This is a genomic window from Psychromonas sp. 14N.309.X.WAT.B.A12 (assembly GCF_030397575.1).
Lineage (GTDB): Bacteria > Pseudomonadota > Gammaproteobacteria > Enterobacterales > Psychromonadaceae > Psychromonas.
The window spans coordinates 1-57,671 of the sequence record NZ_JAPNXS010000001.1; the positions used below are offsets into that span (position 1 = coordinate 1).

45 protein-coding genes, 2 tRNA genes and 1 other RNA gene (1 of these 48 running past the window's edge) are annotated in these 57,671 nt (G+C 37.8%); 33 read left to right on the forward strand and 15 right to left on the reverse strand.

Annotated features, from left to right (window positions below):
* The first annotated feature begins 491 nt into the window (after positions 1 to 491).
* The 3 genes from OW492_RS00005 to OW492_RS00015 all read left to right on the forward strand — a co-directional run bounded on the left by OW492_RS00005 (position 492) and on the right by OW492_RS00015 (position 3,454).
* Positions 492 to 839, forward strand: coding sequence for a hypothetical protein (locus OW492_RS00005; protein WP_290037530.1), 348 nt, complete (start codon positions 492 to 494; stop codon positions 837 to 839).
* 228 nt (positions 840 to 1,067) lie between these two features.
* The gene (locus OW492_RS00010; protein ID WP_290037531.1) at positions 1,068 to 1,964 is read left to right on the forward strand and encodes a glucosaminidase domain-containing protein; all 897 of its coding nucleotides are present in this window, start codon (positions 1,068 to 1,070) and stop codon (positions 1,962 to 1,964) included.
* A 230-nt stretch (positions 1,965 to 2,194) separates the two neighbouring features.
* On the forward strand, positions 2,195 to 3,454 hold the full coding sequence (locus OW492_RS00015; protein WP_290037533.1) for an outer membrane protein transport protein: 1,260 nt from the start codon (positions 2,195 to 2,197) through the stop codon (positions 3,452 to 3,454).
* Positions 3,455 to 3,543: 89 nt separating this feature from the next.
* Here OW492_RS00015 and OW492_RS00020 read toward each other — a convergent pair whose 3' ends face one another.
* Positions 3,544 to 3,843, reverse strand: coding sequence for an RnfH family protein (locus OW492_RS00020; protein WP_290037534.1), 300 nt, complete (start codon positions 3,841 to 3,843; stop codon positions 3,544 to 3,546).
* 18 nt (positions 3,844 to 3,861) lie between these two features.
* A complete protein-coding gene (locus OW492_RS00025) occupies positions 3,862 to 4,299 on the reverse strand; it encodes a type II toxin-antitoxin system RatA family toxin (protein ID WP_290037536.1) in 438 nt (145 codons plus the stop codon).
* A 160-nt stretch (positions 4,300 to 4,459) separates the two neighbouring features.
* Here OW492_RS00025 and smpB point away from each other — a divergent pair, with 160 nt between their 5' ends.
* Together smpB and ssrA are read left to right on the forward strand one after the other, a co-directional pair.
* Complete coding sequence (gene smpB, locus OW492_RS00030; RefSeq protein ID WP_290037537.1) at positions 4,460 to 4,945, forward strand: SsrA-binding protein SmpB; 486 nt, start codon at positions 4,460 to 4,462, stop codon at positions 4,943 to 4,945.
* 94 nt (positions 4,946 to 5,039) lie between these two features.
* Positions 5,040 to 5,394: a transfer-messenger RNA gene (gene ssrA / locus OW492_RS00035) on the forward strand.
* Positions 5,395 to 5,640: 246 nt separating this feature from the next.
* Here the strand turns inward: ssrA and OW492_RS00040 are convergent.
* Positions 5,641 to 6,249, reverse strand: a complete 609-nt coding sequence (locus OW492_RS00040) for a DNA-3-methyladenine glycosylase 2 family protein (protein ID WP_290037539.1) — start codon at positions 6,247 to 6,249, stop codon at positions 5,641 to 5,643.
* Positions 6,250 to 6,447: 198 nt separating this feature from the next.
* Between OW492_RS00040 and OW492_RS00045 the strand changes: the two genes are divergently transcribed.
* Positions 6,448 to 7,125 (forward strand): pseudouridine synthase, encoded by a 678-nt coding sequence (locus OW492_RS00045; RefSeq protein ID WP_290037540.1) that lies wholly within the window; start codon positions 6,448 to 6,450, stop codon positions 7,123 to 7,125.
* A gap of 208 nt (positions 7,126 to 7,333) precedes the next feature.
* Here OW492_RS00045 and folE2 read toward each other — a convergent pair whose 3' ends face one another.
* Positions 7,334 to 8,254 carry a GTP cyclohydrolase FolE2 gene (gene folE2 / locus OW492_RS00050; protein ID WP_290037542.1) on the reverse strand — a complete coding sequence of 307 codons (921 nt, stop codon included), beginning with the start codon at positions 8,252 to 8,254 and terminating at the stop codon, positions 7,334 to 7,336.
* Between the two features lie 282 nt (positions 8,255 to 8,536).
* On the opposite strand from folE2, the gene arcB reads away from it, so the two are divergent.
* A complete protein-coding gene (gene arcB, locus OW492_RS00055; protein ID WP_290037545.1) occupies positions 8,537 to 10,780 on the forward strand; it encodes an aerobic respiration two-component sensor histidine kinase ArcB in 2,244 nt (747 codons plus the stop codon).
* A 100-nt stretch (positions 10,781 to 10,880) separates the two neighbouring features.
* Here the strand turns inward: arcB and arcA are convergent, their stop codons facing one another.
* A complete protein-coding gene (gene arcA, locus OW492_RS00060) occupies positions 10,881 to 11,600 on the reverse strand; it encodes a two-component system response regulator ArcA (protein WP_290037547.1) in 720 nt (239 codons plus the stop codon).
* A 527-nt stretch (positions 11,601 to 12,127) separates the two neighbouring features.
* Here arcA and thrA point away from each other — a divergent pair.
* From thrA to tesB, 4 genes are all read left to right on the forward strand, one after another.
* Entirely contained in the window at positions 12,128 to 14,590 is a 2,463-nt protein-coding gene (gene thrA, locus OW492_RS00065) for a bifunctional aspartate kinase/homoserine dehydrogenase I (RefSeq protein WP_290037549.1), read from the forward strand.
* Positions 14,591 to 14,622: 32 nt separating this feature from the next.
* Positions 14,623 to 15,579 carry a homoserine kinase gene (gene thrB, locus OW492_RS00070; RefSeq protein WP_290037551.1) on the forward strand — a complete coding sequence of 319 codons (957 nt, stop codon included), beginning with the start codon at positions 14,623 to 14,625 and terminating at the stop codon, positions 15,577 to 15,579.
* Positions 15,576 to 16,853, forward strand: a complete 1,278-nt coding sequence (thrC, locus tag OW492_RS00075) for a threonine synthase (RefSeq protein ID WP_290037552.1) — start codon at positions 15,576 to 15,578, stop codon at positions 16,851 to 16,853. Before thrB ends, thrC begins: the two co-directional genes overlap by 4 nt.
* 63 nt (positions 16,854 to 16,916) lie before the next feature.
* Complete coding sequence (gene tesB / locus OW492_RS00080; RefSeq protein WP_290037554.1) at positions 16,917 to 17,831, forward strand: acyl-CoA thioesterase II; 915 nt, start codon at positions 16,917 to 16,919, stop codon at positions 17,829 to 17,831.
* Between the two features lie 4 nt (positions 17,832 to 17,835).
* On the opposite strand, the gene OW492_RS00085 is transcribed toward tesB, so the two are convergent.
* Together OW492_RS00085 and OW492_RS00090 are read right to left on the reverse strand one after the other, a co-directional pair.
* Positions 17,836 to 17,911, reverse strand: a tRNA-Ala gene (locus tag OW492_RS00085).
* A 265-nt stretch (positions 17,912 to 18,176) separates the two neighbouring features.
* Positions 18,177 to 19,943, reverse strand: coding sequence for a choice-of-anchor I family protein (locus tag OW492_RS00090; RefSeq protein WP_290037555.1), 1,767 nt, complete (start codon positions 19,941 to 19,943; stop codon positions 18,177 to 18,179).
* A gap of 289 nt (positions 19,944 to 20,232) precedes the next feature.
* Here OW492_RS00090 and OW492_RS00095 point away from each other — a divergent pair.
* From OW492_RS00095 to OW492_RS00120, 6 genes are all read left to right on the forward strand, one after another.
* Positions 20,233 to 20,318 (forward strand) — tRNA-Leu (locus OW492_RS00095).
* Between the two features lie 653 nt (positions 20,319 to 20,971).
* Positions 20,972 to 24,505, forward strand: coding sequence for an EAL domain-containing protein (locus OW492_RS00100; RefSeq protein WP_290037556.1), 3,534 nt, complete (start codon positions 20,972 to 20,974; stop codon positions 24,503 to 24,505).
* Between the two features lie 208 nt (positions 24,506 to 24,713).
* Entirely contained in the window at positions 24,714 to 25,655 is a 942-nt protein-coding gene (gene rluF / locus OW492_RS00105) for a 23S rRNA pseudouridine(2604) synthase RluF (protein ID WP_290037557.1), read from the forward strand.
* The gene (thiL, locus tag OW492_RS00110; protein ID WP_290037558.1) at positions 25,652 to 26,695 is read left to right on the forward strand and encodes a thiamine-phosphate kinase; all 1,044 of its coding nucleotides are present in this window, start codon (positions 25,652 to 25,654) and stop codon (positions 26,693 to 26,695) included. The genes rluF and thiL overlap by 4 nt, the downstream gene beginning before the upstream one ends.
* Before the next feature lie 12 nt (positions 26,696 to 26,707).
* Complete coding sequence (locus tag OW492_RS00115) at positions 26,708 to 27,226, forward strand: phosphatidylglycerophosphatase A (protein WP_290037560.1); 519 nt, start codon at positions 26,708 to 26,710, stop codon at positions 27,224 to 27,226.
* 2 nt (positions 27,227 to 27,228) lie between these two features.
* Positions 27,229 to 28,773 (forward strand): ABC transporter substrate-binding protein, encoded by a 1,545-nt coding sequence (locus OW492_RS00120; RefSeq protein ID WP_290037561.1) that lies wholly within the window; start codon positions 27,229 to 27,231, stop codon positions 28,771 to 28,773.
* A 257-nt stretch (positions 28,774 to 29,030) separates the two neighbouring features.
* On the opposite strand, the gene dxs is transcribed toward OW492_RS00120, so the two are convergent.
* The 3 genes from dxs to xseB are packed head-to-tail and all read right to left on the reverse strand — an operon-like array spanning position 29,031 to position 32,056.
* Entirely contained in the window at positions 29,031 to 30,893 is a 1,863-nt protein-coding gene (gene dxs / locus OW492_RS00125; RefSeq protein WP_290037562.1) for a 1-deoxy-D-xylulose-5-phosphate synthase, read from the reverse strand.
* A 2-nt stretch (positions 30,894 to 30,895) separates the two neighbouring features.
* Positions 30,896 to 31,786, reverse strand: a complete 891-nt coding sequence (gene ispA, locus OW492_RS00130) for a (2E,6E)-farnesyl diphosphate synthase (RefSeq protein ID WP_290037563.1) — start codon at positions 31,784 to 31,786, stop codon at positions 30,896 to 30,898.
* A 36-nt stretch (positions 31,787 to 31,822) separates the two neighbouring features.
* The gene (xseB, locus tag OW492_RS00135) at positions 31,823 to 32,056 is read right to left on the reverse strand and encodes an exodeoxyribonuclease VII small subunit (protein WP_290037565.1); all 234 of its coding nucleotides are present in this window, start codon (positions 32,054 to 32,056) and stop codon (positions 31,823 to 31,825) included.
* A gap of 216 nt (positions 32,057 to 32,272) precedes the next feature.
* Here xseB and pomA point away from each other — a divergent pair, with 216 nt between their 5' ends.
* Both pomA and OW492_RS00145 read left to right on the forward strand, forming a co-directional pair.
* The gene (gene pomA, locus OW492_RS00140; protein ID WP_290037567.1) at positions 32,273 to 33,046 is read left to right on the forward strand and encodes a flagellar motor protein PomA; all 774 of its coding nucleotides are present in this window, start codon (positions 32,273 to 32,275) and stop codon (positions 33,044 to 33,046) included.
* A complete protein-coding gene (locus OW492_RS00145; protein WP_290037569.1) occupies positions 33,046 to 34,014 on the forward strand; it encodes a flagellar motor protein MotB in 969 nt (322 codons plus the stop codon). The genes pomA and OW492_RS00145 overlap by 1 nt, the downstream gene beginning before the upstream one ends.
* A 70-nt stretch (positions 34,015 to 34,084) precedes the next feature.
* Here the strand turns inward: OW492_RS00145 and OW492_RS00150 are convergent, their stop codons facing one another.
* Together OW492_RS00150 and rnd are read right to left on the reverse strand one after the other, a co-directional pair.
* Positions 34,085 to 35,467, reverse strand: coding sequence for an MFS transporter (locus OW492_RS00150; protein ID WP_290037571.1), 1,383 nt, complete (start codon positions 35,465 to 35,467; stop codon positions 34,085 to 34,087).
* A gap of 62 nt (positions 35,468 to 35,529) precedes the next feature.
* Entirely contained in the window at positions 35,530 to 36,648 is a 1,119-nt protein-coding gene (gene rnd, locus OW492_RS00155) for a ribonuclease D (RefSeq protein ID WP_290037573.1), read from the reverse strand.
* Positions 36,649 to 37,112: 464 nt separating this feature from the next.
* On the opposite strand from rnd, the gene leuC reads away from it, so the two are divergent.
* The 6 genes from leuC (at position 37,113) to OW492_RS00185 (ending at position 42,325) form a co-directional block, all read left to right on the forward strand.
* On the forward strand, positions 37,113 to 38,510 hold the full coding sequence (gene leuC, locus OW492_RS00160) for a 3-isopropylmalate dehydratase large subunit (protein WP_290037575.1): 1,398 nt from the start codon (positions 37,113 to 37,115) through the stop codon (positions 38,508 to 38,510).
* Positions 38,511 to 38,521: 11 nt separating this feature from the next.
* Entirely contained in the window at positions 38,522 to 39,142 is a 621-nt protein-coding gene (gene leuD, locus OW492_RS00165; RefSeq protein WP_290037577.1) for a 3-isopropylmalate dehydratase small subunit, read from the forward strand.
* A 186-nt stretch (positions 39,143 to 39,328) separates the two neighbouring features.
* A complete protein-coding gene (locus OW492_RS00170) occupies positions 39,329 to 40,858 on the forward strand; it encodes an alpha-isopropylmalate synthase regulatory domain-containing protein (protein ID WP_290037579.1) in 1,530 nt (509 codons plus the stop codon).
* A gap of 130 nt (positions 40,859 to 40,988) precedes the next feature.
* Positions 40,989 to 41,435: a DUF3010 family protein gene (locus tag OW492_RS00175; protein ID WP_354669204.1), complete on the forward strand. Its 447-nt coding sequence runs from the start codon at positions 40,989 to 40,991 to the stop codon at positions 41,433 to 41,435.
* Between the two features lie 50 nt (positions 41,436 to 41,485).
* Positions 41,486 to 42,016, forward strand: coding sequence for a hypothetical protein (locus OW492_RS00180; protein WP_290037580.1), 531 nt, complete (start codon positions 41,486 to 41,488; stop codon positions 42,014 to 42,016).
* A 66-nt stretch (positions 42,017 to 42,082) separates the two neighbouring features.
* Positions 42,083 to 42,325 (forward strand): cysteine-rich CWC family protein, encoded by a 243-nt coding sequence (locus OW492_RS00185; RefSeq protein WP_290037581.1) that lies wholly within the window; start codon positions 42,083 to 42,085, stop codon positions 42,323 to 42,325.
* Here OW492_RS00185 and OW492_RS00190 read toward each other — a convergent pair.
* Positions 42,315 to 42,809, reverse strand: a complete 495-nt coding sequence (locus OW492_RS00190; RefSeq protein WP_290038319.1) for an ankyrin repeat domain-containing protein — start codon at positions 42,807 to 42,809, stop codon at positions 42,315 to 42,317. The genes OW492_RS00185 and OW492_RS00190 overlap by 11 nt on opposite strands.
* A 166-nt stretch (positions 42,810 to 42,975) precedes the next feature.
* Positions 42,976 to 44,490: a catalase gene (locus OW492_RS00195; RefSeq protein WP_290037582.1), complete on the reverse strand. Its 1,515-nt coding sequence runs from the start codon at positions 44,488 to 44,490 to the stop codon at positions 42,976 to 42,978.
* A gap of 419 nt (positions 44,491 to 44,909) precedes the next feature.
* Here OW492_RS00195 and OW492_RS00200 point away from each other — a divergent pair, with 419 nt between their 5' ends.
* The 8 genes from OW492_RS00200 to OW492_RS00235 all read left to right on the forward strand — a co-directional run bounded on the left by OW492_RS00200 (position 44,910) and on the right by OW492_RS00235 (position 56,431).
* Entirely contained in the window at positions 44,910 to 45,782 is an 873-nt protein-coding gene (locus OW492_RS00200) for a DnaJ C-terminal domain-containing protein (RefSeq protein ID WP_290037583.1), read from the forward strand.
* A gap of 18 nt (positions 45,783 to 45,800) precedes the next feature.
* Positions 45,801 to 46,157, forward strand: a complete 357-nt coding sequence (locus OW492_RS00205) for a VanZ family protein (protein ID WP_290037585.1) — start codon at positions 45,801 to 45,803, stop codon at positions 46,155 to 46,157.
* Positions 46,158 to 46,298: 141 nt separating this feature from the next.
* Complete coding sequence (udk, locus tag OW492_RS00210; protein ID WP_290037587.1) at positions 46,299 to 46,937, forward strand: uridine kinase; 639 nt, start codon at positions 46,299 to 46,301, stop codon at positions 46,935 to 46,937.
* Between the two features lie 446 nt (positions 46,938 to 47,383).
* Entirely contained in the window at positions 47,384 to 48,733 is a 1,350-nt protein-coding gene (locus tag OW492_RS00215) for an 8-oxoguanine deaminase (RefSeq protein ID WP_290037588.1), read from the forward strand.
* 303 nt (positions 48,734 to 49,036) lie between these two features.
* Positions 49,037 to 51,304 carry a bifunctional 23S rRNA (guanine(2069)-N(7))-methyltransferase RlmK/23S rRNA (guanine(2445)-N(2))-methyltransferase RlmL gene (gene rlmKL, locus OW492_RS00220; RefSeq protein ID WP_290037589.1) on the forward strand — a complete coding sequence of 756 codons (2,268 nt, stop codon included), beginning with the start codon at positions 49,037 to 49,039 and terminating at the stop codon, positions 51,302 to 51,304.
* Positions 51,305 to 51,521: 217 nt separating this feature from the next.
* The gene (locus OW492_RS00225; RefSeq protein WP_290037591.1) at positions 51,522 to 53,432 is read left to right on the forward strand and encodes an ABC transporter ATP-binding protein; all 1,911 of its coding nucleotides are present in this window, start codon (positions 51,522 to 51,524) and stop codon (positions 53,430 to 53,432) included.
* 7 nt (positions 53,433 to 53,439) lie between these two features.
* Positions 53,440 to 55,248 (forward strand): DUF3466 family protein, encoded by a 1,809-nt coding sequence (locus OW492_RS00230; protein ID WP_290037592.1) that lies wholly within the window; start codon positions 53,440 to 53,442, stop codon positions 55,246 to 55,248.
* A 217-nt stretch (positions 55,249 to 55,465) separates the two neighbouring features.
* Complete coding sequence (locus OW492_RS00235; RefSeq protein ID WP_290037594.1) at positions 55,466 to 56,431, forward strand: phosphate ABC transporter substrate-binding protein; 966 nt, start codon at positions 55,466 to 55,468, stop codon at positions 56,429 to 56,431.
* Between the two features lie 551 nt (positions 56,432 to 56,982).
* On the opposite strand, the gene OW492_RS00240 is transcribed toward OW492_RS00235, so the two are convergent.
* A protein-coding gene (locus OW492_RS00240; RefSeq protein ID WP_290037596.1) for a cellulose synthase subunit BcsC-related outer membrane protein crosses the window boundary here: on the reverse strand, positions 56,983 to 57,671 show its 3' end. 1,690 nt of this gene lie beyond the right edge of the window; the window shows 689 of its 2,379 coding nt (coding positions 1,691–2,379); its start codon lies beyond the right edge, outside the window; the stop codon is at positions 56,983 to 56,985.

The window sequence follows — 57,671 nt, forward strand, 5'->3', positions numbered from 1 at the left end:
ACGACCTTCGGGTTATGAGCCCGACGAGCTACCAAGCTGCTCCATCTCGCGTCCGTTTAAGTGCGGCGAATGATATAGAGATCACATTATAATGCAAGTGTTATTTAGAGAAAATAAGCAAATCAAGTGCCAGTTGCTTAAAGAATGGACTAATTGTTGTTTTTTAAACATATTAGGTGCTTATTTGAACTGTTAATATCAAAGTTAGGATAATCTGGTTATTTTCTATTTAGCTAAATGAAGTGATGTAATAGCAAGTCTGAAACGCCATTTGTTTTATAGTGCTGATAGCTTGTTCGGTAAATGCACGATCTATTTTATGCACTGTATAGTTATTAACCTTCAAAGTATTGCCATCACACTATCATGTTAAGTACAGCACTTTTATGGCGTTATAGCGTATTATAGTAATACATATAACAGTTGTTAATTGATAGTAGACCATTTGATTACCAGCTTATTTCACTTATTTTATTTATGTAGAGGTCAATATGGACAGCAATGGTTCTAAACCTGGCGATTCAGTTCTTCGTGATTTAACCGGATTTATGCCAAAGGCATTTGTTATTATTATTGTCGTAGCTTATATGTCAATTCTAACCATTCCGCCCGTTGTGCAATCATTAGGCTTGCCGGCTTTACCCGTGGTTTTGGGTATCATGTGTATTCAATATGCATTGCTATTTTATGTCGGTAAAATTCATGGTGATGGCATTTTAAAAACCATGAGAAATAATGGTTTTATTGGTTGGTTAATGTGGTTAGCGCTGGTTTGTATGTTAATGCTACCTATTATCCACTTATTAACGCTTGTTGGCGTTATTCAAACGGGCCTTTAAATTAGTTTTTTTATAAAAATTTGAGAAGGTAACATGATAAATTTATTTGTTACCTTGTTCCTTTTCGAGTAATCTCCTGCCCTTATTTAACAAGCACTGCATTAATTCATCTCATTATTAAGTCTACTCATCTCATTTTATCGTTTAAAACTACGTAGAATTACGACTTGATCGTTTCTTTGTTGAATTTCGTATCAAAATAAATGTACAAAATTGGAAACTTACATTATGAAAAAATTGCTAGTTATTACTTTAATGGCTTTGTTGTTTATTTCAGCTTGTTCTGAGAATACTTCGCCAGCAGACAAACTAATGTCTAACCCTAAAGAAGTAAAAATCACCTCTTTAGAAGACCTCGATGCGGTGTTTACGGAGCTTCATTACACTCAAGAAGATTGGGAAAAAGGTGATAAAGAAGTACCAAGGCTAACTTTTGAGAAAGTGAATCCTAAATGGCAAGAAATATCAGAAAATATGCCAGTCGAAAATAAGAAAACGATTTTTTTACGTCTGATGCTGCCCTTAGTACTTGTTTCTAATGAGCGTATTCTTCAAGAGCGTGAAATTGTTAAGTCTGCAAAATTAACTTCTACAGAGCTTATCGCGATAGGTGTGAAATATAAGGTAGTAGACAAAGGTACTGATAGCTTAACTAAGCAGCAACAACAGGATCTGCTAACGCGCGTTAATACTATTCCTCCATCATTAGCGCTAGCACAAGCAGCAGAAGAAAGTGCTTGGGGTACTTCGCGCTTTGCACTTGAAGGTAACGCTTTCTTCGGGCAGTGGGATTTTAGTGGCAACGGCATAAAACCAAAGCAACAACGCACTGAGTTAGGTAACTACGGAATTAAACGTTTTGATAGCCCATTAGCCTCAGTAGAAGGGTACATGTTGAATATTAACTCAACTTCAGCTTATCAATCATTGCGCGATTTAAGAGCGAAAGAAGTGGCAGCAGGTAAAACATACTCCGGCACTTTATTGGCTGGTACGCTTATTAAATATTCTGAGCGTGGACAAGCTTATATTGATGGGTTACGTCATTTAATTAGTTACAACAAACTTGGATTAACTGATGATACTTATTTATCGAATAATAAATTAGTGCATTTGGTTTATTAATTCGCACCAGTTAGTCATTTTACTAAGGTTAACAATACGATTTAACGAGATAGGCTTGGGGGAAGTGATGTTAAAACCCCAACTTAACTCAATTTTTTTGACAATTATTATCACTAGCGTTTGCATCTGATCACGGTTTTCAGCGGCATCTACATGAAGAAGAGTAATTTCAACTAAGCTTACTCGCTGAATTAGTTAGTTATTTCAAGTTTACGAGCAAGGAAGAGATTATGAGCAGAAGGGCAAACTGCAATAAAATTTTTAAACAAACCATACTAATGGGGTTTTTAACAGCTACTACACTACAAGTTAACGCGGCTGGTTTTCAATTAAATGCACAATCAGCAACTGGGCTGGGACGTGCTTTTGCTGGTGATGCAGTTATTGCAGATAACGCCTCTGTAATGGCTAGGAATGCCGCGGCTATGGCTTTATTTGAAAAAAAATCACTATCATTGGGGCTAATCTTATTAGAAACAAATATCAGTGTGGAAGATGGAACTTATTCGAGTAATGTTACAGGATATAGTGGAAGTTCTAACTACGACGATGCTGGTGGATTATCCGTTATCCCTAATATCCACGCTATATTTCCTTTGAATGAAAAAGTTGCCGTGGGTGTTAATTTATACACAAATTTTGGAACTAGAACTGACTTTGATGATTCGTTTACAGGTGGCGAATATGGTGGTTATACCGATGTTGAAAGCCTTAATTTAGGCTTTGCTATTTCATACCGCCTTGACAACCAATGGAGTATTGGTGGCGGGCTAGACGTTATTTACGGAATAGGTAAATTAGAAAGAGATGTATACTTCTATTCGCCTGTCGATGGGTCTGTGTTAGGAACAACTGAAGCCCTAGATGCAGATGTGAATGGCTTTGGCTTAGGGTTTAATGTTGGTGTTGTGTATGAGCTGAATGAGAATAACCGTTTTGGTTTATCTTATCGCTATAGCCCTGATTTAAAAGTAAAAGGTGAAGTGAGCTTTAATGGTTCAACTACTGATGACGATACATTAACCTTAGGATTGCCTGATATGGCAGAGTTTTCAGGTTACCACCGCATTAAAGATACACAATATGCCGTGCATTACAGTGTGCAATGGATAGGCTGGTCTTCATTCGACACTTTAGAGTCAGATACTTACGGTACAATTAGTAATTACCAATGGAAAGATGCGATGCACTTTGCAATTGGTGGTACGTACTACTTAAACGAAACGTGGACATTACGCACTGGCTATTTATATGACCAAAGTGCTCAGGATGAGGTGACCTCTATTTCAGTGCCGGATTCAGATAGGCAATGGTTTTCTGCTGGAGTGACTTACCACTTTTCAAAGAATGCTAATGTAGATCTTGGCGGGACTTATTTATTAGGCCAAACCGTTGAAGTAAATGAAGAAACTACTGGTGTATCTTCAATCACAGGAACAACCCAAGCTAATGCAATCCTTGTTGCACTTCAATACAGCCACCAATTTTAATTTTTAATGGTTGAATTAAAAAGCGCTGAGTGAAACGAAATAACCTTTGGTTTCACTCAGCGCTTTGTTGTTTTTAATATTTATTTCACTTAGCTTTTATTTGCCTGTTGCGCTCTTTCCGCACGTAGTTTACGCATCTCTTTCGGGTCAGCAATCAATGGTCGGTATATTTCTATACGGTCGCCTTGCTTAACCGTGCTTTCTAATTTGTCTGGTTTACTAAAAATACCAACAGTAGCTTCACTAGGAATGATTTCAGGGAAATGTTTAACAATACCTGATAGCTTTATAGCATGTTCAATGGTTGTGCCAGTAGGTACTTTTAACGAGAGTAATACTTGCTTATGCGGCAAACCATAAACTACTTCTATGTCGATTAATTCATTCATTAATTTATCACCTTAACATTAACGATTGCCGTAAACAGTTTTTGCTCTATTTGAAAACGACTTTACCATTGACCCGATTAGTTCATGGAAAATACGGCCAAAGGCCAACTCTACAATAGAGCTACTGAATTCAAATTGTAGATCTAAACTGACTTTACAAGCTTGATCATCTAATGCAGTAAAGGTCCAACCGCCCGTTAAATGTTTAAAAGGGCCTTCCACTAAATTCATACTGATTGATTTAGCTGGGATTAATGTGTTTTCTGTAATGAATGTTTGACCAATACCTGCTTTAGAAACTTTAATTGATGCTTTCATGGTATCCGCTTCATCGACTAATATTTCCGTCGCGCTGCAACCAGGCAAAAACTCAGGATAAGCATTCACATCGTTTACTAATTGATACATTTCTTGTGCGCTATACATCAACAATGCGCTTCGTGATACTTCAGCCATGTTTCACCCCATTTAAAAAATAGCATATTACACGATGCATTCGTCGAACTGAAAAAAAACCGATAAAATTAGCGAATAAAATAAGAAAAATGCTTGCGAATGAGTGACTTTTCGACAAATCAAATAGCCATTTAAAAAAACAAACTTTATAATGGAGTCTATGGCTAAAAAAAATTCAAAATCAAAAAACAACGATAATACGATTGCACGCAATAAACGTGCTTCTCATGAGTATCACTTAGAGGAACGTTTTGAAGCGGGACTTGAGCTACAAGGTTGGGAAGTTAAAACATTACGTGCAGGTAAAGCAAATATTGCAGATAGCTACATTTTCTTAAAAAATGGAGAAGCTTGGTTACTTAATGCAACATTTCCACCATTGATTGCAGCATCATCTCATGTTGTTTGTGATCCTTTACGTTACCGCAAACTGCTACTTAAGCGTCGAGAGCTTGATAACTTGGTTGGTAAAGTAGAGCGTCAAGGTTATTCAATTATCCCTGTATCGCTATACTGGAAAAAAGCCTGGGTTAAAATCTCCTTTGCTTTAGCAAAAGGTAAACAGGATCATGATAAGCGTAATGACGTTAAAGATCGTGAGTGGAAAGTACAAAAAGAGCGCATGATGAAGCATGACGCTCGATAAATGAGCAACTGGCACGTTATTTGTTAGATAATACTATCTTGATGCAAATAGCTTTGTTAGACTCAACATGTTGGTAATTTATTACTAACCATCTGGGGATGATTTAGGACTCGACGAGATTCATGAAACCCAAGGTGCATGCCGAGGTGACGGCTGGCCTCGTAAAAAGCCGTCAAAGTTATAGTTGCAAACGACGATAACTACGCTCTAGCAGCTTAGGCTAGCTAGCCTTCCACCCACGTTTCTCCTATGGGCAGGGATTCGGAAGGTCATTTACATTTGGATAGCGAGGGAACCTTGTTCGAGGGTGAACCGCGAAATAGTATCGAACTCGCTCTTTGCAATCCTGTCTGTCGGAGTGTCGAGAGTTAATCTAAAGATAGACTAAGCATGTAGTACCGAGGACGTAGGCTTTTCGGACGGGGGTTCGACTCCCCCCATCTCCACCACCTACTGAAAAAGGCTGATTTCTTAACGGATTTCAGCCTTTTTTGTATCTGTAAGTTTTTTTAACATGTTAATTACTAGTTTCCTGGTTGTTATTTGACTAAGAGTACAAAGGTTTAGACAGAGAGTGTGGCCTTTTATCATAGACTGGGACGTCATTAAGTGAGGAGAGTAAACTCTTATTTACCTTGATTCGCGTTCTATTGTATTGATAACTAATCGAGAGAATGAGCTTATTTCAGTAAAACTTATTTAGGTTGATGGTAATACTGCCAAAGAAATAATGAACCGACACTTCGCCAACCTTGCCAATGTTCAACCATTTGTCGTGCTTGTTTAGGGGTTGGTTTCTCTGTTAAGCCTTTTAGTTTTGCTAACCCCAATAATATCCCTAGATCATCAGCAGGAAAAATATCTTGTCTGTTTAAAGAAAATATCAAATAGATTTCTGCACTCCAGCGCCCAAAACCTTTTAGTTGCATGATCTCGATAATTGCCTCTTCATCACTTAAATCACTTAATGATTCTATATCTAAGCTGTTTGTGATGATGGCATTGGCTAAACGCTTTACATATTCTACTTTGCGCCAAGACAGGCCTACATCCCTTAGCGCTTGATCTTCTATTTCAATTAATCTCGCTGGGGTGACTGAGCCCATTAAATTGATCAGTCGTTGCATAATAATTGCAGCTACTTTAGTTGATAATTGCTGTCCTACTATGGTGGATAGAAAGGTTTCAAACCCTGCTGGTCTTGATCTAGGTGAAGGCGGACCTAGCTCTTTGAAAGCTGCTGCGATGTCTTCATCCAATAGGCTGAGTGCTTGCATGCCGCGTGCAATGGTTTGTTCATCCATAATTAATCTCACCGATAACTTAGGCAATATAATATTGATTGAGTCATTGATTTAAGCTGTTAAAAGGCTACCTACTTTAATATATGTAATGATATTCATGCAATGAGTATTAGGTATGTGTGATTGATAAAAGCATAGCAAACAGGTATCTTGTGCGACTATTAATAGCCCTGCATAGACGACAGTAAAAAGATATTTATGAACGATTTTTATTATGAACCACCGACAGAGCCTTGGTTAGATACGATTTATAAAGATAAAGATATGATTGTGTTTAACAAACCAGCGGGTATTTTATCTGTGCCTGGCCGTGATATTGAACGCCACGACAGTATGTATAGCCGTTTGTTAGAAAAACACCCTAATAGCCATACGGTACATAGGTTAGATCTTGCCACTTCAGGTGTCATTATTTTTGCATTAAGAAAAGATGCAGAGCGTGCGTTAAAAATACAATTTCAAGAGCGAGAAACTAAGAAGATTTACTATGCAAGGGTGTTAGGCCATATTAAAGATAAACAGGGATGTATTGATATTCCTCTTGGCAAAGACATTGATAACCCACCGCGCCATCGAGTAGACGATAAAGCAGGAAAGCAATGTAAAACTTTTTATGAGGTGGTTAGTTACGGGGAACAAAGTACTTTGGTTAAACTGATGCCCGTGACTGGGCGTACACATCAACTACGTCTTCACATGATGGCAATAGGCCATCCTATTTTAGGTGATGGCTTTTATGCAGACCCTATTGCATTAAATTTATCACCACGTTTGCTGTTACATGCAAGTGAGATAACTATTCAACATCCTTACAGTAAAAAACTGGTTAACTTTAGAACGGAAGTGCCTTTTACTGAGCCTGTTAATGGTCAGTAAAGTTATCTCAGGTTTGGATGAGCAAAGGGGACCCGTTACTACTTTTGTGGGGAGCACAATAAACTGGTTAGTGCTTCATTAAATCGTTTTAATTAAACAAATAACTTTATTATTCAGCGTTTAACTTAATTAGACATGGAAAAGTAGGTACAAAAAAACCTCTGAACATCACTGAGCAGAGGTTGTTGATTATAGGATTTAGTATTGCTTAAGCTTGGTAGCCGCCTTGAATGCCTTTGGTTGTTACTGATACTGCATCGTGGGCATGTAAGCTTTCGTAATGATTTACACGCAACCAGAAATCATCAAATAATACTTGTTCATTTAATGCAAATTTCAATTGACGAGCTGCATCTTCACAAAACATTAAGTTTTGACCATTTAAGCGTGCAAACTCTTGCTCATCTTCACGTTTAACTGCTGCTTGTACTGGTGTTTTCAGGGTTGCTTCAATTAAATCTATTAATGCAATAATAGGAAAGTTATCCGCTGTATCGCTTAATTTAACCTTAATTTCTGCAACACTACGTTGGCTGTGTGGTGTTGCTACAATGCCTTGCGTTGAACCTAACCAAGTTAATACATCTTCTTTAGCAACATTTTCTTGTTGATCATACTGTTTGCTAAATGCATCTTGAATTAATTGACGTGCTAATGCGGCAGAGCATGGGCAAGTTGAAGAATAAGGTACATCTACTTTTAATTCGAAATCAAACTTTCCATCGATTAAACGGCCTACAATGACTACTGGGTAAGCTTTCCAACCACGTTTCTCACTGATTAGTGACTTACGACGCAAGTTATAATCAAAAGCAATTTTAACAAAAGCTTCAGAACTCAAATCATGGTGACTTTCAATAAAGCCATTTAAAAGAGTTGTTAATGTATCAAGCGTTAATTCAGACTCGGTAGAAAGTTGATCTAACTGCAAGTACAAACGAGACATGTGAATGCCTTTTGCTTGTGGGTCACCAAGGTTTACGAATACTTCAGCCTTTGCGCTGACTTGTTGAGCAGGGCAATTATCTGTTTGTACCATTAACGGTAACTCAATATTACTCATACCAACGCGGTCAAGCGTTCCTTCAGTTTGAGCTTGTGCGCTATTTGCGATATCTGGCATTGCCATTCAATAAGGCTCCCTTCAACATGCTTTACATGGATAAATGATTATAAAATTGAGCGCGCATTATAAACGGGTTCTCGACAATTAAAAACCATGAAATACAAAGGTTTTTTCAAACTAATTGATAATTTATACCAATACTTGTAGATCAATAGGTAATACTTAAGAAAAAAGTGATTGATTTTACTGAATTTAACAACAGTTTTGATTTGAAGAAGGTTAACGGCAAATAAAGTCGGTACAATAGTTAAATAACTATTTTGTTGATAAACAGAGTGAGGATGCGTGAGTTTACTTAACCTTAAAACCTGGGTGCATTATTATGTGGCGTTATTAAAACGACTCGGCCCAATCAAATTTAGCTTATTATTAGCTTTTGCCATTATTTCAGCTGATGCTTGTTTACAGGTAATTATTACCCATGTTTTCTCTGAAGAGTTAGATCTCGCTGATATATTTCGTTCTTTTGTGCTTGGCTTAATTATTACTCCCTGGGCTGTTTATTTTTTAAGTGTGGTGGTTGGTGATTTAGATAATGCGAGACACCGATTGGCATCAACAGTACAAAAGCTAGAAAATATTTCTAGAGATGATAAAGCTAAAACGACGCTGCTAGAAAATGAGATTCTAGAACATCAAAAAACCCAGTTACAACTCATAGAAGGCACTAGTCTCTTACGCTCTTTTTTTGATACTTCTCCTGACCTTATTTTCCATTGTGATGTGGATGAACGTTTTGTGAGTTGTAATAAAGCAATGGGTAAGCTACTTGGAAAAACTGAAGATCAATTAGTAGGATTATCGCCAAGTGATATATTTCCGCCAGAGTATGCTGAAGCGGTTACTGAGCGTCATCATAGAGTTATTGAAACTCACCAAGAGGAAATTCATGCGACTTGGTTACAATACCCTAATGGCCATCTATCATATTTTGAAATCCGAGCTCTGCCTTTATTCAATAGTCGACAAGAGTGCATAGGATTAATAGGTTTTGGCCGAGACATCACTGACCGTAAGAAACATCAAGAATTTCTTGAAAAAGCAAGCCGCGATAAAACTACTTTTATTTCGACTATTAGCCATGAATTACGTACGCCACTTAATGGTATAGTAGGCTTGAGTCGTATGTTACTAGATGAAAGCTTTAATCAAGAGCAAATACAGTATCTTAAAACTATCCACATGAGTGCTATTACCTTAGGTAATATTTTTAATGATATTGTAGATCTTGATAAATTAGATAGAAGACGTTTAAATTTAGCCAATGATTGTATTACTGTTGACGATTTTATGAATGATTTGCAAAGTTTAGCGTATATTCAAACGGAGCAGAAAAAACTTAAATTAGTATTTGAGCAATCCCCTGACTTACCTAGCTGTTTGTATTCTGATGGGACTCGTTTGCGCCAAGTACTATGGAATTTAATCACTAATGCGGTGAAATTTACTGATCATGGGCAAGTGACTATTCGTTGTAGTCATAAGATAGACGGTAATAATAAATGGTTACGTTTTGAAGTTGAAGATACAGGTGTTGGGATCCCGGAAGATAAGCTAGATAAAATCTTTGCTATGTATTATCAAGTAAAAGGAGAGCGCCATGCAACAGGGACTGGGATTGGTTTGGCGGTATCGAGCCAAATCGTAGAAGCGATGCGAGGGCGTTTAACGGTCTCCAGCAAACTAGGTAAAGGCAGTACATTTACGCTTGAACTGCCAAGTGCATGCTCGCCTAAACAGGTTAAGTCTCATTTCACTGCACCAACCTTATCGATTTTGTTAGTTGAAGATATTGAACTCAATATATTAGTCGCACGTGCATTATTGGAGAAACAAGGGCATCAGGTTGATGTAGCAATGAATGGTCAAGAAGCGATTGATAAAGTAACTCAATATGATTATCAATTGATTTTAATGGACATCCAATTACCGGATATGGATGGTTATGAAGTGACACGTCGTTTACGTGAAACGCAAAAAGACTTACCACCAATTGTTGCTTTAACTGCAAATGTCTTCTCTAATACTCAGCAATTTGTCGAAAAAGGCTTAGATGATGCGATCGGTAAACCATTAAGCTTATCTTTATTAAATGCCATGTTAGAGCGTCATTTTAGCGATGGTCGAGCGATTTCCTTGACCCAAAGTACTCACCAAGAAACAGAGGTAAGTAAAGTTCAAGTCACATTGTTCAATGAAATCATGTTAAAAGAGCTAATGGAGTTCTTACCTACATCGGTAATGTTAGATAATGTCAGCCTGTTCGAAGGGTTAATGCCTGAATATCTTGCTGTATTGGAAAGTCATATGGTAGCCAAAAATCAGCAAGGGATAGTCGATAAATCTCATAAGATTAAAGGAGCCGCCGCTTCTATTGGTTTATTACGTATACAAAACCTAGCACAAAAAATGCAATCACCTGACTTGCCTGCATGGTGGGATAATATTGATGACTGGCACGATATGATTAAAAACTTGTACTTGAAAGATGTTGCTGACTTGAAAAAGTGGATCGTAGCCAATGGTTAAGTCATTAACGTGAGTGGTGCTAAGTACAATCACGGATAGATAGTAAAAAGGCTAACAAATTTGTTAGCCTTTTTGATATAAAGTGACGTATAAAACGTCTTTAGTTTTCTAGTTCACCGCAAAAACGATAACCTTCACCATGGATTGTTGAAATAATCTCTGCTGATTCTGGCACACTTTCAAAGTGTTTACGGATACGACGAATCGTTACATCAACTGTCCGGTCATGGGTTTTAAGCTCACGGCCAGTCATTTTCATTAATAAATCTGCACGGGTTTGAATTTTACCCGGGTTTTCAATGAAATGTAGAATTGCTCTAAATTCACTGCGTGGTAACTTAAATACTTGGCCATTTGGGCTAATTAATGAGCGACTGTCTATTTCCAGTGTCCAACCGCTAAACTTGTAAGATTCAACTTTCTGGCGAACTTGTTCAAAATATAACGTATCTTGCATGGTACGTGTTAATAAATTACGAGCACGAATCGTTAATTCACGTGGATTAAAGGGTTTAGTAATATAATCATCAGCGCCAATTTCTAAGCCTAAAATCTTATCAACTTCATTATCGCGTCCAGTTAGGAATATTAATGCGATATTTTTATGTTCGCGGATTTCTCGTGCTAATAGCAAACCGTTTTTACCTGGTAAGTTGATATCCATAATAATAAGGTGAATATCATTGTTATCTAATACCTGGTGCATCTCTTCGCCATCATTGGCTTCAAAGACTTGGTAACCTTCTGCTTCAAAAACACTTTTTAATGTACTTCGTGTTACTAACTCATCTTCAACAACTAAAATTTTAGCGCTAGACATGAATTGACTCCTATAAAATTAATAATGCTTTCTCTACTTCGCTTGAAGTTAAGTAGAGTGAAACCGTTAATGCCATGTACATGTATATGACGAGGTGTTTTTTAAACAATGTAGGGCGTTGAATACGAATGCGGTTTAAAAAACTTAGTTTCTAATAGCTAAAGTGTAATTACTTAACATATAGATAACAACTTATTATGTCGCTAAACGAGCCTTTTAGCTTATCTAATTGATATTTATCAACAGATTTGTGGGTTTAGCTAACATTTTGTTATTTGTTATGCCAATTAATTGCAACCTATTTCCGTTGTTTGTTTCAGTCAGCAATAAGCTTTGATATAATCGAGAGATAATAGATTTAACGAAAATAACAAAAACACATGGATTTAACTTCAATTTTTCAGTTTAAACAAAGTAGCGCTGCACTTCGATTGCAGTGCTTTTGGTTATTTGTAAAAAAGTAAATTCAATCTTTATAAAACCCGCTATTGATGGCGGGTTTTTTCGTATTAAAGCAGGGGGGTACGATGCGCGTACTTAAATTTGGCGGGACTTCATTAGCAAATGCACAACGTTTTAATCAGGTTGCTGATATTGTCATTAATAATCATCAACAATCTCAAATTGCATTAGTTTTATCAGCACCATCAGGTGTGACTAATAACTTAGTTGCAGTCGTAGAAAAAACCAGCCAAGGATTATCTGCTGACGAGCATTTAGTTGCGATTCAAAAAATATTTTCAGAACTTATCCAAGGTTTGAAGTCAACTTACGTTGAATTAGCTGATGAATTATTACGTACTACCTTCGAAACTGAAATCGCTGAGCTAACCAAGTTATTAGAAGGTGTTCGCTTATTAGGACAGTGTCCTCCGAGTATTGAAGCGCGTATTTTGAGCAAAGGTGAAGTATTAAGTATTGCTTGTATGAAGCAATTGTTAATTGCAAAAGGTCAAGAAGTAGAGACAATTGTCCCTCAACAAAAGCTTATTTCCTTTAAAGGTGGTTATTTAGAAGCGCAGATTGACATTAAAGCATCACGTGCGTTATTTGAAAAAGAAACTATTGTCGCTAATGCAATCTACTTAATGCCTGGATTCACGGCGGGTAATCCTGAAGGTGAAACCTTAGTATTAGGTCGTAATGGTTCAGATTATTCTGCCGCAGTATTAGCCGCTTGTTTACGTGCTGAATGTTGTGAAATTTGGACTGATGTCGATGGTGTTTACAGTTGTGACCCACGTTTAGTAAAAGATGCTCGTTTATTAAGTTCGTTAAGTTACGCAGAAGCGATGGAGTTATCTTACTTTGGGGCTAAAGTTCTGCACCCAAAAACTATTGCGCCAATCGCACAACATAGCATCCCTTGTTTAATTAAAAACACGCATAATCCACAAGCGGAAGGTACTTTGATTAGCTCACAAAAGAGTGATCAAAAGCTACGTGTTAAAGGTATTTCAGACTTAAAAGGTTTGAGTATGCTTAGTATCTCGGGTCCTGGCATGAAAGGTATCGTCGGCATGGCCGGTCGTATCTTTACGACAGTTTCTCGTGCCGGTGTATCGATTATTTTGATCACGCAATCATCATCTGAGTACAGTTTAAGTTTTTGTATCTATTCAAATGATACACAACAAGCGATTGATGCATTAACTGAAGAATTTAGTTTAGAGTTTGAAAATAACTTATTAGAAGAGATTGATGTTATCGATAAACAGGCGATTATTTCGTTAGTTGGCGATGGCATGAAAAAAGAAAAAGGTGTTGCTGCACGTTTCTTAATGGCGTTAACTGATGCCTCAATTAATGTCACTGCTATTGCGCAGGGCTCTTCTGAGCGTTCAATTTCTGCGGTAGTATCTGAGAAAAAGACCAACGAAGCGGTAACAGCTTGTCACCACAGCTTCTTTAGCAAAGCACAATTCATCGACCTTTTTGTTATTGGTTGTGGTGGTGTAGGTGGCGCATTAGTGGATCAAATCCACCGCCAACAAAGTTATTTAGCAGAACGTAATATTGCAATTCGTGTGTGTGGTGTAGCAAATAGCCGTGCCATGTTATTAGATGTTAAAGGCGTTGACTTAACAAACTGGCGTGATCAGTTGAAAGATGCCACTTCAGAGCTCTCATTAGTGTCAATGAAAGCTTTGGTAGATGGTTCTCATATCATTAATCCTGTGATTGTTGACTGTACAAGTAATGATGCAATTGCAGCGCGATATGTTGACTTTTTAGGCGCAGGTTTCCACGTGGTAACTGCCAATAAAAAAGCCAACACAAGTAGCATGGATTACTATAATCAATTACGTTTAACTGCTTTAATGAAGCGTCGTAAATTCTTATACGATACTAACGTAGGTGCAGGTTTACCAGTTATTGAAAACATGCAAAACTTGTTTAATGCAGGTGACAGTTTAGTTAAATTTAATGGTATTCTATCGGGCTCTTTATCTTTCATTTTTGGTAAATTAGATGAAGGTCAGTCGTTCTCTGATGTAACAACTGAAGCTCGTAATATTGGTTTTACCGAACCTGATCCGCGTGATGACTTAAGCGGTACTGATGTAGCACGTAAGCTCCTGATATTAGCACGAGAAGCGGGCATGGAATTAAGTTTAGACGACGTTGAAGTCGAGCAAGCCTTACCACCAGGTTTTGATGATACGGGTACAACTGACGAATTCATGGCTCGTTTGCCTGAAGCTGATGCCTACTTTAAAGAGTTACAAGACAAAGCAAATGAAGAAGGTAAAGTACTGCGTTACATTGGAAGTATTGAAGATGGTAAATGTAAATGTAGTATTATGGCGGTTGATGAGAATGATCCGTTAAATAAGGTAAAAGATGGTGAAAATGCATTAGCCTTTTATAGCCAATATTACCAACCAATTCCATTGGTATTACGTGGCTACGGTGCAGGAACTGAAGTAACTGCAGCGGGTGTGTTTGCCGATGTACTAAGAACATTAAACTGGAAACAAGAGTTTTAATATCAACTCTTATCAGGAACAGGGGTTTTAAAATGTCTATTGTTGTTTACGCTCCCGCTTCAACAGCGAATGTGAGTGTAGGATTTGACGTATTAGGTGGGGCATTGACTCCTATTGACGGAGCGCCATTAGGTGACCGTGTTAAAATTACTAAAGGTGATTACGGATTTTCATTACAGTGTGTAGGTCCATATTCACATAAGCTACCAGAAGATTATAAAAATAATATTGTTTATGATTGTTATTTAGCTTACCAAGCCGCACTAACAAAAATGCATAAAGAAATTTTACCAGTGTCGCTAACGCTAGAAAAAAACTTGCCTGTGGGCAGTGGTCTAGGCTCTAGCTCAAGCTCTATTGTTGCGGCATTAGAAGCATTAAACGCATGGCACGATTACCTGTTAGACGAGCATACTATGCTTAGTTTAATGGGGGATATGGAAGGTAAAATCAGCGGCAGTGTACATTATGATAATGTTGCACCGTGCTACCTAGGCGGCATGCAGTTGATGATTAATGAGGGGGGGGAAATCAGCCAAAAAATTCCTTCATTTAAAGAGTGGTATTGGGTAGTTGCTTATCCGGGTATTGCTATTTCAACATCGGCAGCACGTGATATTTTACCATCACAATACCGTTTATCAGATGCGCTAACTTACGGCCGTCGTTTAGGTGCCTTTGTACATGCTTGTCATAGTAATCAGCCTGCATTAGCGGCAACTATGCTCAATGATGTTATCGCTGAACCTTATCGTTCACAATTGATCCCTGGTTTTGAAGATGCACGTGTATTTGCAAAACAAAGTGGTGCATTGGCAATGGGTATTTCAGGTTCAGGTCCAACTGTATTTGCAGTCATGACTGATTTATCACAAGCGGAATTATTAAAAAATTGGTTAACAGAAAACTTTCTTCAAAATGAAGATGGTTTTTGTCATATTTGCCACCTTGATGAACAGGGTGCGCGCGTGTTAGGAAAAGAGTTATGAATTTATACAACATCAAAGACAATAGTGAACAAGTCAGCTTTCAACAGGCTGTAAAACAAGGACTAGGACGCGGCCAAGGCTTATTCTTTCCTGACACTATTACACCGTTAGATAATATCGATGCGCTACTAGAAATGAATCTAGTGGATCGTTCAACTGAAGTATTATCACACTTAATTGGTTATGAACTAAGCAAAGAAACAGTGCACAGTATCGTTGCTAACGCTTTTACTTTTCCTGCTCCAGTAAAAAAAGTAACAGATAATATCAATGCATTAGAGTTATTTCACGGTCCAACGCTTGCGTTTAAAGATTTTGGTGGACGTTTTATGGCGCAATGTTTAGCGTCATTTAAGGACGATGGAAAAATTACTATTTTAACAGCAACGTCTGGTGATACTGGTGCGGCTGTTGCTCATGCATTTTATGGTATGGAAAATATCAACGTAGTTATCCTTTATCCAAAAGGAAAAATTAGTCCATTACAAGAAAAACTGTTTTGTACATTAGGTGGTAATATTTCTACAGTGGCTGTTGAAGGTGATTTTGATGATTGCCAGGCAATGGTTAAACAAGCGTTTGATGACCAAGAGTTAAAACAAGCTGTAGGTTTAAACTCTGCTAACTCAATTAACATCAGCCGTTTATTAGCACAAATTTGTTACTACTTTGAAGCGTTTGCACAATTAGATGCTAAACAACGTGAAAATTTAGTCGTGTCTGTTCCAAGTGGTAACTTTGGTGATTTAACCGCTGGTTTATTAGCAAAAGCATTAGGTTTACCGATTAAACGCTTTATTGCAGCTACTAATGAGAATGATACTGTGCCACGCTACTTGAAAGAGGGCACATGGGCACCGAAGAAGACAGTTGCAACATTATCTAATGCAATGGACGTAAGTGCACCCAATAACTGGCCACGTATTGAAGAATTATTCAAAGTGAAAGGTTGGTCTTTAGCTGAATTAGGTTACGGTAAGTTATCTGATGATGAGACTAAGAAAACCTTGGTTGAAATGGATAAATTAGGTTACGAGTGTGAGCCGCATGGTGCGATAGCCTTCCATGAACTAACAGCTCAGCTTCAAGAAGGTGAAACTGGTTTGTTCTTATGTACTGCTCATCCTGCTAAATTCAAAGAGAGCGTAGAAGAGATCCTAGGCCGTGATATCTTCATTCCAGAAGAGTTAGCATCTCGTGCAGATTTACCGTTATTATCAAAAGAGTTTCCGGTTGATTTTGCTAAAGTACGCGAATTGTTAATGTCTTTGTAAGATGAACTAACCTTTTTAGTATTAAATTAGGGCGTATTACACGCCCTTTTTTGGGAGTAAAATATGGGTAAGGTATTAAACGATCTTTTAGGTCAGTTAAGTTTAGAAAAACTAGAAGTAAACTTATATCGAGGGCAAAGCCAAGACTTAGGGTACGGTGCTGTATTTGGCGGTCAAGTTATGGGGCAGGCTATTTCTGCTGCTAAAGAAACGGTAAAAACTGATCAACAAGTACATTCTTTTCACTCTTATTTTTTGCGTCCTGGTAAAACAGACCAAGCAATTGTGTATGACGTAGAAAGAATTCGTGATGGTAACTCATTGTCCGCAAGGCGCATTAAAGCGGTACAAAATGGTAAGCCTATCTTTTACATGACCGCTTCTTTTAAAGCTACTGAAAAAGGCTTTGAGCATCAAGATGAAATGCCTGATGCACCTGCGCCGGAAGATCTAATTTCGGAGCAAGAGATGGCGTTATTGCACTCGGATATGCTGCCTGATTTTATTCGCGATAAACTGGTTTCAGAAAAACCGATAGAGATGCGCCCGGTTACTTTAATTAATCCTGTTGAACCTGATATTGAACCCCCTAAACGTTTGGTATGGTTTAAAGCGAATGGGCGTATGCCAGATGATTTGCGTGTACATCGTTATCTTCTTGCATATGCGTCAGACTTTAACTTTTTACCTACAGCGTTACAACCGCATGGAGTGTCGTTTTTAGATGAAACAATGCAAGTGGTTACTATTGACCATTCAATGTGGTTTCACCATGATTTTCGTTTAGACGAGTGGCTATTATACTCAGTTGAAAGCTCGGTTGCTTCCGATGGGCGTGGTTTAGTAAAAGGGCAGTTCTTTACGCGAGAAGGTAAGTTAGTGGCTTCTAGTGTGCAAGAGGGCTTGATACGACAACATCGTAAGGCAAAACCTGTGATCAAAGTACCTGTCGAAATGGCGTCTACAAAAGAGTCATAAGAAGTGGTGGAGCTATGCGGGATCGAACCGCAGACCTCAACGCTGCCAGCGTCGCGCTCTCCCAGCTGAGCTATAGCCCCACTATATGACTGCTAACAGAAAAATTAAAACAGTATTATCTGTTGGCAACATCATACGTTAAATTAAACCAGTAGCAAAATAGTTTTATTAAAATAAGTATTATTAAATCAATGAGCTATATTCAAAAGCGAGTGGCGATTTTAGTGAGTGATTTTGTGTAGTGAAAATGGCTTATGCTAGCGATACCCATTATATTAAATAAGTGATTGGTATAATAAGCCATTTTATTATTGTGTTGTTTAATGATGGTTTATTAAAACGAGGTTATTGAGTTTCGATTCGATAAAAACGCGTTGTGCCACTCACTTCATTACCCACAATTAAGATAGGTGTTCCCGTTGGGCTTGCTTTTGCAGCAACAAACTTAAACCCTTCTGGCCCTAAGTCTCCGGCATCCACTTTATAGCTTGAAATACCTTGTTCATTTTTATTTTTCTTGTTGTTTTTTGGATCAACGGACATATCTCTATTATTTAGATATTGTATAAATTTAGCTTGGCTTGGTTTGCTAATGTCATAGACCATAATGCCGCCCATTCTTTCTAAGCCAATAAATGCATAGGTCTTGTTATCAATCTTTGCAACGGTTAATGCTTCAGGCTCCGGGCCTTTTTTAGCACTACGATCTTCGGCTTTTAATTTACTATGGCTTTGGTTAAAGTTGTTACCGTATTTTTCCGCAGTTATACGTTCGAAATCACTTCCTGAATCAAATACCATTGTATTGCTTTTCATATCCCAAATCGAGAAAGATCGACCACCAAAAGTTAATAGGCGATCTACTTTTCCATCGGCGTCTAGGTCTCCATATTTTGCTGTCATTGAATGTGAAAATTTAATACGGTCAACGGTATCTGAGAGTGAACCACCTTTTGCAAAGTGAGTTAAATCTAATTGTGCACTAGCTAGTTTAGGTGCATAAATCTGACTTGAAAAGGCATCTTTTAAGCTAATATCATCGGCACATTTTTGATCTTCTAAGTGATAGTAGAAATGGCCTTGTTCGCACTCTGCCTGTGATAAGTCACTTACCCAATCACTTCGGTCATCACCTTCATTCGCTGTAATAAGGTAATCAACACCATTGATACGGGTTGTTGCAATAGAATCGGGTTGATACATACCGAGCAATGGCTGTTTACTTAACAGTGCTTTTTTATCTTTATCATTTCCATCTAGCTCATTACCATCTTGTAAATGGTCTTTCAGACCTAGAGCCATGATTTGGTCGATACGTTTATTTGCAAGGTCAATAATAGCGATGGCATTGTTTTCCTGTAAGGCCACATAGGCCTTTGTACTATCTTCGTTAACGGCAATGTATTCGGGCTCTATATCTTCTGAAACGCTTGCCTTATATCCGTTAAGTAATAGCCCTTTAGGCAAGTCAGCGTGTCGAGAACCAGATTGATTAAATGCCTTAAAGTTGATGATTTTGCTATCTGTGGTTAGAGATTTATTATTCCAGTTAATATCAATGATTGCGACTTCACCTTCAGGATCTATTTCGTAGTTATTGACACTTGGTTCACCTTCAAGTGCGACCAATACTTGTTTACCATTGGGGGTAAAAGTCACCATATCGGGTAATGCACCTAACGCATTGGCAGAAATAAAGCTTAAATCATGTGTATTGTAAAAAGCGACCCAGCCTATATCTGTTTTAGTTTTTGCTTCGATAGCTACAGCCAATAGTCCGTTGTAAGCATCAATACTATTTGCTGCTCCGGCTTCAGCGTTAAGATGCTGCTTGATATCAGCTTTTACATTCAAATGCTTAGATAAAATCGGGTCATCAATGTTTTGACTGTTGATTACGTCAATCTGACCTGATTGTGCATTCACAACAAAGGTTTGCTGTGTATTTTTATCAAAGGTGACAATTTCAGCTGCACTTTGATCAAATATATTTGATTGATAACGTCCTGCTTCAACGAGTTTTATTGAAGGTACATTTTGTTCAGCAGCAATAATAGTTGGAGTTATGATTGTAGAACAAAGGATAACGGAAGTGATGATATTATATTTCATGATTTTTCTCTGAGCATTAAGAAGGATGAGCAATAATATGAGGTGAATTTATGACAATTCTATTAATTTGCTTAAACAATCTATTAATTTGAACAAAAAATCATCGTTAACGTAGGCAAAACATGGCGGCACGTTTAAATTTAAAACAATAATTGTTCTTTTAATATCAACATGTTGAAAATATAAGCGGTCAGTTAATTATTTCGTTTTTATTACTGTTTAGGGGTTGTGCTTAGCATTAACTTCTCTATAATACGCCTCACTTGCTTGAGAACACTTTAAAGCAATCGCCCGGGTGGTGAAATCGGTAGACACAACGGATTTAAAATCCGTCGCTTAATAGGCGTGCCAGTTCAAGTCTGGCTCCGGGCACCAATTATAAGAAAAAGCTTCGCATATGCGAGGCTTTTTTTTTACCTTTAATTTAGTAATTACCACCATTATAACACTTATTCCCACTGTATTAGGGGGATCTAAATTTTCTATAGTAATTGCTTTAATTTGAATCGAGAGGGTTTATAAATACTGGTTTCTTTCATCGGCTTTCAATAAAGAAGAAGCATTTGAAGGCTGTAATATGGATTCGCCCACTATTAAAATTATTATTATTTTTCTAACCGTTATTTCTGCTGACTCCCATTAATTTAAAAAAACATCCATTCAGTTTATTGTTTTATAGACCTTTCTATTTCAATCAGTTAAATTTGACTATCATGCAATATCATTAAATAAAACTAATTTAAATATATCATTGTCAGTATTTTTGACTAAAGTTGTAGCATATCTAGCTAATTCGAGCGCTATATTGTTTAAATGTTCTATTCTGTTGTTTCACATGAATTATATAAATTTTATAAAGGCAATAATTATTAATTATTAATGCATTAATTATTGTTATTAGTTGATTCCATGGTTTTTTATGCATAGCCATTTTCAGGTTTTAAGTGATATGAATGCATTGTATTAGCGTTTAAAAATACAATTCATAGCAAGTTAGTCTGTATTAAACTAAAGGATTTAGATAAAGAATGGAATATTTCCAAACATTGAAATCTCGATTGTTATTTTTGGTTTTTCTTGTATCCCTGCCGGGGATTATAGCCATTTTTTTTCAAGCAGCTTCTGAGCGTAGCACTGCAATTGAAACTGCGAGATTAAGTGCCGTCACTGTTGCTGATAATATCACCGCAGAGCAAATAAAAATTTTACAGAAAACCGAAAGTTTTTTAAAAAGATTATCAAAGTATTCGATATTACTGACACCTAACTCTCCTCAATGCAGTGCCTTCCTAGCTAATTTACATCATTTAACTGATTATTACGTCAATCTTGGCGCACCTGATGTTAATGGTGATTTAACCTGTACAGCGTTACCATTAGCAAAAACGGTCAACGTTGCAGACCGTCCTTATATTCAACAAGCAATCTCAAATAGAGAATTTACTGTCGGAAAGTTCCAAGTAGACCGTGTTGCAAATACAACTAGTATTAATTTTGCTTACCCCATTGTAGATCAAGAAAATAATGTAGCGGGTGTCGCTGTTGCAGCGGTTTCTTTAGAGTGGTGGAGCTTGCAATTAGAACACGCAAATTTACCACAAAATGCAGTGGCTTATATTACCGATCATCAAGATAATATCCTTGCTCTCTACCCAGAAAATAAAGCTCAATTAGGCCTGCCTATAAGCGAAGTTCAACACTTTTGGCAATCTGCCTTTAATACTCATACTAAAATGATTGAAGATAATGATGGAGAACTGAGGATATTTGTCAGTAAAGAATTAATGAATATTGAAGGTGACATGCCTGTTAATATGGTGATTGGCATACCATTTGAAGAAGCATTGCATAGCATCGATATTCGTTTACTAAAAATTATTTCAACGATTCTATTTTTCATTGTACTTTGTATTGTATTAGCAATCGTTGCTATTAACAGAAGTATTTTAAAGCCACTGAAAGCCCTCAAAACTTCTACACAACAATTAGCGTTAGGTAACAGTTCTGATGTTAGTTCTTTAGGTGGAGCGATAGAATTAGTCGATTTACAAAAGCATTTCAGCAGAATGGCAAAAACACGTTTAGACACTGAACAAGCATTGAAACATAGCCAACATTTTTTACAACAAAGTGAAGATAAATTATCTCGTCATTTGCAAAATACACCACTAGCTTCCATTGGTTGGAATAAAGAGTTTATTTGTACTGAATGGAACAGGGCGGCGGAGGTGATATTCGGCTATTCAGCGGTTCAAGCTTTGGGAAGTCATATTATGTCTTTGATTGTTGCTCCAGAGTTAAGAGAAGAGTTTACTAATTATTATCATTTATTATTTGAAAAGATAGGTGGAACCTTCTTCCGAGGGGCAAATGTAACAAAAAATGGAGATGTTATTTTTTGTAATTGGCATAACACATTAATTTTAGATGATAAAAACGATATCACAGGCGTAGCTGCCTTAATCAAAGATGTGACAGAAGATAAACGTAATCAGGACACGCTAGATAGGTTTTTTAAATTACCATTGAATTTACATATCATATTAGACTTTGAAGGTACTGTAATTAAAGTTAATAATGGCTGGAGTGATATTTTAGGCTTTAGTGCAGAGGAGTTAATTGGTACCTGCATTGTTGACAAAATTCACCCAGATGATCGTGAAAAAACGGCATTAGAGATTCAACGTATTGGTAACGGTGGTGATGTATTTAGTTTTGAGAATAGGTATTGTAATAAAAGTGGCGAGCATAGAATTATTTCGTGGTCATCGACTGCTTCCATGGATGATCAATTAATTTACGCGATTGGCATTGATATTACCGAGCGAAGAATCAATGAAGATAAATTGAGATTAGCTGCGGGGGTATTTACACATGCGAAAGAAGCTATTGTTATTTCAGATGATAAAAACAAGATTATTGATATTAACGAAGCCTTTACCAATCTAAGTGGATACAGCGAAGAAGAAACAATTGGTAAGCGTAATAATATTCTAAAATCAGGCCTTCATGACCAAGATTTTTACCAGGTCATGCGTGATAGTCTTACTAACAAAGGCTTTTGGGCAGGCGAGATTTGGAATAAGCATAAAGATGGCACGATCATTCCGCAATTATTAACTATCAGTACCGTTTACGGTGATCCTGGCAAGATCAAAAATTATATTGCGTTATATACCGATATAACAGACCTTAAAAACCAACAAAAGCAGTTAGAGCATATTGCTCACTACGATGTCTTAACTGGGTTACCTAATCGTAGTTTATTAGCAGATCGCTTAAAACAAGCGATGATCAATTGCGATGTGAATAACAAATCTTTAGCGGTTGTCTTTTTAGATTTAGATGGCTTTAAAGTGGTTAATGACTCATACGGACACAGTACCGGGGATCAATTGCTGGTTAAAGCTGCTTCTTTAATTCAAGGCAGTATGCGCAGTGGTGATACTTTAGCGCGTTTTGGTGGAGATGAATTTGTTGCTGTGTTTGCAAATCTAGAGAAAGCGAAGGATTGCGAGCCTTTATTAGAAGGTATGCTAGCCGCGCTAGACCAACCCGTTGTGATTGATGGTGCGAGACTCAAAGTGTCGGCTAGTATGGGCGTGACTATTTATCCGCATGATGGTGTGAGTGCCGATCAACTATTACGCCATGCTGATCAAGCTATGTATATCGCCAAGCAAGAGGGTAAAAACCGTTATTACCTATTTGATATGGAACAAGACATTGCACTTAAAAGTCAGCATGAGCAGTTACTTCGTATTAGCGAAGCTTTACAAAATGATGAGTTTGTACTGTATTACCAGCCTAAAGTGAATATGAAAACGGGTGAATTGGTGGGAGCTGAAGCCTTGATTCGATGGCAACATCCAGAACGAGGTTTGTTACCACCCATTGAATTCTTACCTGTTATTAATCGACATCAACTGAATATTCAGCTTGGGGAGTGGGTAATTGAAAGTGCTTTATCTCAAATTGCTTTATGGCGTCGGCAAGGTGTTGATATTGTGGTTAGTGTCAATATCGATGCGCAACAACTGCAGCAAAAGACTTTTGCTGAAAGGTTGGGTGAGTTATTACAGATACATGGTGATGTTCCACCACACTTATTACAACTAGAAGTATTAGAAACAAGCGAATTACAAGATATTGAAAACGTGACTAATATTATGCAAGCATGTACTAATTTAGGTGTTGGATTTGCGTTGGATGACTTTGGTACAGGTTATTGCTCATTAACTTATTTAAAGCGCTTACCGGTGAATTTAATTAAAATAGATCAAAGCTTTATTCTAGGAATGCTCGATGATCCTGATGATCTTTCTATTGTAGAAGGTGTATTGGGATTATCTAAAGCATTCCAACGTAATGTGATTGCTGAAGGGGTAGAGACATTAGCACATGGTGTTGCACTATTACGTTTAGGTTGTTGTTACGCACAAGGCTATGGCATCGCTAGGCCAATGCCAGCGGAAGAGATGTTACCTTGGGCTAAAAATTGGAAACCAGATTTAACTTGGTCTGAAGTCGTTATTGATAAACTGGATTCTACTAAAGAGTAAAGCTATCAGTTGGTTTTATGATGGACAATATGACTCAATAACCTGGATGGGTGACATAATTTATACAGTTGTTTATCAAATACACACATAGCCTAATAATAATAGGCTATGTGTCCCCTATATCAATGCATTTCATTTCCGTTAACTTCCTGATTATGCTTTAATACTGCGCTTAAAGCGTGATTAATTAATAGTATTGGGGTTTACCGTGAGTCAAGATACCGAAAAACGTCTAAATAAATTTATCAGTGATTCGGGGTATTGTTCTCGACGTGAAGCCGACAAATTGATTGAACAAAACAGAGTTAAAATAAATGGTGTTGTGCCTGAGTTAGGCACTAAAGTGCAACCAGGTGACACTGTGGTTGTTGATGGGAAACGAATTAGCAAAATTGCTGATAACAAATCAGATCGTGTTTACATCGCCTACAACAAACCAGTTGGTATTACTTGTACAACAGAGCGTAATGTTTACGGTAATATTATTGATGCTATCAAGCACAAAGAACGTATTTTCCCGATTGGGCGATTAGATAAACCATCTGAAGGGTTAATTTTTTTAACCAGTGATGGTGATATCGTTAATAAAATTTTACGTGCTGAAAATGCGCATGATAAAGAATACCGTGTGACTGTAGATCAACCGCTTAGTGAGCGTTTTGTTGATCGTATGCAGCGTGGTGTACCGATTCTGGATACTATTACTAAGCCGTGTATTGTTAAAGTAGAAAGTCGTTTTGTGTTTACGATTATCCTAACACAAGGCTTAAACCGCCAAATTCGCCGTATGTGTGAATACTTGGGGTATGAAGTGACACGGTTACAACGTACTCGTATCATGAACGTAACATTAAAGAACCTAAAAGCGGGTCAATGGCGTAATCTGTCTGAACAAGAGATGACTGAAATTAATACAGCAGTGGCAGGTTCATCTAAAACCGCTGTTAATACCGCGCAACCAAAACAACAATCAACCGATCAAGCCAATAGTGCTAAACTAGCACGCCATAAACCAGTGGCAGATAATCGCGCTAAACGATTTGATAAATCGACTCCTAAAACTAAAAAAATATTTGTTAATAATGCTAAAAAAACACCTAGTGCAACCACAGCAAAAAATAAACCTACACTGTCGTTAAAAAGAAAATGAGCCAAGGCGAATTTGATATCATTCATAAATATTTCGATCGCCCTGCAGAATCAGAGCAAGGCGTTACGCTGGGTATTGGTGATGATTGTGCCATTTTAGATATTCCTGATGGCTATCAACTGGTTGTAACCACTGATAGTTTAGTATCTGGTGTTCATTTCTTTGAAGATGTTGACCCTTATCGCTTAGGATATAAAGCGTTAGCCGTTAATTTAAGTGATATAGCGGCAATGGGCGCTGAGGCTAAATGGGTTTCTTTAGCGATCACTTTGCCTTCTATTGATGAACATTGGCTCAGTCAATTTTGTCGTGGTTTTTTTGCCTTAGCTGACAAGTATAATGTGAGATTAATCGGGGGCGATACAACCAAAGGACCTTTGTCGATAACGGTTTCAGCTAAAGGTATTGTCAAAAGAGGGCAAGCCCTAAGACGTGATGGAGCTCGGCCAGGAGATCTACTGTGCGTGAGTGGCGTATTAGGTGACGGCGGATTAGGCTTAGCGGTCAAATTATTCAGTGAAAGCTGCGATAAAATAAATAATAAACAAGTATTTATTGATGCTTTAGAGTTAACTGAGCCACGTTTAATACTTGCTAAACAACTAGCTAGTTATGCCTCGTCTTGTATTGATATTTCAGATGGTCTAAGCCAAGATTTAATTCATATATTGAACAAGTCACAGTGTCATGCACAGATTGAATTGGAAAACCTACCTTTCTCAGCAGCAATGAAACAACAGATACAACAAGGTCATATAAGTCAATTACAAGCATGGCAGTTTGCGGTAAGTGGAGGTGATGATTATGAGCTGTTGTTCACTGTACCAGCTGAAAAAATGCCTGCATTTCAACAATTAATTAGTACTCAGTTAGCAAATTCTGAACTAGTTTGTTATCAGATTGGTAAGATCACTGCCATACCAGCATCCACGCAAAAAGAGTCGATTGAATTCAGCGCTGATAGCAAACAAGCAATTACATTCACCCATTTACAACAGCCTATGGATTTAGATAAAGCTGGTTGGGATCATTTCAAATAAGGTAAAAAGAACATGTTAAATCGTGATGATTTAAACGGCTTAAAATTAGCCAACCCTATGCACCTAGCTGCGATCGGCTTTGGCAGTGGGCTTGCGCCTAAAGCACCCGGTACATTTGGCACATTAGCAGCAGTACCATTATTTTACCTATTAGCAATGCTTAATATAGAGTCTTACATTGTTATACTTATTATCAGTAGCCTAGCCGGTTTCTGGTTCTGTGAAGTCACTAGCCGAGCAATGGGCGTGCATGATCATAAAGCGATTGTCTGGGATGAATTTGTCGGTTTTTGGATCACTATGACCCCTGTAATATTGATGTATTCTGATATTGAGAGTACGTTGGATATTCCGTTCCTTTGGGTTTTCATTGGATTTATTTTATTTCGCTTTTTTGATGTGTTGAAGCCGTTTCCGATTAGCTGGTTAGACAAAAAGGTAGAAGGTGGTTTTGGTATCATGATAGATGATATTGTGGCTGGTGTATTTGCTGCGATAGGATTATGTTTAATCATGTATTACTGGGGGTAAATATGTTGTTACGTTGGATGTTAATGGTTTCAATGTTCTATTCAGTAGTTAGCTTGGCACAAAGCCAGAATGTGTTTAATCCACAAGCCATTACAGTTGCTATTGATAAAACACCTGTATCATTTAACCCACTCGCTGATGATTCATTAATGACTCAGCAATTTAAACATCTCTTGTTTGACCCTTTGTTCCGATGGGATGACCAACAACATATTCAGGGACGCTTAGTAGAAAGTTGGGAGCGAATTGATAAGACCACGGTACGTTTCTTTTTGCGGAAAAGTATCCATTTTCATACTGGTAATTTATTGACCTCTAAAGACGTTATTTGGTCTTTTGAACAAGCCAAAAAGCAATCAGATATTAGCTTTTTAAGTAAGTTAGAATGGGTGAAAGCGACTCAACAGTTTACTTTTGATATTCGCTCCAGCTTAACAGATATTGAATTATTAGATCACCTTACCAACTTATTTGTACTCGATTCCACTTTCTATCAAAGTAATGCAAACCTTTTAGATACATCTCCTTCAATAATATTACCTCCTGTTAAAACACCACCAATGTCAGGCACTGGCCCATATCTTATCCAACAATATAACCCTATGCTGGGTATCGTGGTGGTGGCTAATCCGCATTATTGGGATGGGGAGCCTGAGACCAAGTATTTTCGTTTTATGAGAATCAATAAACCACAATCGCGACTGTTTGCATTGTTAGCTGATGATGTACAAGTGAGCTATGGTGTGCCAAATAAAACCGCGGAAGATCTAGAAGAAAATACTATTAAAAATTTGGTCAGGGTACCGTCCTCTAATGTTATTTTTTTAACTGTTAATGACAAATTATCGCCTATTTTAGAAAATGAAAAAGCACGAAAAGCGATCCATTTAGCAATTAATCAGCAGGGCATGCTCAAGTATATATTAAAGGATAATGGCGAGGTCCATCCTTCCATTTTGTCATTAGCTGAAAATACTTTGGTAGATGGTAAAAATAGTGCAAGCAAAGAAATTATGCCCGAGTATGATTTGGATAAAGCGAAGTCTTTAATCAAAACCATGAATGTACCTAAACAAATGTCATTGTTAGTGATGCTTGATGAAGTGGGTAATACGAAAAAGGTAGCCGAAGCATTAACAAAAATGTTGAAGCGAATCGGTATTACTGTAGTGACGCAAGAAATTGATTCTGAAGATATATGGAAGAATACAAACCTATATTACGACTTCACTGTTTCAACCTGGGATACTCGTTTAATGAGTCAGGATAATATGTTTGAAAATTTATTTTTAGACAGTGACTTAAGCGACTACTTACAAGACAAATTTAAGCAACAAGGTTTAAATAATAATTTTAAATCACAATCAGATTACTTCAAATCGTTACAACAAAATAATTGGATTATTCCACTATTTTACCAAGATAAAATTTGGGCGCAGAATAATAAATTCAACTTAAAGGAAATATTTTCGAGCAATGGTATTCCATATTGGTCGCTTTTTAAAACTAAAAAACAGATAGAGATAACACCCAAACAAGAGCAGTAATAGCTACTCACAATAATACTCAAAAGCCACTCGGTTATTGTATTGTTTAAAATAGCTGAGCGGCTTTTTCTTGAGTCCACTCTAGAGTCTTACATTAAAAATTTAACCGATTAAAAACAACTATCAAGTTATCCGAATATATAATGACTTGATTGTTATCTGCTTAGGTTATTGATAAATAATGTAATTATTATTGAATATGTTAGATATAAAAAAAGCAGGGAATACCTGCTTTATCTCTAGAAGATAGTTCGTTTCTAGGTATTAAAAAATGCGTTAATTTGTGCCTCTATGCCTTTACTATCTAATTGCAACATCTCATAAATCTCAGGCTGCGTACCTTGCTCGACAAAGGTATCAGGCAATCCTAGGTTTAATAGATGGCCTGTGAATTTTTGCGATAGTAAAAATTCATTTACAGCAGACCCAGCACCGCCAGCGATACTATTTTCTTCAATGGTGACAATTTGCGAATGACTCTGAGCTAATTCGTTTAATAAAGCTTTATCTAATGGTTTCACAAAACGCATATCAACTAAAGTTGCATTTAATTTTTCTGCCACAGGAGTTGCCGCTTGCAGGAAGGTACCAAAGCAGAGAATAGCTAAAGATTCTCCCTGTCTAATCAGGTTCGCTTTACCTATTTCTAAAGCTGTCATCTGCTGTTCAACGTCAATGCCTGTACCACTTCCACGTGGGTAACGCACTGCCGCAGGTGTATTAAGTAAGTGACCTGTGTAAAGCATATTACGGCATTCTTGCTCATCTGAAGGTGTCATCACTGTCATGTTAGGGACACAACGTAAGAAGCTTAAATCGTAAGCTCCTTGGTGTGTTGGACCATCAGCCCCAACAATGCCCGCTCTATCAATGGCAAATAAAACACCTAGGTTTTGAATCGCCACATCATGGATCAGTTGATCATATCCACGTTGCAAAAAGCTAGAATAGATAGCAACAATAGGATTTAATTCCGCAATCGCCATACCTGCAGCAAGGGTCACTGCATGTTGTTCAGCAATTGCAACATCATAATATTTATCAGGGTGACGTTTAGAAAATTCAACCATACCTGAGCCTTCACGCATTGCAGGAGTAATCGCGGTTAATTTCGGATCACTATCTGCCATATCGTTTAACCATTGCCCAAATATTTTTGAAAAGGTTGGTGCGCATGGTTTTGGTGTTGGTAAAGCTTGGTCTGGTGTAAATTTAGGAACCGCATGATAAGTAATTGGATCTAACTCGGCTTGTTTATAACCTTTGCCTTTTTTACTCATAATATGCAGGAATTGCGGGCCAGGGTGATTACGCATGTTGCGTAATGTATCTACTAAATCTATTACATTGTGACCATCCATTGGACCAATATAATTGAAACCAAACTCTTCAAAAATAGTACCCGGTGAAACCATACCTTTTAGATGTTCTTCGGTTTTCTTCGCTAATTCTTTGATTGGTGGAATGTTAGACAGTACTTTTTTACTGCCTTCACGAAATTGAGTGTATAAATCACCAGAGAGTATTTTTGCTAAGTGGTTATTTAATGCGCCAACGTTTTCAGAAATAGACATTTCATTGTCATTAAGTACAACTAACATGTCGTTGTTTAGGGAACCTGCGTGGTTAAGTGCCTCAAAAGCCATACCTGCAGTAATTGCACCATCACCTATTACCGCAACGACTTTACGACCTTTTTGCTCTTTTTCAGCGGCAATGGCTAAACCTAACGCTGCACCAATTGAAGTTGAGGAATGGCCTACACTAAGTACATCGTATTCACTCTCTTCGCGCCACGGGAAAGGGTGTAAACCTTTAAACTGTCTAATGCTTTCCATTTGGTCACGACGACCTGTTAAAATTTTATGCGGGTAAGCTTGATGACCAACATCCCAAATAAGATGATCGAAAGGGGTGTGGTAGACATAATGTAAAGCAACCGTTAATTCCACTACACCTAAACCTGACGCAAGATGGCCACTACTTTGGCTTACGCTTTTTAATAAAAATTGACGTAACTCTTCGCACAAGGCTGGGAGCTGCCTTTTTTTTAATAAGCGCAGATCTTCTGGATAGTTAATCTTTGCAAGTAACGGGTAATTTCTTAAATCCAATGGCATATTTATTTGTCACGTTTAATTATGTAATGAGAAAATAACTCAAGTAACTGAGTATTATAAGGCAATTGCGATAAAGCATGAAGCGCTTCTTGATATAAGTCTTGTGCTTTTTGTTGCGCACCTTCTAAACCAAGCAATGCTGGGTAAGTTGACTTATTCAATGCTTGGTCAGACCCCTGAGGTTTACCTAAAGTTGCAGTATCACTAGTAATATCTAAAATATCGTCCTGTACTTGAAAAGCCAGGCCAATAGCACGAGCAAAACGCGTTAATAAATCAAACTCAGAGGGTTTAATATCCACCTTAGTTAGTGCGCCCATTTGTACTGCTGCTAAAATCAATGCGCCAGTTTTTGCATTGTGGATTGACTCTAATTGCGGTAGCGAAATTGTGCTATTTTCTGCCGCAATATCTAATACTTGACCCGCACACATGCCTTTTTCACCAGATGCACGTGCCAAAGTATTAATCATCTTTAATTGTGCTTGCGCTGTTACGCCTGTAATTTCTGTCGATAAAATATCAAAGGCGATCGTTTGTAATGCATCGCCCGCAAGAATGGCCATCGCTTCATCGTATTTGATATGACAAGTTGGGTTGCCACGTCGTAAGGCATCATCATCCATTGCTGGTAAATCATCGTGAATTAATGAATAAGCATGAATACATTCAATGGAAGAGGCGATTGGATCTAACGTTTCAAGCTTGCTACCGAGCATACTCCCAACGGCATAAACTAAGAAAGGACGAACACGTTTGCCACCCAATAATGCGCCATAAGACATCGCTTCATTTAATTCAGGTGAAGTGATATGCGCATGGTTAATATGTTGTTCAAGTTGTGCATTTACACGATCTTGAAATTGCTTCATGGTAGAAGTTAGTTGTGTCATGTAGGCTACTTAGTATGAGAAAAGTAAAGCAAAAAGTTATTCTTCAAATGGTTGTAAAGGTGCTTGCACATCATTTTGCATTAAGATGCTAATTTGTTGTTGTGCATGCTGAAGTTTTTGGTTATTACTACGAGATAATGCAATACCACGTTCAAATTGTTTTAACGCATCTTCAAGGGGCAAGTCACCCGCCTCTAAATGTAAAACAATTTGTTCAAGTTCTGTAATTGCTTCTTCATACTGCATATTTTCAGGTTTTTTTAAGGCCATGGGGGATCCCTTTTCTATATTTTCTGCAAGGTTACCGTGACTGTTAAGGATGTCAAACTAAGGCATACAAATAATTGCTAAAAAGTGAACTTGTAGCCTGTTTAACGTCTTGATCATAATCTTGCTTAAATAACAATATTTGGACTACAAACTAACTATAAATAGCTATACTATCTATTAAATGATGGATAACTAATAACTTAAAAGGATTAATCTGTGGATTTAGCAACACTCGTTGGGATTATAGGTGCCTTTGGCTTTGTTGTCATGGCAATGCTGTTAGGTGGCACAATTGACATGTTTATTGATGTTACCTCTATTCTAATTGTATTTGGCGGTACTGCATTTGTTGTGATGATGAAATACAACATTGGGCAATTTTTTGGTGCTGTGAAAATAGCCATGAAAGCTTTCATGTTTAAAACTGACTCACCAGAAGAGTTAATTATCAAAACCGTTGAGATGGCTGATGCTGCACGTAAAGGTGGTTTTTTAGCATTAGAAGAAGCTGAAATAACCAACCCTTTTATGCAAAAGGGAGTGGATATGCTGGTAGATGGTCACGACGCAGATGTCGTTCGTCAAACGTTACAAAATGATATTAGATTAACTGCTGAGCGTCATGAAGTGGGGGCCGATATATTTAAAAACTTCGGTGATGTTGCGCCTGCTATGGGCATGATTGGTACCTTGATTGGTTTGGTGGCTATGTTATCCAACATGGATGATCCTAAATCGATTGGTCCAGCAATGGCGGTTGCACTATTAACCACATTATATGGCGCGGTGGTAGCAAATATGGTGGCCTTGCCAATCGCCGATAAACTTAAATTAAGAGCGGCAGAAGAAAAATTAAATCGCAGCCTTATTTTAGATGGCGTGTTAGGTATTCAAGATGGACAAAACCCGCGTGTAATCGAAGGTGTATTACGTAACTATTTACCTGAATCTAAACGTAGTAGCGGCGATGCAGACGCTGGGGGTGAGTAATGGAAGAAGAATGTAAATGTCCTCCCGAGGGGTTACCCGCTTGGATGGGTACCTTTGCTGACTTAATGTCATTATTGATGTGTTTCTTTGTATTATTACTTTCATTTTCGGAAATGGATGTTTTAAAGTTTAAACAGATTGCGGGGTCAATGTCTTTTGCTTTTGGTGTACAAAATCAATTAGAAGTTAAAGATATCCCAAAAGGAACGTCTGTTATTGCGCAGGAGTTTAGACCTGGTAGACCTGATCCAACCCCGATTGAAGTGATCATGCAACGAACAACAGAAATAACTAGTACCACTTTAGACTTTGAGGATGGGGATAGCGAACGATCTGGTGCACAACAAAATGTACCCATCCGTGAAACGGCGATAGAAGTAAATGAAAAAACTAAAGAGGTGTTATCAGCTGAAGCGGCTGAGTCAACAGCCGATCCATCTGAGCAGCAATTGGAATTAACAGAAGAAGCATCAACACCTAGTTCTGCTCAGCAGCAAGCATTGGCGAAACAGGTAGCAGAAGATTTACGTGAAGAGATTGAAGATGGTGCGATTGAAATTGAAGCTCTGGGGCAACAGTTGATTATTCGTGTAAGAGAGAAGGGAGCTTTTCCAGCAGGTTCTGCTTTCTTACAACCTCGTTTTAGGCCTGTTATTACTAAAATAGCAAATATTTTAGTCGATATTCCTGGTGTTGTTACCGTTGCTGGTCATACGGATAATGAACCCATTCAGTCAGAATTATATCGTTCTAATTTAGATCTCTCTGCGCAACGTGCTGTTTCAGTAGCACAGGAGATGTTAAAAGTAGCCGGTATTCGTGCCAAGAAGATGCTAGTGGTCGGTTATGCAAATAGTAAACCGCTTGTTGAAGGTAATAGCACTGAAGCACAAAATAGAAACCGCCGTGTTGAAATTATGATCATGCAAGGTGAAGCCAGTGAATCAGATGAGATTTCGGTAGAATAGTGAACCATCAGGTATGTGCTAAATAAGTAGATGAGAAACTCTCATCTACTTACACATTTTATGTAAAAATTTAAGCTTCAATTATTTTCTTAAGCAATATAATTAAGGCTAACACAGGTAAACCTATTAACGCCGAAGCAATAAAGAAATTAACATAGCCAAAACTATCTACATAAACGCCAGAAAAACCAGCAATAAACTTCGGAAATAACAGCATCATTGAGCTAAATAATGCATATTGTGTGGCTGAAAATTCAATATTAGTGAGTTTTGATATGTAAGTAATAAAGGCCGTTGTTGCAATGCCCGCACTGATATTATCCATTGATATAATTAAGGTTAACAGGGTTAAGTCTTTCCCTACAAAGGCAAGTATTGCAAAAATAAGGTTAGTAATCACCACCAATAAAGCACCTAAAAACAAAATATTGTAGGTGCTATATCGATTTAATAAAATGCCACCTAAACCTGCGCCTAATAATGTCATGATAACACCAAACACTTTGGATATAGCTGCCACTTCACCTTTTGTGTAACCCATATCTACATAGAAAGGATTTGCCATAATTCCCATCACAATATCAGAGATGCGATAACTACCAATTAACACTAAGATTAGCAGAGCATGTTTACCGTAGCGGTTAAAAAAATCAGTGAAAGGTGCTAGAACAGCAATGTTTAACCATGCGATGAAGCGAGCCAATACTCTTGGCAATTGAGATTGTTTTAATTTAGCTTCAATGGCATCTTGACGTTGTTGTAAAGCTTGTTGTTTTTCCGGGTTTTGCTCTGGCTCTTTTGCAACAAAGGTGGTGATAATGCCAACCGCCATACATGCAGCCATTACAAAGTAAGAAAGTGACCAAGCGGATAATTGATAAGCTTCAGATTCACTGGCCCAAGCTGCGATAGCTAAGGAGCCGGCACCCGCCATGATCATGGCTAAGCGGTAACCTGTCATGTAAGCCGCTGCCATCGCAGCTTGGTATTGTTCAGGTGCTGATTCGATACGAAAAGCATCTATAACAATATCTTGTGTAGCAGAACTATAAGCAACCACTAAAGCACAAACTGCAAACCATACTAGGTTTTGTTGCGGATCACTCATCGCCATACCAATAATTGCTAAGGTAATTGATATTTGTGACATTAATAGCCAAGAGCGTCGCCTTCCTAACCATTGAGTTAATAAAGGAATAGATAAACGATCGACAAAAGGGGACCAGATCCATTTAAATGCATAGGCGAGGGCAATCCAGCTAAAAAAGCCGATACTGGCTCGACTAACCCCTGCCTCTCTTAACCAAAATGATAGGGTAGAAAATACGAGTAAAATGGGTAAGCCCGCGGAGAATCCAAGGAAAAACAAAATAGCGACACGTTTTTGTAAATAGATTTTGCAGCTTTCTAGCCAGCTAGTTTTTTCAGTTTGTTCGGCAATATCAGTGTGCATCGCATTTCTCAATTAAGGCGTAATTAACTTATAGTGGGCATGTTCCTAGTCGAATTAAATTATTAATTAATAACATAATCCAATTGATGCCCGATCATCTCAAGTCGCCAACCTGTTAATAATTTAGGCTTATTGACTGTTAAACGCTGTTCATTAGTTAACTTCCAGCACCAACTTAAATATTCATTAATGATGCGTTTTGAAGCAATTAGCTCAACGGGAAGCTCATGACGTTCTGCACATGCTTTAATTTTGTCACGAATTGCTTTTAAAGATTTTTTATAATCAGGGAAGTCGATTAAACGCGTAACAAGTGGCGGGAAGGAATCTGGGTCTTGTTTAACGACTTCGGCAATAATTTTTAGTACTTGATCACCGTGAATGCGAATTTCACTGGGTGCAAGGTTAAGACGTTTTAAGTCATTAAAACTAGTAGGTTGATAGTGGGCTAATAGCCAAAGATGTTCAGCTTTCACGACAAAATTAAGTGCGAGGTTACGTGCTTGTGCTGTTTCTAATCGCCATTTTGCTAATGCTTTAATGACAGCTAGACCTTGTCTATCTAGTTGAAATAGATTGTCTAATGATTTGTAAGCTTTGTCAGGGTTAAGTGGTTGCATTTTTTGATCCAGAATCATTTGGCATTCTTGTTCAAAATATTCTGACATGCCTTTTGCTTGTAACTGAGTTTGTAAAACAGATAAACAAGGCTCCAAGTACAATACATCAGCAGCTGCATATACTTGTTGCTTAGCTGTAAGAGGGCGAGCACACCAGTCAGTTCGCGATTCACCTTTATCTAATAAAACGCCTTCAATAGATTCAACCATCTTCGCGTAACCCAATGAAGCGCCTTGATTTAAAAAAGCGCAGGCGACTTGGGTGTCAAACAGCGTTATATTGAGATCGCCTTTTTGTTGTTTGATAATTTCAAGGTCTTCACTGCTCGCATGTAAAATACAGCTTTTGTTATCTATTGCTTGCCAAAAAGCCTCAATATCTCCGATTGCAATAGGATCAATTAAGGCGATTTTTTTATTTTGTGAAACTTGCAATAAGCCTAAATTGGCATAGAAGGTACGTGTGCGTACAAATTCAGTATCTAGAGAGATAGGGGAGTTATCTAAAGTTTTCACGTATTCAGATAATTGTGTCTGGGTGGTGATGATATCGAATTGCATCAACGTTTAGCCTAATTTAAGTTCTAATATGGGCTATATCTTACGGAAAATGTTGAATTTTTTCTATTAGAAAATCGAGAATCTTTTTTCTCTTTAAGAATACTATAAATGCATAAAAAGCATTAATTATTGCATAAACTTATATAGAGATGAGCCACAAATTTGAGTAGGTATATTGTACGTTTGTGACTGATCCTTTAGAATAAGACTTTACAAATTCACCGCGATCTGCTTATTGATAATCATTCGTATTAGCAATGTATGCAAACCGGTACTAGATTTTTAAGTAATACCAATTCCATTCAATATTTGGTCAGTTTAGATTCAGTAAAAAATGGGTGACGTAAACTGTGGTTAATGTGATTAGTAATAATTATGTTAACCACAGTTTACGAGTATCTGTTTACTTCAATATAAATGAATCCAGCTTGTTTGGTTTGGTTAATAGTGTGGTAAGGGAAACAATGACTAGAACAATGTATGAAAAAATCTGGGATGCGAACCTAGTTCACGAACCAGAAGCAGGCTCTCCGCTTTTGTTTGTTGACAGACATCTAATGCATGAAGTAACAAGCCCACAAGCTTTTGAGGGTCTTCGTCTACAAAATCGTAAAGTACGTAACGTGCATAGTATTCTAGGTACAATTGACCACTGTGTTCCAACTAAGGATCGTTTTAACATTGTTGATGTAATCGCTAAAAAACAAGTTGAAACAATGACTGCTAACTGTGAAGAGAACGAAATCAATCTTTACGGCATGGACAGTAACCAAAATGGTGTTATTCACATCGTAGTACCTGAGCATGGTTTTGTTCATCCAGGTATGGTTGTTTGTTGTGGTGATAGCCATACAGCAACGCATGGTGCATTCGGTGCATTAGCATTTGGTATTGGTACGAGTGAAGTTGAACATGTAATGGCAACGCAAACATTACAACAGAAAAAAGCAAAAACTATGTTAGTGAAAGTAGAAGGTAAATTACCTGCTTTCTCTACTGCAAAAGATATTGCATTAGCAATCATTGCTAAAACAGGTACTGCTGGCGGTACAGGTTACGTAATGGAGTTTGCTGGTAATACGATTACAGACCTAACAATGGAAGGTCGTATGACGCTGTGTAACATGGCTATCGAAGCTGGTGCTCGCGCAGGTCTTGTTGCACCTGACCAAGTGACCTTCGATTACTTAGAAGGCAAAGAGTTCGCACCTAAAGGCGATCACTGGCCTGTTGCTGTTGAATATTGGAAATCACTGCGCTCTGATGAAGGTGCAGAGTTTGACGCGGTTATCGAATTAAAAGCAGAAGATATTGCACCACAAGTTTCTTGGGGTACATCTCCAGAGCAAGTTATTTCAGTGACTGGTCTTGTTCCTTCTCCATCTGACTTCACTAACGATGTTAAATCTCAAGCTTGTGCAAGTGCACTGAAATACATGGCATTAGATGCAGGTCAAAAAATTACAGACATCCATATTGATGTTGTGTTTATTGGTTCTTGTACAAATGGTCGTATTGAAGATTTCCGTGCTGCTGCAGAATTACTGAAAGGTAAAAAAGTAGCTGATGGTGTTCAAGCCTTTGCTGTACCAGGTTCTTTCCCAGTTAAAGTACAAGCAGAAAAAGAAGGTCTAGATAAGATCTTTATTGATGCTGGTTGGGAATGGCGTGATCCAGGTTGTTCAATGTGTCTAGCAATGAATGGCGATGAATTAAAAGATGGTCAACGTAGTGCATCTACTTCAAACCGTAATTTCGAAGGTCGTCAAGGTAAAGGTGGTCGTACTCACCTTGTATCACCAGCAATGGCTGCTGCTGCATCAGTTGCAGGTCACTTTGTAGACATTCGAGATTGGAAATAGGGGCGAAAATAATGCAACCATATATTAAACATACAAGTATCGCAGCGTTAATGGATCGTAGTAACGTTGATACAGACCAAATCATCCCAAAAAACTTCATGAAAAAAGTTGAACGTACTGGTTTCGGTATTAACTTATTTCATAACTGGCGTTTTCTTGCGGATAACGTAACACCAAATCCTGAGTTTGAACTAAACAAACCTGCTTTCCAAGGTGCTAAAATCTTAGTTGCTGGTGAAAACTTTGGTTGTGGTTCATCTCGTGAGCATGCTCCTTGGGCAATCGCTGACTACGGTTTTAATACGATTATTTCTACAAGCTTTGCTGATATCTTCTTCAGTAACTGCTTTAAAAATAGCATTTTACCAATCGTAGTGACTGATGAACAACTTGCTGCACTAATGGCTGAAATTTCAGGAAACGAAGGTGTTGAATTTACTGTTGATTTAGAAGCTCAAAAAGTAACAACACCAGGTGGTTTATCTATCTCTTTTGAAGTTGATGCATTCCGTAAAGAATCATTACTTGAAGGCTTAGATGACATCGCTTGGACGCTAAAACACGAAAAAGAAATCTCTGCTTATGAAGTAGAGCACAAAAAACGTCTTCCATGGTTATGGCCTAGCGCGTAATCTGTTTTAGTTCGTTACAATCAAAAAAGGCGCACCTGTTGCGCCTTTTTTATCGAAAACTTATTGCGTTAAGCTTTTAATTTTATTGCTTTTAAGTCGATTTAAACATTAATCGATAACTAGATATATCGATCTTAATCCTTAGTGCAATAAGTTTTTACTGAGTAAATCATAGTGGAGTAAACAATGGCTCAAGATAACGTCACTGTACAGTTGATGGATACAACATTACGCGATGGGGAACAAACGCAAGCTGTTTCATTTTCTCCTGCTGAAAAAGTTAGCCTAGCAAAGGCACTATTACAAAGACTTAAAATTGACCGTATTGAAGTGGCTTCGGCACGTGTTTCAGAAGGTGAGAAAGTAGCGGTTGCACAATTAAATAAATGGGCGACTAAAGAAGGCTTAGTGGAACGTATTGAAGTTTTAGGCTTTGTTGATCATACATTGAGTGTTGATTGGATCACTGATACTGGTGGTAAGGTACTTAATTTATTAGCAAAAGGTAGCTTAAAGCATTGTTCTGAACAGTTAAAAAAATCCTTAAATGAGCATGTGACAGACGTGAAGCAAACCATCGATTATGCTTTGTCAAAAGGTCTAAAAGTTAATATCTACTTAGAAGATTGGTCGAATGGTTACAAAGATAGCCCTGAATATGTGTACGAGATGCTTGAAAAATTATCTGATGCGGGTATCACGCACTTTATGTTGCCAGATACATTAGGTGTTATGTCACCTGATGAAGTATTTGCTAGTTTGAGTGATATGGTGACACGTTTCCCTAACTTAAAATTCGATTTCCACCCACATAATGATTATGGATTAGCGACAGCTAATGCTATGTATGCAGTAAAAGCAGGTATATCTTCAATTCATTGTACTATGAACTGTTTAGGTGAACGTGCAGGTAATGCATCTTTGACTGAAGTAGCGGTAGTATTGCAAGATAAGCTGGGTAAAAAAGTTAATATTGATGAATCAGAAATCCATAATTTAAGTAAGCTAGTAGAGAACTTTTCAGGTAAACGTATTGCAGACAATACACCGATTGTAGGTGCAGACGTATTTACACAAACCAGTGGTATTCACGCCGATGGTGACAAGAAGGGTGGGTTATACATTTCTGCTTTAACACCTGAGCGTTTTGCGCGTTCACGCAGCTATGCGTTAGGTAAAATGAGTGGTAAAGCTTCATTAGCAAAAAACTTAGAAGAGATGGATATTGATTTAGATGCTGAACAACAGAAAAAACTGTTGAAACGTATCGTGCAGTTAGGTGATCAAAAAGCGACGATCACTGCAGATGATTTACCGTTTATTATTGCTGATTTATTAGAGCGTAATGACTTTAATAATGTTGAATTATTGAATTGCTCTATTAACTCTGGACTGGATTTAGAGTCGACAGTTAGTATCCGCGTTCGTGTGAATGATAAAATTCATAAAGCAAGTGGGAGTGGTAACGGTGGTTTTGATGCCTTTATCAAAGCCATGAAAAAAATACTGAATGAACATGACTTTATATTTCCTGAGTTAGTTGATTTTGAGTTACGTATTCCACCAGGTGGCCAAACAAGCGCTTTAACTGAGTGTTCAGTGACTTGGGAAGATGATGGAGAGCAGTTTACAACACGTGGTGTGAATACTAACCAGGTTATTGCCGGGATTGGTGCAACATTAAGAATGATTAACCTGCGTTTACAAGATAAGTAAAAATAACATTTTAAATCTGTTAAAAGCCTTAATCTTTGATTAGGGCTTTTGTGTTTTGGCGAATATACTATCGCCTATAATATATGTAATAAACAATACCAGTCATAGTCGTTTTGTGATTGGTATAATAATGAAAAAAGGAAAAACAATGAGAGTATGTGGTGTTGAATTAACAGGCAACGAAGCCGTTATTGCAATCATGCAATATAAAAATGGTTTGTATGATGTACCGCCTGTGCGTACAACTAAACTAACATTAACTGACCCTATCAATACCGAACCACTTAAAAAGTTTCAGTTTGATTTTGCACAGTTGATGAAAGATTACCAAGTCGATAAAGTGATCATTCGTCAACGTGCATTAAAAGGTAAATTTGCTGGTCACACTTTAAGTTTTAAAATTGAAGGTGCTTTACAACTGATTGCTGGTTTAGATGTACAAGTAATTACACCTGACTATATTAAAGAAGGGTTAAAGAAAGCACAAAATTCTCCAACGGCCGTTGAATTAGGACTTAAAAAGTTCCAAGAGCAAGCAATGTTAACGGCTTTTGGTTACTTAGAACATCGTGTCTAAATTAATATATCAGTCAATGAGCGTGTCTTATTCATTTTTGGGAGAAGCCAGTGGAAAATAGCTTTGAAAATTTCGTTGCGCAATTTAAAACGCAACAACCTGTATCTTTAGCGTTATTTTTCTATCAAGCGGAATTACATTTAATTACGCAATTAAAAGATTACTTGCAGGTAGAGCAGTCAACAGAACGCAGCTTTTTCTCACTGGTTGAGCAGGCAAAGAAAATTAAACAAAAAGAGACGAATAAACATTTTTGGAATGCACTTCTGGCATTTAACCAAGTGAACTTCAAACCTGTTAAAAACAATGCTCAGCCATGGTTACGTTTCGTAAATATCATTGAGTCCTTACAGGGTTATGCTGGCAGCCAGCTATTTGATGCTAAAAACATTAAAGTGAAACGTCAACATCGTTTATTTTTTGCTTATATGCTGACATGGGAACATCTTCGTTATTTAGCGGGTAACGAAGACGATTATAGTCCAAGTAGTGAAGTGCTTGCTTGTTATTCAAGTGCGCACTCAGAAGAAGACCATGTACACAGTGAAGCTTGTGCAGATAATGGATGTATTAGTCACTAACTTCTTTAATCACAACACGTTTCTGCTATTGAGGCGTGTTGTCTTTCAACAAAATGAACTGTTTAAATGAATGAACTAACATGCCCACTTTGCTTACAAGAAAATAACTGTGATGTGACGGCTAAACAAGGCTGTTGGTGTAACAAGGTTCAGATTCCAGAAGCTCTACTTGATTTAGTTGATGCACAAGCTAAAAACAAGCATTGTATTTGCAATGTATGTATTAGTCGTTATATTGATAATCCAAATGATTTTTGTAAAAAGCCACTCCCCAATAAAGCAGATTTATCCTACCCTGTTACTGATTAGCCTGCTCGATACTTACTGCTGAATTACCGCTGTTATCTTTTAAGCGAATATCCGCGCCACGTTCGACTAATAATGCGCGTAGTTCTTCTCGGCCGAATAATGTGGCAAACATTACTGCGGTTTGACCTGCTTTATTTTGCTGGTTTTCATCGCACTCTTTTGACATTAATGTTTTAGCGATGCTAAGTTCGCCTCTAAATACAGCGGCCATTAATGCTGTATTACCTTTATTGTCTTGTGCACATACATTTGCACCATTTTCGATTAAATTATTTACTATGTTTTTTTGCCCATTATAAGTGGCAATCATTAAAGCGGTATAACCTTTATTGTTTTTAATATCTACTGGTAAACCAGCGTTTAAAAATTCTGTAATAATTTCATTATCACCCGTACGTGCAGCTGCATAATAATAAGGCATTAATTCTTTATAAGCGGTGCTTTCATTTATTTCACTGGCCTGAACAAAAGTAATTGCAGACATAGTGGTTAATAAAAAAAGAGGAAAGATAGTAGCAAACACCCAATTTGTCTTCGATCTTCTATGATTCGAAATTACTGACTTAATAGTAAACATATCTTTCCTCTTTTAACCTGGTTATAAAGGGTAGAAGTATTTTATTGATATTCACCTACCCATTTTTACTGATTTATAGTGTTGCAGCGATTGCTTTTACTTTATCAAGATCACCGTTAACAGCCTCAGTTAAACGTGTTCCATATTCAGTATCTGCTTTGTAAAAGTGACTTAACATCTTGTGTTGGATCTGTTTGTTTTTAACAGCACTCAAATCACCCGATAAGTTACGTATCAAATTATGACGCTCTTGATCTGTAAATGAACGATAAAGTTCACCAGCTTGTGCAAAGTCCAAAGTTTTATAAATCGCTTTTTGTTGTACATTGCCCACAAGCTTTGGTGTGCTATGGCGGGCTTTTACATCTTCAGAAACACCTTCATAATTAGGTTGGTAGTTAATATCTGATTGCGTATTACCGACATTACCTACGCCACCTTGGTTGTAGTTTACAACAGGTACAATTGGACGGTTAATCGGTAACTGTTGATGATTAGCACCTAATCGATATAACTGTGTATCTGCGTATGAAAAAATACGGCCTTGTAATAAACGGTCTTCAGAAGGTTCAATACCTGGAATTAAGTTTGCAGGCGCCATCGCAACTTGTTCTGTTTCTTGAAAAAAGTTGTCTGGTATACGATTTAAGGTCATCGTACCTACCTTAGTTTCTTTTATATTTTCCCAGGTTTTTGTTGCATCTAATGGGTTGTAGTCAAATTTATTTAAATCTGCTGGGTTTAGGGTTTTAATATATAAATCCCATTTCGGAAAATTACCTTCAGCAATATTAGTATAAAGATCACGTGTCATATGCTGAGTATCAGTCGATTGCACCTCTTTTACTTGATCAGCATCTAAATTATTAATTCCTTGATGGCTTTTCCAATGGAATTTTACATATTTAACATCACCCTCATCATTGATCATCTTATAAGCATGAACGCCAAACCCATCCATTTCACGGTAACTTGCTGGTGTGCCGTTATCACTAAACACACGAGTTAACATGTTGGTCGATCCCGGCTCATGAGAGAAGAAGTCAAAGAAGCGGTTAGGATCTTGGATATTAGTAACAGGAGAAGGTTTAAGTGAGTGAACCATATCAGGGAACTTAATTGCATCTCGAATAAAGAAGACTGGTATATTAATACCGACTAAATCCCAGTTTCCTTCATCACTGTAGAACTTAGTTGCAAAACCTCTTGGGTCACGTAATGTTTCAGGGCTGCCAAGAGGGTGAATAACCGAAGAAAAACGTACAAATACGGCAGTTTCTTTACCTTTACTTTCAAAGGGAGCAGCAGTAGTGACATCACTATAATCAGTCGACGCAACAAATACGCCGTGTGCGCCTGTGCCACGTGCATGTACCACACGCTCAGGTATACGTTCGCGTGCAAAACGTTGTAATTTTTGAATCAAATGAACATCTTCTAATAAAACACTACCATTAGCGCCAGCTGTTAATGAGTTTTGATTATCTCCAATTGCAGCTCCATTATCCTTTGTCATTACTTCTGCATTGACATTAAAAATGGTAGCTAACCCGAAAACAGGCACTAATAAGTTAAATTTATGTTTCATATTTATTTCCTTTAAACATTTTTGTAACAAGTGGCTGGATATTAAGGATATTTTGATTGAAAATATAAACGTTTGTGTGAATAAAATTGATAGGTTTTGGCGACTATTTGTTTATTTATCATAAGTTTTACTTATTGTTTATTTTGCTAGATAGTTAAGCATAGAAAATATGAAGATAAATCCTGCCGCTTATGGACTCACTTAAAGTGGCTAGTTTTGAGAATAAAAACAGTTAGTTATTTTCAAGGTTAAAATAAAGCGAGGAGGTGGTTGCTCCACTTCTTATTGATAGAGAGGGAAAATTGATAGTACTTTGTCCGATCGAAATCGCAATTTTTATGTGATTTTAAATTAGTTGCGCTATAATTCGCCCGCTTTGATGTGCATTATGTTATTACCATGGAATTATCGAGAAAAGAATGTCAAAACGTGATTGTTATGAAGTATTAGGTGTTACTAAAACAACATCTGATAAAGAGATAAAAAAAGCTTACAAAAAACTGGCAATGAAGTATCACCCAGATAGAAATCCTGATAACCCAGTCGCACAAGAAAAATTCCGTGAAGTGAAAGATGCTTATGAGATTTTAAGTGATCCTGAAAAACGCGAACAATACGACGACTTTGGTCACAGTGCTTTTGAAAATGGCCAGGCTCGTGGACGCGGAGGCTTCGGTCAAGGAGGTTTTGGTCAAGGCGGTGACTTTAATGATATGTTTGGTGATATGTTCGGACAGCGTCATCAACAACGCCAAGAACCGCGTCGACCTCAACCAAAAAACGGGTCTGATATCATTCTAAAAGCGCAATTAACATTAGAAGAATGTGTAGAAGGTTGCACTAAAGAAGTTCGTTTGCCAAACACAACCAACCCACTAGGGGTGACCATCCCTGCTGGTATTAATCAAGGTCAACGAGTGCGCGTTGCTGGTCAAGGTAACCCAGGTACTTTAGGTGCGCCTCGTGGAGATCTGTTTGTTGAAATTGAATTATTAGAGCATGAGTTCTTTGTTCGTAAAGGCAATGACCTATACTGTGATTTAGAAACAAACTTCCCAACGGCAGCCATTGGCGGTACGGCTAAAGCATCGACATTTACGGGACACATTAATTTAAAAATTCCTGCTGGCACACAAGCTGGTCGTAAATTCCGAATTAAAGGCCGTGGTGTTAAAGCTATGAACAGTGATGCAGTAGGCGATTTAATTTACACCGTTGTGATCCCAACTCCGACAGAATTAACAGAACAGCAACACAAGTTATTAACTGAGTTAGCTGAATCGATGGCTTAACTAGGCTGGACATTATTTATGAGCTTACTATTACAGTTGATTAGAAATTATTGGGTACTTTTATCATTTATATTAGCCTCATTAATTACCTTTTTATCTCTCACTCCTATGGAGCAGTTACCCTCTGTCCCTGGTAGTGATAAAACGCACCATTTTATTGCTTATAGTGCTTTAGTTTTTCCATTAATGTTGAAAAAGCCTAATCACTGGATAGTTGTCGTTTTATTGTTTACGTTGCTCAGTGGAGCCATCGAATTGATACAACCATACCAAAACCGATACGGTGAGTGGATGGATCTGTTTGCTAATATCGGTGGCTTAATCTGCGGTAGTGTTTTTGCTTATTTTGTTAACCGTGTTTGCCCAGCGGAATAAATTTATCACTCTATACTGAAGGATAACTCTATTTACTTAATAGTATTGCTATCACCAGTATTGTTAATGTAAACATGGTGTGATGAGCCATGTTAATAGGGCCATTCCAATTAAACTTAATATATTTTATAAAGGTCAATTTTGAATAAAAATCACTGTGTCGTTATTGCAATTGCAGGGGCTTCAGCCTCAGGGAAAAGTCTGATTGCACATACAATCTGTAATGAGCTTCGCCAAGAGTTAGGGACGGATCAAATAGGCATTATCTCTGAAGATGCTTATTATAAAGATCAATCACACATGCCAATGGAAGAGCGTGTACAAACCAATTACGATCACCCAAAAGCCTTTGACCATGAATTATTAAGTCAGCACATTGAATCTTTACAAAATAACCAATCCGTTGAAATTCCAGTTTATAGTTATACTGAACATACTCGTACCGATGAAGTAATTAACTTATCACCTAAAAAAATCATTATCATTGAAGGTATTTTATTACTGACTGATTCAACGTTACGTACACAAATTGATGCAAGCATTTTTATTGATACCCCATTGGATATTTGTTTAATGCGTCGTTTAACGCGTGATATTATGGAGCGAGGAAGAACATTAGACTCTGTAATGGCACAGTACAAAAAAACAGTAAGACCTATGTTCCTGCAGTTCATTGAGCCATCTAAGCAGCATGCTGATATCATTATCCCTCGTGGTGGTAAAAATAGAATCGCCACAGATATCTTGAAAACACGTATTAAATACTTATTAAACAAGTAAATTTTTACGGTTATTAGTGCTCTTAAAACGCTTCGTTATGAAGCGTTTTTTGTTTTAACTTTATTGATTACGATACATCTTTTAAGATTGCTAGCTTTAGTTGGCAAGCTCCCGTTGCCAGCGGAAGCCCTCTGCAATTTCTTTTTCAGTCTGCTTTTTTAACTTTTTCATACTTTTTAATCTCAATAAATAATATAAATATCGCTTAAAAACTTATAATTGTATGTTAATGCGTCAATAAACCGATACAATATAATCTCTCAGCAGATTAACACGCAAGTCACTGCTATTTAGTATATCGCGACGATATAACCCTATTCTATTGATTAATTGAGCTAATTTTAAAGGCTTGATTACTTAATATTACAGGTGTAGGTGACTGAGAAGCTTATCTTTACTACTTTAGTCCCTCTTATTATCGTTCGCTCTATTTTAAAGGTGAACAGATGTCTACAACGTTATGGATTAAAAAACCACTTTCAACTTTCACAGCTAATCAGCAGGATGCGAGTAATGGAGTAGTGATTAAAGATGGGATCATCATTGAGTTAGTGCCAAAAAATAGTGAGCCGATTCATGATATCGACCAATACTTTGATGCTAGCCAACACATTCTACTTCCTGGTTTAATCAACACTCATCACCATCTCTATCAAACATTGACCAGAGCATTTCCTGCGGCTCTAAACAAGCGTTTGTTCCCTTGGTTACAAGCCTTATATCCAGTTTGGGCCAAACTACAGCCAGATATGTTGCATGCAGCGACAGAGTTAGGGTTAGCTGAATTGCTATTATCAGGCTGTACAACGGTTGCTGATCATCATTACCTTTTCCCTGAAGCATTAACCGAAGCAATTGATATTCAAGTATCAGCTGCAACACTGATTGGTAATCGCGTTATGTTAACACGTGGCTCTATGAGTTTAGGTGAAGATGATGGTGGATTACCACCACAATCAACAGTGCAAAGTGATGCTGAGATTTTAGATGATTGCCAACGTGTGGTCACACAGTTCCATCAACGGGGTGAGGGGGCTAGGGTACAAATAGCATTAGCACCGTGCTCACCTTTTTCAGTGACAACTGACCTCATGATAGAAACGGCTAAATTAGCACGTCAAAACCAAGTGAGGTTACACACTCATTTAGCTGAAACCGAGGATGAAAACAGTTTTTGTTTAAAAACTTTTGCCTTACGTCCACTTGATTATTTAGAGTCTGTAGGTTGGTTATCATCGGATGTCTGGCTGGCTCACGGTATTCATTTTAATGACCAAGAGATTAAACGACTCGGGGAAGCAAAAACTGGAATCGCACATTGCCCATCTTCGAATATGATCCTTGCTTCAGGAGTTTGCAGAACCAAAGAATTGCAGGCAGCAGGCTCGCCTATAGGGCTAGCCGTTGATGGTTCGGCCTCTAACGATGGTTCGAATATGATACAAGAGGTTCGCCAAGCTTTGATGATTAATCGTTTACGTTATCAAGCAGATGAAGTATCACACTTAGATGCATTGTATTGGGCGACAAAAGGCTCTGCCCAAGTTTTAGGGCGGGATGATATTGGCGAATTGGCTGTTGGAAAACAGGCTGATTTAGCTCTGTTTAAACTTGATGAATTACGCTTCTCTGGTGCCCATGATCCCTTAGCCGCGTTAATTTTATGCGGAGCACATAAAGCTGATTGTGTGATGATTGCTGGTGAATGGAAAATAAAGTCTGGATTACTCATTCATCATGAACTGGAAGATATGCAAGCGCGGCATAGTCAAGCGGCTAAAAGTCTCGTGTTGTAAAATTATAAAGGTTATCAAACAAGCCTTAAACAATTTATTAAGGCTTGTTTTAGGGTAAATAATGTATCAAATCTCAACTGCATTAGTTTAATAAGTATAACTTAACCTGTTAATTTTTTTGTATTTATCAATCAAATTAAATAACAAAGCAATGTAGTTTAATCTTTTTGAAGTTAATATCAGCTAAGCTAAAACTCATCGATTAACCATAGTAAATAAACAGCTGAAAATTCCATAGGGATAATCCTTTTTGCAAGGTATAATACGCGCTATTTTTTATTCAACAATTGCATGAGAGCGTCTATGTTCAGTTATTTTATCCCAACAGCGAAAGGGCTTGCGCCTTTATTAGAAGTAGAACTTAAAGATCTTGGTATTGAAAATACTAAGCAAATTGCTGGTGGTGTTAGCTTTGACGGTTCATTAGAGCAAGGTTACCAAGTGTGTTTATGGTCGCGTTTTGCGTCTCGTGTTTTGCTTAAGTTAAGCGAATTCAAAGTAATTGATCCAATGGATTTATACTTAGGTTGTAGCAACATTCCATGGGAAAGCCATTTTGATGTAGATAAAACCTTTTCTATTGATTTTTCAGGAAGCAATGATGAGATTCGTAATACGCAGTTTGGTGCATTAAAAATTAAAGATGCCATCGTGGATCGCTTCCGTAAGAAATTTGACCAGCGACCTAACGTGGAAAAGCGCGATGCTGATATCCGTTTTAATGGTCGCTTGTTCAAAGATAAAGCATCCATCTACCTTGATTTATCTGGATCTCCATTACATTTACGTGGTTACCGTACTATTGCCGGTGAAGCGCCATTACGTGAAACATTAGCAGCAGGTATTATTAAACGCAGTGGATGGAAAGGTGAAGCGCTACTTGATCCTATGTGTGGCTCAGGAACATTAGTGATCGAGGCAGCAATGATGTCATTGAATATTGCACCGGGTACGTTGCGTGATAAATTTGGTTTCGAGCAATGGAAAAAGCATGATGCAGAAACTTGGAGAACGCTTAAAACAAGCGCACAAGTTTATAGTAAACGTGCCGTTAATGATTGTGATGCGCGTTTTTATGCGTCAGATTTAAGTAAAGATATGATCAGTATCGCACGTCAAAATGCACAACGTGCAGGAGTAGCTGAGCTGATTGAATTTAGCGTGCAAGATGCCAAAAAAGTGATGCCGCCGGAAGAGTTAACAACGGGTATGGTGATTTCAAATCCACCATACGGTGAGCGTTTAGGTGGCTTTAGTGACACTATTACTTTATACACCGAGCTTGGACATCATTTTAAAGATGCTTTTGCAGGTTGGAACTTAAGCATGTTCGCTATGGATACTGAACTGTTAAGTTGTCTAGGTATGCGTGCAGGACGTAGTTATAAATTCTTCAATGGTCCTATTGAATGTGTGCTTAAAAACTACCGAATTTCTCCAAAGCGTAATGTGGAAGCAATTGCAGACGTTGCAGCAACAACTAAAGCTCCTAAAAAAGCAGAAGTTGTTTATAAAGAGTCAACGGAGGATAACCCTTGGGGCACAATTTCAGCTGCTCAAGAGTTCCCAATGGCGGAAGAGTCTGAATCTGAATTAGTGTTTAAAGAAGTTAAACAGATAAAGCCTGCCATTTATGCGGAAGATTTTGCTAACCGTTTATTGAAAAATATGAAACGTTTAGATAAATGGGCAAAGCGTGAAGGTATTCAATGTTATCGTTTATATGATGCTGATTTACCAGAATATAATGTTGCTATCGACCGTTACAATGAATATTTAATTATTCAAGAATACCGTGCTCCAAAAGAAATCGACGCACAAAAAGTTCGCCGTCGCTTCTTAGATATTGTTTCAACAACGCGTTACCTATTAGATCTAACCGATGATCAGCTGATCATTAAAGTGCGTGAGCGTCAAAAAGGGCGACAACAGTATGAAAAGTTAGACAGTAAAAAACAACGTTTAGTAGTGCAAGAAGGCCCGGCTAAAATCATTGTGAACTTACAAGATTACCTAGATACTGGTTTGTTCCTTGACCATCGCCCTACACGTTTACGTTTAGGCAAAATGGCTGCAGGTAAAGACTTCTTAAACCTATTTTGTTACACAGCAACAGCATCAGTGCATGCTGCATTAGGTGGCGCTAAGTCAACAACCAGTGTTGATATGTCAAATACTTACTTGAACTGGGGGCAAGAGAATTTCCTAGAAAATGGTATCAAAGGTAAACATGAGTTTATTCAACAAGATTGTATTAAATGGTTACAACATGCTCATGAAATGTATGACCTGATCTTTATCGATCCGCCAACATTCTCAAATTCAAAGCGTATGAGTGATGTATTTGATGTACAAGATGATCATGTTGCCTTACTGACAGCGGCAAGCGAGCGAGTGAATTCACAAGGGGAGATTATCTTCTCTAATAATAAACGTGGATTTAAACTTGATATCGAGGCCATTAAAGCTCTTGGCTTTTATGTGAAAGATATCAGCAAAGCTTCTATTCCTGAAGACTTTAAAGGCAATGATAAAATTCATCAGTGTTGGTTATTAACTAAACGCGATTAAGGTCATGGTATTAATTAACCTGCAAAATATGCAGTGACAATATGACTAAATATAAAGGCCAATATTGATTGGCCTTTTGACGTTCAATAAAGACAACAATTTTATCTTAGTGAGGCTGGATAGCTGGTACTAGGTTAATTAACATGTTTAATTAGCAGGGATCAGAATTTAACCTCCCAAGCATAAGACAAAGACACATTAACGAGAGTGAATTAACGTGGCATTATTAACATTACATAACGCAGAACTCGCCTTTGGTGGCGGAGCATTATTAGATAAATCAAACTTAGTGATTGAAGCCAATGAGCGAGTTTGTTTAGTAGGCCGAAATGGCGCAGGTAAATCAACATTATTAAAAGTATTAGACGGCCGTATTCAATTAGACGACGGGACATTACTGATAAACAATGATGTTAAAGTTGCACGATTAGAGCAAGATCCACCAACAGCCAGTGTGATGAGCGCCTATGATTATGTTGCTTCTGGCATGGAAAATGCCGGTAAAGTATTAAGTCAATATCACGAACAACTAAGTGTTGTTGCTGAAGATTGTAGCGAAAAGCAGCTTAATAAATTACAGCGTTTTCAAGAGCAAATAGACCAACTTGATGCTTGGCAATTAGATTCGAAAATCAACCAAATACTGGATCGCTTAGCGATCAATCCAGAAATTACTTTAGATCAGTTATCAGGTGGGTGGTTACGTAAAGTCGCATTGGCTAAAGCCTTAGTGAATGATCCTGACTTATTACTACTAGATGAGCCTACTAACCACTTGGATGTTGGGACGATTGAATGGCTTGAACAATTCTTAATGTCTTTCCAAGGTTCAATTGTTTTCATCAGTCATGACCGTGAGTTTATTCGTCGTTTAGCAACACGTATTGTGGATATTGACCGCGGAAAATTAAGTTCATGGCCAGGTGGCTATGAAGCTTACCTGTTGGCTAAAGAAGAAGCTCTACGTATCGAAGATGAACAAAACGCTGAATTTGACCGTAAGTTAGCCATTGAAGAAAAATGGATTCGCCAAGGCATTAAAGCACGTCGTACACGTAACGAAGGACGTGTACGTGCGTTAAAATCGTTACGCCAAGAACGTTCTGAACGTGTCAACGTGCAAGGTAAGGCCAAAATTGTGGTTGATGAAGCGGCTCGTTCAGGGAAAATCATCTTTGAAACTGAAGGGTTATCTTACAGTTATGAAGACCTTCGTATTGTACGAGACTTTGATACTACCATTATGCGTGGCGATAAAATCGCCTTAGTGGGGCGTAATGGTTGCGGTAAAAGTACGCTACTTAAACTATTACTGGGTGATATTGAACCTGATCAAGGTTCAGTGAAGTGCGGCACTAAATTAGAAGTGGCTTACTTTGACCAATATCGTGATGCCTTAGACCCAGAAAAAACCGTGATTGACAACCTTGCTGAAGGTAAGCAAGAAGTTGAAATTAATGGTAATAAACGCCATGTCCTCGGTTATTTACAAGACTTTTTATTCCATCCTGATCGTGCACGTACACCTGTTAAAGCACTTTCTGGTGGAGAAAAGAATCGTCTGTTATTAGCCAAAATTTTCTTAAAACCAAGTAATTTCTTAATTCTCGATGAACCGACCAATGATCTTGATGTCGAAACGCTGGAGTTATTAGAAGAGTTATTAGCAAATTATCAAGGTACATTGTTATTAGTTAGCCATGACCGTAGTTTTGTTGATAACACAGTAACTCACACCTGGTTCTTTGATGGTAATGGCAATATTCAACAGTTTGTTGGCGGGTACAGTGATGCGGTACGTCACAAAGCGCAAAGTGAAGCGCCTGCACAAGTCGTTAAAGAAGCTAAACCAGCGCCAGCAAAAGTTGAAAAAGCAGCGGTTAAATCGCCTAAAAAGAAAAAGCTATCTTACAAAGTACAACTAGAGTTAGATGGTTTGCCTGCATTAGTCGAGCAATTGGAAGAGAAAGTAGGGGAATTACAGGAAACTATTAACACGCCTGAATTCTTTACTAAAGACAAAAAAGAAGCTGACCAATTCTTAGCGTTATTAGCAGAAACAGAACAAAAATTAGAAAATGCTTTTAGCCGTTGGGAAGAGTTGGACGAATTACAAAACGGAGAATAATTTTAACATGAATTACAGCAAAGCTATTTCATTTATTGCATTACTATCTACTAGTAATGCTTGGGCTGCGACTTCCTCTTATTATGAATATGAGATTTTGTCTCCAGATACGACAGGCAGTAATTACGGGCCTTTCCCATCTGCGATTACTGAAGCAGGCGATACAGTCGGTGTATATGCTTTAAAAGCGGATCTTGATCAAAACATTGATATCGGTCTGCCTTTTACCTTCAACCAAGAATGTTTCTATGATGATGAAGTTTGTGAATTAATCTATTACGGTAGTGAAGATTCTACCGATGCTAGTTATGACAATGGCTATCAAGCCTGGCGTACAACAAGTGCTGAGATAGACAATAACGAAACCGATGCAACAAGTTACTTTTTAGCGGCAACTAATAACGTAAAAATAGAAGGCTTTGGTGACGATACAGATGTGAAAATTACTGACGTTGTCGATTCTGATGAAGGTAGTTTTGCTGTTGGTTATGGTTCAGGCCCTTACACCGATGGCGAACGCGATTACGTACGTCGAGCCTTTGTTGTTGACCCAAGTACTAGCTATGCAACTATCTCATTAATTCCAACTGCGTTTGATGACGATGAAGGCGGCTTTAGTAGTGCTTATCGTATGCGTGATGTGACTTATAACAATGGTGAGACTAAAACTCTGATCGTTGGTAACGCAAGTAAATCATTAGCAGGTGGCGATAGTGATTATTTTGACCTTTGTTATAACGAAGGTGATGAAGATGACTTAGATGATTTGAACTACTTAGTGAATTGTCCAGGCTTCGATACACAAGCTTGGGCTTGGGAGTATGATAGCAGTGCGACTGAAATTGAAGGTTTTGCACTAGCGACTGAATGGTTAGATGATAATACTACGCGTGACGGTAGTGATGCCACATACAGTGCTGCTGCATTTGATATCAATAGTTCAGGTGTTGCTGTGGGAGTGTCAACCTATGAGTTATCTGATAGTGATGAAGGTGGCCGTCAACGTGCGATCATCATGACGCCTGATGATGACGGTGCTTACGATACGCCAACCGTGATTGTTGATGCGACGGATGAATCTGATTCAACTGGTGATTATGATAAAAATGACGATACGACTTATTACAACTCATGGGCGGAAAGTATTACCGATGAGAATGTCGTGATGGGTAATCGTCAGTATGGTTCGACTAAAAATGTTAACTATCCTATCGAAATGTTCATTTATGATATCGATAATGACAGTATTAGCATTCCGTTAGAAGACACTAAAGTGTTATCAACTAAACAACGTTTAGCGGGTGATAGTGCTTCGTATCGTGGTGCAAATAGCTATGGTTATGACATGAATGAAAATGGCTTAATTGTCGGTAGCGCAGATGCATACGATCAAACAGATCCTGTTGTAGGTGGTAGCCCTCGTACCCAAAGTGCATTCCTTTATGACAATACATCGGGTGATAGCTGGTTTATCGATGATCTATTATGTACAGAAGATGATGATGGTGTAGTGACTCACCCATTAATTCGTTTAGAGAGTGCTACAGCGATCAACGATGATGGTGTTGTGTTAGCAGAAGGTTTCCAATACGACAGTGACAGTGACTACAACAGTAGCATTAACGCCACAGCAATCATGGTGAAGTTAACGCCAAGTACGACAATGGACCCAGATGATAGCCCGAATTGTTGGGACTCTGAAACATTAGCGGACTCTGACTCAGATTCTTCTCGAAGTGGTGCGGCGACTTTATGGTTATGGTTACTTATTTTACCATTAGCATTCGCTCGTCGTCTTAATAAAAACAAAGTTTAAATTTAAAAAAACGTTTAAATGATTGATAAAAAAGGTTTATCGCTGAAAGGTGATAAACCTTTTGTTTTTTTGTGAATAAAATAATTCATATGTAATGAAAGTGTCATATTAAAGGTTCATATTAAGCAACATCGCTACGAAGCGTAATGAATATTTTGTTAAATAACTAATAAAATACAAATCGTATAAATTAACTTAGTAGAAAATGGAGTTTTGAATGAAACTTAAAATGTTAGCCGCAGCGGTTACTTTAGGTACTGCGTCATTAATGTCGACAACTGCTATTGCAGCAGATCATGAATTACACTCTTACACAAAAGTAAGCGGTATTTCAGGTAACCTTTCATCTGTTGGTTCTGATACATTAGCAAACATGATGACTTTTTGGGCAGAAGAGTTTAAGCGTCAATACCCAAACATCAACATTCAAGTTCAAGCGGCAGGTTCTTCAACTGCTCCACCTGCACTAACTGAAGGTACTTCACAATTCGGCCCAATGAGTCGTCAAATGAAGTCTAAAGAAATTGAAGCATTTGAAAAACATTACGGTTACAAACCAACAGCTGTTCGTGTTGCAATCGATGCACTAGCTGTATTCGTAAATAAAGATAACCCAATTGAAGGCCTTTCAATCACAGACGTTGATGCAATCTTCTCTTCAACTCAAAAATGTGGCGCAGATAAAAATGCAACTCGTTGGTCTGATGTTGGTCTAGGTGGAAGCTGGGCAGAGAAAGATATCCAGTTATTTGGTCGTAACTCAGTATCTGGTACTTACGGTTACTTTAAATCTAAAGCACTTTGTAAAGGTGACTTCAAGAGTTCTGTCAATGAGCAACCTGGTTCTGCATCTGTAGTTCAATCTGTTGCATCTTCACTAAACTCTATCGGTTACTCAGGTATTGGTTACAAAGTTGCTGGTGTTAAAGCGGTACCACTTTCTAAGAAAGGTACTGATTACGTAGCTGCAACAACTGAAAATGCGATTAGCGGTAAATACCCACTATCTCGTTTCCTATATGTTTATGTAAACAAGCACCCAAATAAACCACTATCTCCACTTCAAGCAGAGTTCATTAAATTAATGTTATCTCAAGAAGGCCAAAACATAGTAGATAAAGATGGTTACATTCCACTACCGATTTCTGTAGTAGAAAAAGAGCTTGCTAAATTAGGCCTATAATTTACCTAGTTTAATAAAGTTTAAATAAAAAACAGCGCTTTTGAGCGCTGTTTTTGTTTATATAGAAAAATAATGGATAACTGGTTTATAAGAGGTGGGCTACTAGGAATAATATTCAGTAGCTTAAATAAGGTAGTGATTAGACTGTCTCTGACGTTAGTAGGGTTGAAACTAGCCTGACGGTGGTTTCATGCTCATATTAGCCACAATGAGGGAGGTGAATCACAAAGTAATGCTCAATATCAAAAATGAAATATAAAAAGCCAAAAGAAACTGGGTGAAAAAGAATTCGCTGAGCGGTCAGCTCATCACACCAGCCTTCCGATTATTTCTTCTCAATTCAAAACATGCTTGGTAACGAAAAAAAACAATAATCTAAAATATAAATATTTAAGAATTGTTAGCGGCAAACACAAATTAGTAGTGGTTATTAAGCTTAGCTTAATATGATGGCACTGGATGAATTATGCGGCAGCTTAGTTTACGAGCAGAGAGCTCTGTGCTCTTTTTCAGCCTTAGCGTATACAAGAGAGCACATGCGGTGCAAGCTTTTAATGCCAAGCATAATTTTCAGTATAAGTAGAGGAGGATATTAAACCATCACTGGTTAGCCCAGTCTTCTCTTCAAAATTCCAGCGCACATTAAGGTTAATGTTGGTTTCATTATAATCTGCTGCATAACTTGAGCTAAGTAAACCAGCAATTTCCCAGTGTGGCGAGAGCAACCATTGTCCTTCAATGAGAAATTGACTACCAATACCGCTGTCGCTCTCTTGATTAAGGGTATTACTCGTTGAAGCAAAAGGAAATTGTTCAATACTGCCTGGTGTTACCCAATAATATCCTAGGCTTAACTGGCTGCGAATTTGCCAATCAGTATTTTCTAATGTCAGTAATTCAGCCCTTCCTCCTAAATTAATGTAGCTTTTAGGGCTAAAGTAACCACCATTACCTTCAGTATAATAATTTAAATTCTTATCGTAACTCATCCAATTAATGGTAGGGCCGACTCGCAGGTAATCAAGTTTATCTTCATAAAGTGCCGTTAAGTCTCGAGTGAAACCAAAATTAAACGCCAACTTAGTATTATTTTGTACACTTTCACCGTTTAGCTGGGCTATATTCAGCTCAGGTGTTACAGACCATTTTGGTAGAAATGTATAAGAAATAAGTGCTCGTAATCCTGTTTCATTCACTGCTCCCCACCTCTCAGTTTCACTCCCATAAAGTCCCATTAAAC

Coding starts and splice junctions, on each gene's coding strand:
- OW492_RS00005 (WP_290037530.1), top strand. CDS start 492: ATGGACAGCAATGGTTCTAAACCTGGCGATTCAGTTCTTCGTGATTTA.
- OW492_RS00010 (WP_290037531.1), top strand. CDS start 1,068: ATGAAAAAATTGCTAGTTATTACTTTAATGGCTTTGTTGTTTATTTCA.
- OW492_RS00015 (WP_290037533.1), top strand. CDS start 2,195: ATGAGCAGAAGGGCAAACTGCAATAAAATTTTTAAACAAACCATACTA.
- OW492_RS00020 (WP_290037534.1), bottom strand. CDS start 3,843: ATGAATGAATTAATCGACATAGAAGTAGTTTATGGTTTGCCGCATAAG.
- OW492_RS00025 (WP_290037536.1), bottom strand. CDS start 4,299: ATGGCTGAAGTATCACGAAGCGCATTGTTGATGTATAGCGCACAAGAA.
- smpB (WP_290037537.1), top strand. CDS start 4,460: ATGGCTAAAAAAAATTCAAAATCAAAAAACAACGATAATACGATTGCA.
- OW492_RS00040 (WP_290037539.1), bottom strand. CDS start 6,249: ATGGATGAACAAACCATTGCACGCGGCATGCAAGCACTCAGCCTATTG.
- OW492_RS00045 (WP_290037540.1), top strand. CDS start 6,448: ATGAACGATTTTTATTATGAACCACCGACAGAGCCTTGGTTAGATACG.
- folE2 (WP_290037542.1), bottom strand. CDS start 8,254: ATGGCAATGCCAGATATCGCAAATAGCGCACAAGCTCAAACTGAAGGA.
- arcA (WP_290037547.1), bottom strand. CDS start 11,600: ATGTCTAGCGCTAAAATTTTAGTTGTTGAAGATGAGTTAGTAACACGA.
- thrA (WP_290037549.1), top strand. CDS start 12,128: ATGCGCGTACTTAAATTTGGCGGGACTTCATTAGCAAATGCACAACGT.
- thrB (WP_290037551.1), top strand. CDS start 14,623: ATGTCTATTGTTGTTTACGCTCCCGCTTCAACAGCGAATGTGAGTGTA.
- thrC (WP_290037552.1), top strand. CDS start 15,576: ATGAATTTATACAACATCAAAGACAATAGTGAACAAGTCAGCTTTCAA.
- tesB (WP_290037554.1), top strand. CDS start 16,917: ATGGGTAAGGTATTAAACGATCTTTTAGGTCAGTTAAGTTTAGAAAAA.
- OW492_RS00090 (WP_290037555.1), bottom strand. CDS start 19,943: ATGAAATATAATATCATCACTTCCGTTATCCTTTGTTCTACAATCATA.
- OW492_RS00100 (WP_290037556.1), top strand. CDS start 20,972: ATGGAATATTTCCAAACATTGAAATCTCGATTGTTATTTTTGGTTTTT.
- thiL (WP_290037558.1), top strand. CDS start 25,652: ATGAGCCAAGGCGAATTTGATATCATTCATAAATATTTCGATCGCCCT.
- OW492_RS00115 (WP_290037560.1), top strand. CDS start 26,708: ATGTTAAATCGTGATGATTTAAACGGCTTAAAATTAGCCAACCCTATG.
- OW492_RS00120 (WP_290037561.1), top strand. CDS start 27,229: ATGTTGTTACGTTGGATGTTAATGGTTTCAATGTTCTATTCAGTAGTT.
- dxs (WP_290037562.1), bottom strand. CDS start 30,893: ATGCCATTGGATTTAAGAAATTACCCGTTACTTGCAAAGATTAACTAT.
- ispA (WP_290037563.1), bottom strand. CDS start 31,786: ATGACACAACTAACTTCTACCATGAAGCAATTTCAAGATCGTGTAAAT.
- xseB (WP_290037565.1), bottom strand. CDS start 32,056: ATGGCCTTAAAAAAACCTGAAAATATGCAGTATGAAGAAGCAATTACA.
- OW492_RS00145 (WP_290037569.1), top strand. CDS start 33,046: ATGGAAGAAGAATGTAAATGTCCTCCCGAGGGGTTACCCGCTTGGATG.
- OW492_RS00150 (WP_290037571.1), bottom strand. CDS start 35,467: ATGCACACTGATATTGCCGAACAAACTGAAAAAACTAGCTGGCTAGAA.
- rnd (WP_290037573.1), bottom strand. CDS start 36,648: ATGCAATTCGATATCATCACCACCCAGACACAATTATCTGAATACGTG.
- leuC (WP_290037575.1), top strand. CDS start 37,113: ATGACTAGAACAATGTATGAAAAAATCTGGGATGCGAACCTAGTTCAC.
- leuD (WP_290037577.1), top strand. CDS start 38,522: ATGCAACCATATATTAAACATACAAGTATCGCAGCGTTAATGGATCGT.
- OW492_RS00170 (WP_290037579.1), top strand. CDS start 39,329: ATGGCTCAAGATAACGTCACTGTACAGTTGATGGATACAACATTACGC.
- OW492_RS00175 (WP_354669204.1), top strand. CDS start 40,989: ATGAAAAAAGGAAAAACAATGAGAGTATGTGGTGTTGAATTAACAGGC.
- OW492_RS00185 (WP_290037581.1), top strand. CDS start 42,083: ATGAATGAACTAACATGCCCACTTTGCTTACAAGAAAATAACTGTGAT.
- OW492_RS00190 (WP_290038319.1), bottom strand. CDS start 42,809: ATGTCTGCAATTACTTTTGTTCAGGCCAGTGAAATAAATGAAAGCACC.
- OW492_RS00195 (WP_290037582.1), bottom strand. CDS start 44,490: ATGAAACATAAATTTAACTTATTAGTGCCTGTTTTCGGGTTAGCTACC.
- OW492_RS00200 (WP_290037583.1), top strand. CDS start 44,910: ATGTCAAAACGTGATTGTTATGAAGTATTAGGTGTTACTAAAACAACA.
- OW492_RS00205 (WP_290037585.1), top strand. CDS start 45,801: ATGAGCTTACTATTACAGTTGATTAGAAATTATTGGGTACTTTTATCA.
- OW492_RS00215 (WP_290037588.1), top strand. CDS start 47,384: ATGTCTACAACGTTATGGATTAAAAAACCACTTTCAACTTTCACAGCT.
- rlmKL (WP_290037589.1), top strand. CDS start 49,037: ATGTTCAGTTATTTTATCCCAACAGCGAAAGGGCTTGCGCCTTTATTA.
- OW492_RS00230 (WP_290037592.1), top strand. CDS start 53,440: ATGAATTACAGCAAAGCTATTTCATTTATTGCATTACTATCTACTAGT.
- OW492_RS00235 (WP_290037594.1), top strand. CDS start 55,466: ATGAAACTTAAAATGTTAGCCGCAGCGGTTACTTTAGGTACTGCGTCA.